Here is a 57,671-nt window from a genome sequence, read left to right on the forward strand (position 1 = left end):
TGTTGAGAGTGCTGAAGGCGTACATTATTTATCATTGGTGACAGATGCTTATACCCGTCAGATTAAAGGTTATAAGTTATCGAATGATATGCGTGCGGAGAATGTTATGCAGGCTCTACATATGGCGATGCAGCATGTGACGGATCGAGCGACTAGGATGATTCATCATTCAGACAGAGGCTCTCAGTATTGCTCTGAGCTATATCAATCGGCATTGCGCCATTATGGGATATGTCCTTCCATGACAGATGGATACCTTGCGAAACAGTGTTTCTCATATCAAAATGCATTAGCAGAGCGGATTAATGGAATATTAAAGCAGGAGTTTTTAACTACACGATGTCAAACCATGAAGGAGTTAGATCACTTAATTACGGAATCTATCATGATTTATAATTACTATAGACCACATTTAAGTTTAAATATGAACACCCCGAATCAGATGTATGAGCAAACTAAAACCGAGCTAATTGCTTAACTCGGTTTGAAGTGGAATACTGTCAATCTATTTCAGGACAAGACAGGATCATTACTTTTTCTTTTTAGGACCAAGCAACATACCCATTTGACGACCTTCCATTTTCGGTGCTTGTTCAACTACGCCCAAGTCAGCCACATCTGCTTCAACTTTTTGAAGTTGAGCCAAACCAAGCTGTTGATGCGCCATTTCACGACCACGGAAACGAAGAGTAATTTTTACTTTGTTGCCTTCTTCAAGGAACTTAGTGATTGCACGTAGTTTTACGTTGTAATCACCAACATCAGTACCCGGGCGGAGTTTGATTTCTTTCACCTGTACTTGATGCTGTTTTTTCTTCGCTTCTTTCTGCTTTTGCTTTAGATCAAACAAATGCTTGTTGAAGTCCATGATTTTACAAACAGGCGGTTCAGCGTTTGCTACGATCTCAACAAGATCAAGCTCAACACTTTCAGCAGCGCGTAATGCTTCTGCCAAGCTAACAATACCTTTTTGCTCACCATTTTCGTCTACAAGACGGACTTCTTTCGCACGAATTTCATCATTCAAAGCAGGACGGTTTGATTTGTTACCGCCCTGTTGATTACGGTCAGGCTGTTTAATCGCTGTTACTCCACAATGTACCGGCCGCGTTCGGCAACGGCTGCTTTTACTAGGTCAACGAAAGCGTCGATTGACATAGTACCCAAATTTGTTCCTGAGCGGGTACGCACGTTCACTGTACCTTCCTCTACCTCACGGTCCCCAAGTACCAGTAAGTAAGGAATACGCTCTAATGTACGTTCACGAATCTTAAAGCCGATTTTCTCATTTCTCAAGTCTGAAATCGCACGGAGACCGTTTTCTTTAAGTTTAGCGACGACTGACTCACATGCTTCCGCTTGTGAATCGGTAATGTTCATCACACATGCTTGAATTGGTGTTAACCAAGGTGGCATAAAGCCCGCATAGTGTTCGATTAGTATACCAATAAAACGTTCAAAACTGCCAAGTATTGCACGGTGCAACATTACAGGTTGATCACGATCATTGTCTTCAGTGACATATGACGCATCTAAACGTTCTGGCAAATTGAAGTCACATTGGATTGTACCACATTGCCATACACGGCCTAAGCAGTCTTTCAGTGAGAATTCAATTTTCGGACCATAGAATGCGCCTTCACCTGGTTGAAGTTCCCACTCCAAACCAGCAGCATCTAAAGCATCTGCTAAAGATTTTTCAGCCATATCCCAAAGTGCATCATCACCCACACGTTTTTCTGGACGTGTAGACAACTTCATTTGCACGTCTTCGAAACCGAAGTCTTTATACACATCTAAAGTCAGTTGAATGAAGTCAGCCACTTCTTGACCAATTTGCTCTTTGGTACAGAAAATGTGTGCATCATCTTGCGTAAAACCACGAACACGCATAATGCCGTGCAGTGAACCCGATGGTTCGTTACGGTGACAAGAACCGAACTCAGCCAAACGAATTGGCAAATCACGGTATGATTTTAAACCTTGGTTGAACACTTGTACGTGACAAGGACAGTTCATCGGTTTAATTGCATAGTTACGACTTTCTGAATGCGTCGTGAACATACCATCCGCATAGTTTGCAGCATGGCCTGATTTTTCCCAAAGCGTGAAATCAACCACTTGCGGGGTACGAATTTCGAGGTAACCATTATCTTGTTGTACTTTGCGCATGTATTGTTCAAGTACTTGATAAATGGTCCAACCGTTTGGATGCCAGAACACCATACCTGGTGCTTCTTCTTGCATATGGAACAGGTCTAAAGCTTTACCAATTTTACGGTGGTCACGCTTTTCAGCTTCTTCAATACGTTTGATATAAGCTGCAAGCTGTTTTTTGTCTGCCCACGCTGTACCATAAATACGTTGTAACTGTTCATTCTTCGCATCCCCGCGCCAATAAGCGCCTGACATTTTAGTCAGTTTGAATGCTTTTAAAAATTTAGTATTTGGCACGTGTGGACCACGGCACATATCTAAATAGTCTTGATGGTAGTATAAGCCCATTTGTGTTTCTTCAGGCATATCTGCAATCAAGCGTAATTTATATTCTTCACCACGCGCAGTGAATTCTGCAATGACTTCATCACGTGGGGTCATTTTTTTGATGACATCATAGTCTTGATCGATGAGCTTTTTCATACGCTCTTCGATGGCTGCCATATCATCTAAAGTGAATGGACGTGGCATCCAGATGTCATAGTAGAACCCTTCTTCAATGACAGGACCAATGACCATCTTTGCTTCTGGGAACAATTGCTTAACCGCATGCCCTACCAAGTGAGCGCAAGAGTGACGAATGATTTCGACACCTTCTTCGTCTTTAGGCGTAATAATTTGAAGGCTGGCATCCGTGGTAATCAAATCAGATGCATCGACTAAACGACCATCGACTTTTCCTGCAACTGTATTTTTCGCAAGACCCGGACCGATGCTCAGTGCAACATCCATCACAGATACAGCTTGATCAAATTGTTTTTGATCGCCATTTGGCAAAGTGATAATTGGCATAAAAAATCCTTAAGGAGTGATGCCCCGTACCATGGAGCATATCACCGCGAGATTATGATCGAGGTAAAACCTCAAAAGATAAAAACGGTGGATAAATAAAATCAGTCGAATTTTACACGTGTTATCCACAGGATTAAACCTTTTCCCCTAGAAAATTCACGTTTCAGCCCATTTTGAATTCATTTGCCAATCCATCAGCCTCCCTAAAATGAGGGGGATTGATGTTCCGCAATCCTTATCGCTACATTTTATAATGACTGTATCGGTCACTTTTTATTGAACAATGCAGCAACACAAGCATACACATTTTGCTTAAAAAGCAGGCTAAAATCTAACTAAAAGGGTTTATAGCGCACAGAATCCATAGATTCAGTTTAGATAAACTAAACAAAAAATTCAATAAATTCATCTAAAAAGCGCAACTCGACTAAAGCATAAATGCAAGATGGCTGAAAAATGCATATCTTTTAATCAATGGAAAAAATAATACCAAATTCAGGAGTGATCAACATGGTGAGTGCGTATGATGAGTTACCAAGAACCCCCGCAAACTTTGTAGCTTTGTCACCATTACGTTATTTAGAACGAGCTGCTTATATTTACCCTCATCAAGATGCCATCATTCATGGGCACCGCTATATTTCATGGCGTGAAACTTACCTTCGCTGTCGCCAATTTGCCTCACAGTTACAAAAATTGGGAATCACAAAGAACGATACTGTCTCTGTTTTGCTGCCCAATGTCCCTGCAATGATCGAAGCACATTTTGCAGTCCCAATGGCAGGTGCTGTGCTCAACACATTGAACACGCGCTTAGATGCCAAAACCATCGCATTTATGCTTGATCATGCAGAAACCAAAGTCTTATTGGTGGATCCAGAGTTTGCATCGGTTGCACAAGAAGCCTTGGCTTTGGTCGGACGCGATATTTTCGTGATTGATGTAGATGATGCTGAGTACGAAAACTGTTTTGCAGCCCCGATTGGGCAAATCGAGTATGAAGACTGGTTAACCGAAGGCGATGACAACTTTGAATGGCATTTACCTCAAGATGAATGGGATGCCATTAGCCTTAACTACACCTCTGGCACCACAGGCAACCCAAAAGGCGTGGTTTATCACCACCGTGGCGCTTATATCAATGCAGCCAGTAACATCATTGCTTGTGGCATGACACCACGTGCGACCTACTTGTGGACCTTACCTTTATTCCACTGTAACGGCTGGTGCTTTGCATGGACCATGGCAGCCAATGGGGGCACCAATATCTGTTTACGTAAAATTGACCCTGAACTCATTTTCAAAGTCATCGCTGAGCATAAAGTCGATTATTTCTGTGGTGCGCCAATTGTGCTATCCATGCTGATCAACACCCCTGAAGAGCAACGGATCCACTTTGAGCATCGCGTTGAAGTGATGGTGGCAGGTGCTGCACCTCCTGCTGCAATCATTGAAGGCATGCGCCATATTGGTATAAATGTCACCCATGTTTATGGACTGACTGAAACCTATGGACCTTCTGCGCTTTGTGCCTCTCAAGCGGGTTGGTCTGACTTATCTATTCAGGAACAAGCGCAGTTGCACTCACGCCAAGGTGTACCTTACCCACTGCAAGATGGTATGAAAGTGCTGGATCCAGACACGATGCAACCTGTACCGCATGACGGTCAAACTATGGGTGAAATTATGTTCCGAGGTAACATTGTGATGAAAGGTTATCTCAAAAACCCTGAAGCCACGGCAGAAGCCTTTGCTGGTGGTTGGTTCCATACAGGCGATCTTGCCGTTTGCCAACCTGATGGCTATGCCAAAATTACTGACCGCTCTAAAGATGTCATTATTTCTGGAGGTGAGAATATTTCATCACTAGAAGTTGAAGAAATTCTCTATCAACATCCTGCTATTTTAACGGCTGCGGTGGTCGCGAAGCCCGATCCTCGCTGGCAAGAAGTGCCCTGTGCATTTATTGAACTCAAAGCAGGTAAAGAAACCACGCCTGAGGAAATCATTGAATTCTGTAAGCAACATCTGGCACGTTTTAAAGTCCCGAAAGATGTAGTGATTACAGAAATTCCAAAAACGTCGACAGGCAAGTTACAGAAATTTGTCCTACGTGATTGGGCCAAAGAGCGTGCAACACGCGAGTTTAGCTAAACAATCAGCAGTCTACTCAAGCAAATATTCTCACATAAAAAAGCGACCTTGAAGGTCGCTTTTTTATGTCTAAATGGCTTAATTATCTGAAATTAAAGCCACTTGCTGAATGTAGTTAAACAACTTCAAACGTGAAGCTTTAAGTTGTTCTTCATCAGCCTGCTGTTTCATATCACGGTGAATACGCAATACATGCTGACGAATGGTATGACGTTCCGCGGCATTATAGGTTTTGGAAAACTCATTAATGACCACATCACCATCTTTGATCATACGATCAACCCAACGCTGCAATTGAGCGGTTTTTTTCGCGCCTTGTTGCGGTGTCAAATAAGACAAAATCACCGTTTCATCTTCATTACGCAACAACTTACCAATGCGTAAAAATTGGCGACGACGAGCTTCATTTGATGTAATCAGTTTCACATCCAAAAGGGCTTCAATCAAACGCTCTTCAACAGGTAAGTTTTGAATTTGTTTAGTGTTCAACTCTGCAAGTTGAGAACCCAAAGATGCCATACGTTGTACGGCTTTTTTCTGTTCAGTTTTACTTGCACGTCCTTCTAAAGATTCAAAGTCTTCTTCAGTAAAACTATGCGGTCGACGTGCCACGATTAATCTGCCTCGTAAAATTTTGCTGCAAATAGTGTCTGAATCTCAGATAAAGCTTGTTCTTCATCTGCGCCTTCAAGCACCAAGCGTAAAGTGGTGCCCTTTCCTGCGCCTAGCATCAGGAGGGACATAATATTTTTGGCATCCACCAATTTGTCTCCTTTTCCAATTTGGATTGAAGAACGGAATTTGGTGGTCACTTCAATGAGCTTGCCAGATGCACGCGCATGTAACCCTAGTTTATTAATTACGTCAACAGTTGTGTCAATCATGCCCAGTGCTTCATTTCTCGATGGAGGACCTGAATAGACCATTTTGCCTCAAGGGCTTTTTTTAGTCTATCCACAATATATACAGAGCGATGCTGCCCACCCGTACAACCAATTGACACGGTCATATAGTGACGATGCCCTTCAGCAAAAGCTGGTAACCATTTATCTAAAAATTTATAAATATCTTGGAACATTTCGTGGGTTTGCTCACTTTGTTCCAAAAATTTTTGCACAGGGGCATCCAGTCCAGAATACTTCCGCAGTTCTAAATCCCAATGGGGATTGGGTAAATGTCGAACATCAAACACATAGTCAGCATCTAACGGAATACCATGTTTAAAGCCGAAAGACTGCAAAATCAAAATCAGGTTATCCGACTGCCCCAACTTTGACAGCAAGGTATGCTTTAAGTCATGCACACTTTTATCGGTGGTATCAATATGCACAGTTGAGCGCAAATTAATCGGCAATAAAAGGGTTTTCTCTTCTTGAATGCACTGATTCAAACTTTGAAAGCGTGTCGCCAACGGATGCGGACGACGTGAAGCACTAAAGCGCGCAATTAGTTCTTGGTCACGCGTGGTCAAATAAATAATATCGACCGTACCATGCCTTTGCAATTGTTCAAACACCAAGTCGAACTCTTGCAAATCTGCACGTGTACTGCGTACATCCACACCAAGCGCCAACTGCTCAAGGTTATTTTCTCGATCCAGTTTAGCCACAATCTCTGGAAGTAAGGCCAAAGGCAAATTATCAATACAGTAATAACCGAGGTCTTCCAATACTTGTAATGCAGAGGATTTACCCGAACCAGACTGTCCTGTAACAATTAAAATGCGCTTCATCTTAATCCTTTGAGAGGTGAGCTTGCCTAAATATGTTTCACTTTCAAGTTATCAATTAAACGAGTTGCCCCGAGTTTTGCCGCAACAAAAAGCACCACATCTTGGTCAAACGCATCCAATTTCTGCAATGCAGGTGTGCGTGCTTCCACATAATCCACAACAAAACCAGCCTGTGTCAATGTCGCCTTTATATTTGCTAACACATCAGCTAAAGCGGTACCAGTTTGCAGCGACTGTTCTGCCGCTTTTAAACTTTGATAAATGGCCGGTGCCTTTTGACGGTTTTCTTCGCTTAAATAACCATTACGTGAACTTAAAGCCAAACCATCTTCTGCACGTGCAATTGCCACACCCATCACTTCAAGCGGCATATTCAAATCACGAACAAATTGACGAATCACAGCCAACTGTTGATAGTCTTTTTCACCAAAGAAAGCAAAAGTGGGTTGCACAATATTGAACAGTTTCGTCACCACAACGGCGACACCATCAAAATGCCCTGGGCGTTGTAGACCACACAAATCATTGGTGATATCTGAAACAGTAATATTGGTCAAACGTGGACTGTTGCCATACATTTGCTCAACCGATGGTGCAAACACGATGTCACAACCAACCTCGGCCAACAAGCGCTGATCTTGTTCCAAGGTGCGTGGGTAACTGTCAAAATCTTCATTGGGTCCAAATTGAATCGGATTCACAAAAATACTAACTACAACCACATCACAGAGTTTTTTCGCTTCGCGCACAAGGTTCAAATGCCCCTGATGCAAGTTGCCCATGGTCGGGACGAAACCAATACTTTTTCGAGCCGTTCGCGCAGGGTTCAATGATGCTGAGAGGCCTTGGATCGTGGTTTCAGTTTTCATGTTTTACAGCTCGACTTGGAATGTTTGTTCTTTTGCAGGGAATGAGCTATCAAGCACCGCTGCATGGTATGCCTTGAACGCATCCAAAATCGCCGTTTCCCCTGCTTGTTCTTTCATAAAGTTACGCACAAATTTTGCAACACGACCAAAAGTCAGTCCAAGCATGTCTTGTACCACCAAGACTTGACCATCGGTATCCACACCTGCGCCAATGCCAATGACAGGTACATGTGGGAACAACTCACTAATTTCTTTCCCGAGCTGCGCAGGCACACACTCTAATAACAGCACCGCAGCACCCGCATCAACCACCGCTTGGCAGTCCGCAATTAATTGGTCTGCCGCTTCACGTGTGCGTGCTTGTAATTTATAGCCACCAAACACATGTACAGACTGTGGGGTTAAACCTAAGTGTACACATACAGGAATACCGTTGCGTGTCAAAACCTGAACCGTTTCAGCCAGCCATGCTCCACCTTCGACTTTGACCATTTGCGCGCCCGCTTGCATCACTACTTTTGAGCTTTGCAAAGCATCATTTAAGGTGGCATAGCTCATAAAAGGTAAGTCAGTCATGATCAAGGCATGCTGGTTACCACGGCGTACAGCTGCGGTATGGTAAGCCATATCTTCAACTGTAACAGGCAAAGTGGAATCACGACCTTGAATGGCCATACCGAGTGAATCGCCAATTAAAATGGTATCAATTTCAGCAAGTTCCATTGCCTTTGCCATACTTGCATCATAGCAAGTCAGGCAGGAAAATTTGCGACCTTCTGCTTTAAATTTTCTTAAGTCATTTAAACTAATCATCAAACTATTCCTTTCAACATCTTTAGCTCGGCTAAATTAAATCTCTGCCCAATTGCCTGCATCCAGCACGCTCAACGTGGGTTGTTGTACAACAGGCAACTGTTTCAACGCAATACCATCAATGTGTAAATTGGGGTCTAAATCCAGCAATGGAATCAACACAAAATCACGCTCCATCACACCGACATGTGGCACAGTTAAGCGTTCATGCTGAATTTTCTCTTCTGCATAGATCAGTAAATCTAAATCTAAAGTACGTTCACCCCAATGGCGTAAACGTACACGTCCCGACTCTTGTTCAAAACGTTGCAGCTCATCCAGCAAAGCCAACGGTGCCAAGTTTGTGCTGAGTTGCACCACGGCATTTAAATAATTGGGTTGGTCTTGCGGCCCCATCGGTGGGCTTTGATACAGCTTGGAGATCTTCACATCGCCAAGACTAGCCAACTTGTGCACCGCTTCAGTCAAAATCACTTTAGAGTCGCCTAAGTTACTACCTAGACCAATGTACGTGACGATGCTCATTGTGTCGGCCCAAAAATCACGCTGCTTAAATCACGCTGAACACGTTTACGTTTTAAAATTGGGTGGTCTACACCAATCTCGGTTGAGCTGTGACCTGTTCCCTTACCAGTCGGGGTACGGGCTTCAGCGTGTTGCTTCGGTTTACGTGCACGGCGACTGCGTGATTCTTGCTCTTGCACCAAAGGCTCAATTTCATGACTTACCGTTTTGGCAATCGCCGCTTCTTCAGCACTTGCTTTACCACTGCGACGTGATTTTGCACGTTGGCGGTTATATTGGCTGATGGCACGTTCTTTTTCATCGGTGCTCATCAACTGATAGGCGTCCCACCACTGTCCCATGCCGAGCGTACCCTCATCACCGGATTTTTCGCGAAGCAACAAGAAGTCAAAGCCTGCACGGAAACGTGCATGGCTAGATAAGGCTTGAATTTGCTGTGCTTTCGGGTTGAGTAAACGCGTTTGCATTTCCCACACTTCACGAATAAAGGTTTCGGCAAAGCGCGGAATAATAGTCCGCGTGGCTTGGCGTTTTAATACATCAAGTCCCGCTTGTGCACGCGCTTCAGCCGCAACCACACCTTTACTGCTATAAAACTCACAACGCTCTAAGAACGGCTTCCATAACAACACCGCATAGAAAAATGCAGGGTTAATGGTTTTGCCCACTTGAATACGCTGATCGGTATTTTTAGCAGCACGTTCAATAAATGGGGTGATATTCGGTTGGATATCTGCAAATAACTGCTTCCAAATGCCGAAATCGATCAACATTGGCAGCACACGATTTAAATGCCCCATCGTGAACAGCTTCTGAGATTCATCATATAAACGGTGCGGCGATACATCACGCAGCAACTGTGTCATTTCCAAGGTGAAAACGTCGAGAATTTGCTGATCAATTGAGAAACCTAATTTTGCAGCAAAACGTAAAGTTCGCAGCATTCGCACAGGATCTTCTTCAAAACGTGTTTTTGCATCGCCTAGTAGACGTAAGGTTTTATTTTTAATGTCATCCACAGCATGACAGAAATCCAAGACAACACCCTTACGTGGCTGATAGTACATCGCATTAATTGAAAAGTCGCGGCGGGCAAAGTCTTGCTCTATCGTACCCCAATTGTTATCACGCAAAATCATGCCTTGTGCAGAGGTGACTTCTTTCTTCGGCGGTGCACGGAAAGTTGCCACTTCAACCAACTCACGACCTGAATAGACATGAGCCAACTCAAAACGGCGTCCGATAATACGGCAACGTCGTCCGAAAACTTCTTTTACCTGTGACGGTGTTGCATTGGTCACTGCATCAAAATCTTTGGGATTTAGGCCAAGCATCATGTCGCGGACACCGCCACCGACGATATACGCTTCATAGCCTGCCTTAGTTAATGCATCGATCACATCTAAAATGTAAGAAGGTAATTGAGCGGTTGATAAACCACATTTTGACGCGCGCAAAGTTTGCAAAAGCCGCTGTCTCCTACGCCTAAACGTAAAATTCTAAGATGACGCTAATCATATATCTAACACAATCAAAGGGCAATTTGATTATCGAAAGCAAAGCAGGATTCTGATCAATTCACCAATAAATGACACCGCTTTTTTCACAAGCCCAAACGAGTTTTATTTTTTGCAAAAATTGCCGGTCCAATCCCGCGCACCTGTTGTAGTTCATCTATGGTCTTAAATGGCCCTTGTTTCTGGCGATAGGCCACAATTGCTTGGGCCTTTTTTAGACCCACGCCCTGAAGTTGCTGTAGTTGATCGACACTGGCTTGATTTAAACTAATTTTATTTGCGCCCGACACAGGTTGGGCCTGAACAAGAGACACTGAACGTTTCGCGCTCTTGGGGGCCTGAATACGATCATCCCAGGCCTGCTGCTCTGCTTTCCAGTTCAGATAGTTCTGATCAAAAGACTGTGCATAACTACTGGGCACCCAAGCCAACAAACTCAGTAATAACAACGCAATGATCAACAAACTTACTTTTATTTTTATCAATTCAAGCCACCATTTTTATTATTTCAGTTGTAATTTGGCTTGCTCCCACAGTTGATCCATTTCTTCTAAAGACATCTGCTCAATCTTTTTTTGTTGTTGCAAAGCTTGATCTTCAATGAAAGCAAAACGAGTGCGAAATTTATGAATCGTACTCAAAAGCGACATTTCGCTTGAGACGCCCAGTTTACGTCCAACATTGATCATTGAAAATAAACAATCGCCAAATTCATCTGCTATTTCATCGGAATTTTGCTGTTGAACCGCATGTTTCAATTCAGCTAATTCTTCTTCAAGCTTGGTATAAGCACCTGCTACATCTGGAAAGTCAAAACCGATCCGTGCTGCATTTTTTTGAATCTGTTCCGCTTGTTGTAAGGCTGGGCCATGCTTGATGCTGTCTAATCGTGACTGTGCCTTACCTTGTTTTTCCTGTTGTTTAATTTGCTTCCAAAGCTCGCCTACATCTTCGGCAGACAAAGCTGAAAACTGCTGTGCTTGAAAGACATGGGGATGACGACGAATCAGTTTTTCTGTGATGGCATGAACCACATCTTGAAAATTAAAAGCCCCTTGCTCGGCATACATCTGTGACTGGAACACCACCTGTAGCAGTAAATCCCCCAACTCATCGCGCACCTCATCAGCTTTACCTGAACGCACAGCGGCTTCAACTTCATAAGCCTCTTCAATGGCATAGCGGGTTAAACTTTCTGGGGTTTGTTGTTGATCCCATGGACATTTTTCACGTAATTCACGCATCACGTTCAGCAATTGTTCCATGTTTATCTCTCTTCAAAAATCATATTGATAAAAATTACATTATGACGGCATTCATTTGTTATGCTCAATCCAATCACAACAATAACATCAAGGCTTTGTTGCACAAAGATTTGAAATGCAAAGCACCCCTAATTGAGCCAAATTTAAGGCGTAACTTGGGTAAGTGGTCGACCTAATTCCGTAAATCTGTTAAGGACTGCTACACGTGCATGGATCTCATTCACTTGGCTATCAAAACTCCTTGCACTGAGTTTATCTCCTAATAATTTGATGCAATGCATCTTAGTTTCAACCAAACTTCGACGATGATAGCCTGACCATTTTTTCCATAGTGTCCTGCCTAAACGTTTAATTGTTCGAAGTAATTCATTTCGCTCTAGCGAGCTACTCTTTGTATCTTTCCATGGTTTCGCATTTTTTCTAGGTGGAATCACCGCATGCGCTTGCCGATCTGCAATGACCTGACGGCATTGCTTGGTGTCATAAGCTCCATCGGTATAAACAGAGTTAATCTGCTCATCTTGTGGAATCTGATTAAGTAAATCACCAAGCACCTGTGAATCACTGACATTATTGGTTGTAAGCTGAACTGCTCGTATTTGTAGGGTTTTAGCATCTATACCAATATGAAGTTTACGCCATTGGCGACGATATTCAGGTCCATGTTTCTTGCGTTTCCATTCGCCCTCACCTAGAAACTTCATGCCTGTAGAGTCCATGAGTAGATGCAGCCCATCGCTACTTTTTTGGTAGCTGATTACAATATCAATATGCTTTTGTCTTCTACAAAGCGTGGTGTAATCTGGAGCTATCCAATTTAATCCGCAAAGTTTAATCAGACTTTGCACAAAGCCAGTGACCATACGTAAAGACAGACGGAATAAGGATTTAATCATTAAGCAGCATTGGATGGCTGCGTCGGAGTAGGTTTGATTTCGCCCTTGTTTGCCTTTTGATGGCGCATACCATTGCGTAGCAGGATCAAACCAAATGGCAATATTTCCGCGACTCATGAGTGCTCGGTTATATGCGGGCCAATTGGTTGTGCGGTAGATTTTGTGTGTAGGCTTCTTCATTTGAAAATTATATCGCTGAAAAAGCCTTTACAGATATGTTTGTGCAACAAAGCCTAACATCAAGAAAAAGAGCAACAAGGAGCCATTTCAATGCGCAGTATTTTGATTAGCGGTGCAGCCCAAGGTATTGGTGCAGCCATCGCCCGCTTATTTTATGCACATCACTATAAAGTCGGGATTTATGACATCAATAGCGCTCAAGCCGAACAGCTGGCAGCTAGCCTCGGCCCAAATGCCAAAGCAGGACAGCTCGATGTTTCCAACTATCAAGATTGGCAAACTGCTTTAGCCGAGTTTGTCGCATGGGCGGGCGAGCTCAATGTTTTGGTCAATAATGCAGGAATTCTATTCTCAGGGCCTTTTGAACACACAGAGATCAGCGCACATCACAAAACTATCTCGATCAATGTTAATGGTGTACTGAATGGCTGTCACGCTGCATTGCCCTACCTCAAACAAGCGAATTTTGCCCGCATCATCAACCTTTCTTCAGCCTCAGCCATCTATGGTTAAGCTGATTTGGTCTCGTACTCTGCCAGTAAGTTTGCGGTACGCGGCATCACCGAAGGCTTAGATACCGAATGGCAGAAATATGGCATTCGCGTATTAGATGTCATGCCGCTATTTGTACAAACTGCCATGGTGCAGGATATGCAAGCGAAGAGTATTCAAAACATGGGGGTACACTTAACTGCAGAAGATGTAGCGCAACACGTTTTTCAAAGGGCTGTTGCAAAAGATACGGCACTCACTGCAACGCATCAAGCCGTGGGCGCCAAAGCCAAGCTTTTATTTCAACTGAGTAAAATCAGTCCTCAATTTCTGAATCGCCTGACCAATTTGTACCTTTCCAAATAAAAAGAGCCTGCAATTGCAGGCTCTTTCTTTTCAATTCGCTTAGTTACCTTGCACCAAACGACGCGCACTAATAATGCCTGGTTGTTGCTCTAACCGCGCCAACAGTTTTGATAATTGTGATAAACCTTTAACTTCAATCAACAATTTCATATTGGCAATACCGTCTGCTTCAGAGATGGTGTTGACCTGACGAATATTGATTTGATCGGAGAAAATCACTTGGGTCAAATCTTTAAGCAAACCACGGCGATCATAAGCTTCCACCACAATTTGCACACTCTGACCACGCGTTGGCTGCATTTCCCAGTCGGCTTCTACTGCACGTTCAGGTTCATTTTGAATCATGCGTAAGTAGTCAGGACACGCCACTTTATGGATGCTCACCCCACGGTTCAAGGTGATATAACCCGCAATTGACTCACCATGCACAGGCTGACAACACTGCGCCACATGCAGCTCAACGTTATCTAAACCATCAATCAGAATGCCATGCGCTGACAAGGTATGACTAGCACGTGGATTCAACGTCGGCTTCAGCACCAGTTCAGGTTCGTCCTGATCCAAATGCATATGGCGGTTCACCTGATTGATCAAGGCATGCAGACTAATGTCACCATTGACCAGTGCAATCAGAATATCTTCACCCGCTTTGACATTGAAATGATTGCAGTAATCATTCAAATCAATACTTTTTGGGTGAATTGCCAAACGTGAAAGTTCTTTGTTGAGCAGGTCACGGCCCACTTCCAAGTTTTTGCTGCGGTCTTGTTGTCTAAACCAATGACGCAGCTTGTCACGCGCACGTGCCGTCTTGATATAACCTAAAGAGTTCACCAACCAATCACGGTTTGGCTCACGGTCTTTCTTGGTTAAAATCTCAACTTGCTCACCCGTTTTTAAGGTATAAGTTAGCGGAACATAACGCTGATTCACCCGTGCGGCATAACACTTATTACCGACTTGAGTATGCACATGATAAGCAAAGTCGAGTACGGTCGAACCACGTGGTAGCTCTTTAATATCGCCATCACGGCTAAACACATAAATCTTCTCAAAATCCTCAAAATCTTGAATTTGCTCAAAATTTTCAGAGTCTTCATCAGACTTATGTACATTCGCATCATTGCGCTCTTGATAGTGTTCAAGTACTGCACGCAATGAATGTAAACGATGGTTAAAAGAGCGATCGGTATTCTTACCACCCTCTTTATAGTTAAAGTGCGAACACACCCCAAGTTCTGCTTCTTCATGCATGCTCTTGGTACGAATCTGAACTTCCAGTGACTTATTTTCCGCAATCACAGCCGTATGCAGTGAGCGGTAACCATTGGCTTTCGGATTGGTAATATAGTCATCAAACTGATGCGGAATATGCCGCCAAATTTGGTGCACGATCCCCAACGAGTGATAGCACTCAGGTACGGTTTTAACCAAGACCCGAACGGCACGAATGTCATAGAGCTGATCGAAGCTCAGGTTCTTACTTTTCATTTTTCGATAAATCGAATAAATGTGTTTTACCCTGCCGCTAATTTCAGCTTCAATGCCATGCTCGTTCAAAGATGCACGCAATGTATCAATCACAAACTGAATATATTGCTCACGCTCCAGTCGCTTTTCATTCAGCAGCGTCGCAATTTCTTTATAGCGATCGGGTGCTAAATAGCGAAAGGCTAAATCTTCCAGTTCCCACTTTAACTGCGCAATCCCTAAACGGTGTGCCAGAGGTGAGTAAATGGTTAAGATTTCTCGTGCTACACGCTCTTGACGTTCTTTAGATGAAGTCGCCAATTCACGCAGTGCATAAGTTCGCTCAGCCAATTTGATCAGTACAACGCGCACGTCTTCCGTCACTGAAATCAACATTTTATAAATGCCGTTTAAGTGCTCGCGCTGATTGTTATTAAAGTGATCTTCGAGGCGTTTATTCTGCTCGATGAGGTCAGACAACTTACCCATAGCCAAAGTGCCTTTGACCAGTGCATGCACTTGTTCGCCAAAATGCTCTTGTACTTCCGCCAATGGAATCACGCCTTCGCGTACACCACGATAGAGCATCGCAGCAGCCAAGGTGTCTTCATCGACATGTAAATGGGCCAGAATATCCGCCATTTCAATACCGGTATAAAAGGTATTGGAACGATGATTAACCGTGGTTTCTAACTCTTTTTGTAAAGTCAAATTGGCAACTTCTTCGAGTTGCTCAAGCTTCGCATCATCTAATATGCTTCGAACACGATCTAACCATTCAGCCAAATCATGTTGAGCTTGTTCGGCATGCTCTACAGTCGCCTCCTGAGACAACTCATTGAGTCGCCCAGGTAGTTGCTCACGTACTGTGACCATACCCTTCTCCTACACTTTTACGCTTCATATTCTTTAATCGTTTATCTCATTATCTTTTTCAAACAATGCTATCGACTCAACGTGACCTGTGTGGGTAAACATGTCCATCACACCAGCTTTGACTAATCGATAACCCTGCTGTACCAACAGCCCCGCATCCCTTGCGAGTGTCGCTGGATTACACGACACGTAAACGATTCTTTTTGCACCAAAGTTAGGCATATAATGCATTATTTCCTCTGCGCCTGCACGTGGAGGATCTATCAATAATGCATCAAATCCTTGATTTGCCCAAGAATGATGCGAGAAATCTTTTGTTAAATCTTGTGAAAAGAACTTCAACTGGCCAAGAGCATTACGTTCCGCATTTTCTGCACCACGTTGAACCATTTCTTCACTACCTTCAACACCAACCACTTGTCCTGTTGCTCCCACGCATCGAGCCAAAGGCAAAGAGAAATTTCCTAGACCACAGAACAAATCGAGAACACGTTCTCCTTGTTTTAAATCTAGCAAGTCACATGCCAATTTCACCATTTGCGGGTTAATGGTTGAGTTTACTTGAGTAAAGTCATGTGGGTTAAATCCAAATTCCACATCAAAATCATTTAAACGATAATGTAAACGCATCTCTGCATGTTCATCATCGACACGCTTTAAACTTTCTGGGCCCGCAGCTTGTAAATACAACTGCCACCCTTTGTCTAACGCAAATTGTTTTAATCGGTTGACATCCTCTGGGTTTAATTTTTCAGTATGTCGTACCGTAAGGGCAATATCACTGTCCCCCATCGCTAATTCTATATGACCAATGGCCGCTTTGGCTGTTAGACTTTGGAGTAACTGCTTCAAGCGTGTGATTGAACCAAACGCTTGATCTAACACCAAACAACGATCAATTGAAGTCAGTTTATTGGTTTGGCGCTCGCGAAAACCCACGACCAATTGGTCTTTATGTGGCAAATAACGTACCCCAATGCGTGCTTTACGACGGTAGTCTTCACGTAAAGAGCGCAAAGGCGGCAACCATTGTTCAGGTTGAATCCCCGCAAAATGCTGCAAATGCGATTTAAGCACATCTTGCTTTAAGCGAATTTGTTCATCGGGATGAATATGCTGCATATTACAGCCACCACAGCTTTTAAAATGCGGGCACTTCGGTTCAACCCGAAAAGCAGAGGCTTTACTAAGGAGTTGGACAGCATCGGCTTCCTCTAAACGCTTTACCGCATGGGTAATCTGCGCTTTAACCGTTTCACCCGGCAATGCATAGCTAATAAAGACTTTTTTACCCTGCTTGTCTGCAGGATGGTCTGGATGCGAACCATAGTGCGCAATGCCGCGTCCTTCATGCGAAAGTGACTCAACCTGAAAAATATAACTGGGCTGTTGAGTTGGACGAGGTTTGGCTCTATGTTTCATGTGTACCTAAAGATTGGAAGGAGAAAAATCGGCAGCGGTAAAGGCCGTCTGCTGTGAGGTCTCACGCCACACCGACAAAAAGTCTTGATGCTGCGGTTGAGCCTGTAAAAACTGGATGGTTTGATCGATAAAATGACGATGGTCTTGAGCGAGCAATTGCCCTTTGAGCAAGAGCCAACGCAAATACACCAACCATGTATTTAGCACATCACCTTCACAATAACTGGTGAGTTTGAGCCATTCCTGCGCCCGAACATATTCGGGTACATGATAAGCCCCATCGCCTCGTTTACCGGGATACCCCAATAAATGAGCAACATCATCTAGCTTTTGGAAATGACGTCCATTAAACATTGCCATCACATCCATCAGATCGATGTGACGCTGATGATAACGGTTCTGATAGTTATTATAGCGCTTTTGTGTGTCAATTTCGCCCTGATCGAACAAAGCAGGTGCAGTTAAACCATGATACATAGCGCGAAGCATGATTACAGGTAAGTCAAACTGAGCGCCATTCCAACTCACTAAAGTTGGTAAGCGCTTATCAAATATGGATAAAAACTTACTGAGGATTTCTGCTTCCGAATACTGTTCACGGCTAAACGAAAAGAGTTTCATCTGGCCTTGGTCATCCAGCCACAAGCCTGAAATACACACAATTTCATGCAAAGCCAAACGCTGAAAATCCATGCCTGATTCTTGGCGACGCAATTTGGTCAGTGCCGCCTCCAAATCAGCCTCAGGCAAATCTAAACCATATAAATGCGCCCCCGATCTCAAATCAGTCATGGTTTCAATATCAAAGGTGAGAACAGGTAAGCGCATATCTAAGACTCTATTTTTTGTTTTATTCAGGATCAACCACAGAGAAAAGACCCGTCGATAAATAACGGTCACCACGGTCACAAATAATGCACGCAATGACAGCACCGGGGTTTTCTTCAGCAATTTTAATTGATGCCCACACCGCACCACCTGAAGAAGTTCCTGCGCTAATCCCTTCTTTTTGCGCCAATTTACGCATGGTTCTTTCCGCTTCAATTTGCGGAATATCAATAATCTGATCAATCCGACTGCGGTCAAAAATCGTTGGTAAATATTCTTCAGGCCAACGGCGAATCCCAGCAATACTTGAACCATCCGATGGCTGTAGGCCAATAATTTGAATGTCGGGGTTCATCTCTTTGAGATATTTAGAGACCCCCATAATGGTACCTGTAGTGCCCATTGAACTTACAAAGTGAGTGATTTTGCCACCTGTTTGCTGCCAAAGTTCAGGCCCAGTCGTTAAATAATGTGCTTCAACATTATCAGGATTACCAAACTGGTTGAGTACGTGCCCTTTACCTTCTTCTTGCATTTGCAAAGCCAAATCACGTGCACCTTCCATGCCCTGTTCTTTGGTCACTTCAATCAGTTCCGCGCCATAAGCACGCATTGCATCTTTACGTTCTTGACTCATGTTGTTGGGCATAATCAGTTTCATCTGATAGCCACGCATCGCAGCAACCATCGCCAATGCAATGCCGGTATTTCCACTAGTCGCCTCAATCAAGGTATCGCCCGGCTGGATTTGCCCTCGCTTTTCCGCTTGCATAATCATGTTATACGCGGGACGGTCTTTGACAGAACCTGCGGGGTTGTTGCCTTCTAACTTTGCCAATACTGTTGCTTGAGTGTGACTTGCCAGACGCTGTAAACGCACCAGTGGAGTTTTTCCAACATAGTGATCTAACAAAAATTCGTCTGCTTGAAAATCAGTGGATGTAGTACTCATTCTTTTTACCTTGATCGAGGTGCGCCTATTGTATGGAAAAATGCCTGTCCCTGCACCCATTTAGCGTGCTTTTTCGTGAAAGTGATTAAAGCACCATCGATTTTTTATAAAGCGTGCTACACTTCAAAGCATAGGGAATAAATCACTTGCACCATGTCAAATATCAATAAAAAGTTATTTAATCGTCTGCACTTAAACCATGCTTATGGACAGCTCATTGCACTTATTTTCGTGCCGATTATGATTTTGGCCTGTGTAGGTGCATTACTGGTTATTACCGAAACCTCGAATGCCGCCAAAGCCCAACAGCGACAAATGGCGATAGCGATTTTAACGCGTTATCAAGTAGATGCAGAAGCGGCGATCAATTTGGTGAATGCCTCCCCTTGGCAGTATGAAAATGCACGTTATTTGATGCAAAAGATGTTAGATGAAAAACATCTGATTCGTGCCGCAATTATTGATGACAAAGGCAATAACAAACTCAGCATTGGCTACCAAGACCAAGCGCCATGGCCAGCGCTGAAAAAAAATACTGATTTTTTTGGCCCAATGAATTTTAAAGGCAATACGGTATATGGTTTGCCCATCAACCAATTTACAGGCACACCTGCGCAGTTGGTGGTTGAATTAGATAACCAGCCCTTACAAATTGCTCGTTATCGCGTGTTGATCGTGTTGATTGCGACAGGTCTGTTGACACTATTACTACTTTTACTCTGTTTAAATTTCTACTCGCGACGCTGGATTGCGCCGATGTATGAAATTCGCATGCAGCTACAACGTTTAAATGCCGACACCCTCGATCAACACATGCTGATTAACAGTACCGGTGAATTACGCTTACTACAACGCGATATTGCCAATGTGGTGAAACGCCTGCATTTTAGTTTTTTAGAATTGAAAGAACACACTGAGCAGACGGAAGACGATTTACGTCGAACCCTTGACACTTTAGAAGTGCAAAACATCACCTATCGTCAAGCGCGTGACCAAGCCATTTCAGCAAGTCAGTCCAAGTCAGTGTTCTTGGCCAATATCAGCCATGAACTGCGCACACCACTGAACAGTATTGATGGTTTTATTCACCTCTTACTGCGTCAAGACAACCTCAATAATGATCAAAATCTTTATTTACAAACTATCCGAAAATCATCTGCACACTTACTGGCACTGATTAATGATGTTTTAGATTTTTCAAAAATTGATGCAGGTAAACTAGAACTCGATACTGCAACTTTTGATCTAGAAGAAGCAATTTTTGATGTTATGGATATGCTGTCTCCTCTTGCTGCACAAAAGCATATCGATATGGCCTTTTACTATGCCGACAATGTGCCAAAGCATGTGGTTGGAGATGCCCTACGCTTCAAACAAATTTTAACCAACCTGATTTCCAATGCCATTAAGTTTACTCCTGATGGCGAGATCATCGTCCGCGCAAGAATGGAACAAGATGATATTGGACAGTGCCTATTGCACTTTAGTGTACAAGACAGCGGCATCGGACTCAGTGGAACCGACCGCAAAAAACTGTTTGAGTCTTTCTCGCAAGGTGATGCTTCGGTCACGCGCCAATTTGGCGGTACAGGTCTAGGCTTAGCGATTTCCAAACAGCTAGTGCATTTGATGCAGGGGCAAATTGGATTTGAGGACAACCAAGAACGCGCGCCCACCGAAAAAGGTTCCACCTTCTGGTTTACAGCCATGTTTATGGTCAATGAAGAAGATGAGTACGTTGAGCATCCTCAGTTTAGCGACATGCAAGTGGTTTCGTATTTGGCACATCCTGCAACGGCCAATATTCTGCGTCATTATCTTGAAGACTATGCTGTGGAGCACATCGAATCGAGTTCAATTTTAGACTTGTTCAGTCACCTCAACAGACTGCCTCAAGATGTGGAAAACACATGGTTGATTGTTGACCACAGTGGTGATACCGAAGCCTTATTAAAAGAAATTCGTCAGCGTTATAGCGGTAACCTTGCGGTTTATGGTTATCAGATGTCACTTGATTTGACCACGCTGAATGAGTATCGCGCACGACCATTATACCAACCGCTCAGTCGGAGTGCTTTGATTCAATTACTCAGCAATCAACCGCTATTTGAAGAAGATAAAATGGAGTCCTTCAATGGTCAAGGCTTACATATTTTAGCGGTGGATGACCATCTCCCTAACCTGATTGTCCTTGAAGCCCTGCTGGGCGAATTGAATGTCAAGACAACAAAAGCTTTAAGCGGTCAACAAGCCTTAGAGATTTTACAAGAGCGTGCTGAACACGACAGCAAAGCTTTTGATTTGGTATTTATGGATATTCAAATGCCTGTCATGTCGGGGGTCGATACCACACGTGCCATTCGTGCGCTGGAGTCAACCATTGAAAACCATAAGCGTTTGCCTATTATTGCCCTCACCGCACATGCATTGGCGGATGAAAAACAAAAACTACTGCAAGTCGGCATGGACGACTATGTCACCAAACCAATTCAAATTGATCAGATTATTCAAATCCTGACCCATTGGACCACTGATCGTTTCAACAAAGGCTCACCCGTTGAAAAAGCCATCGTGATTGAAGCACTCGATCCGAAGGTACTCGACTGGCAGCAAAGCTTACAGTTGGCCGCCAATAAAGAAGACTTAGCAGTCGACTTATTGCGTATGTTAATGGACAGTTTTGATACTGAGTTGCATGAAATGAAGCAATTGATTGAAATGGAAGATTTCCCACAATTGGAGCATGTGCTACACCGCCTGTATGGTGCAACACGCTATGTCGGTGTACCCAACTTACAAGAAGCAACAGGGACATTTGAACAGTTTGTTTCAACCTTACGTAAAGAACGTCGTAAAGCTGATGAACAGTTTGTTCAAGAAACCATAAAGCGTTTCAATGAACTCAAAGTCGTGATTGAACAAGTACAACATGCGGCACAGCAAATTTTAATCAAACATAGCCCATAAAACATTCAAAAGAGCATGGCACCTAAGACAAGTTGTGACGTGACTCTTGGTGTCATTTATCCGTACGAGAGCTATGCTATGCTCCGTGCGAGCAAAAAATAAGAGTTCTCATCATGGCTTTACTTCGCATTGAAAACAAAAACGGCATTGCCACTGTTTCACTTAACCGCCCAGACAAACGCAATGCGATGAGTTTCGACCTGTTGCGCGAATTGGTTAAAACTGCTGAAAAAATTAAAAAAGACCGCAGCATTCGTTGTGTCATCCTCACTGGTGAAGCTCAAGTCTTTAGTGCAGGCATTGATCTTGCCGATTTGAACAATCCGAAAAATCGCGCCTATGCCGCATGGGAACTAATCAAACCTGGACAAAGCTTATTTCAAAAAGCATTCCTAATTTGGCAAGAACTGCCTGTTCCTGTGATTGCCGCGATTGAAGGATTTTGCTTTGGCGCTGGTATGCAACTGGCTTTAGCGGCAGACATTCGTGTCGCACACCCTGCAACCAAAATGTCGATTATGGAAAGCCGTTGGGGACTGGTTCCTGATATGGGACTGACGCGTTCTTTGAAAGGTCTAATAGGACTAGATCTTGCCAAAGAGTTAACGCTTACAGCGCGTATTTTCGATGCAACTTATGCCAAAGAAATTGGCTTAGTCACACATCTTGATGAATCACCGCTTGCTAAAGCCCAAGCCATTGCAGAAGAAATGTTACAACGCTCACCAGATGCGCTCATGGCCTCAAAATATGTGCTGGATGCCATGCAGCATGAGCCTAAAAAATCCTTACGTTTGGAAAAAATTTGGCAGCTCAAATTACTGTTAGGTAAAAATAGCCAAATCGCACGTAAGAAAGATAAACAACCCGACGCGCAGTATCTACCACGCCAATATAAATAACAGTATTTAATCACTGACAATCAAAGGGGGTCCCATGAGTTTCGATCGACACACTAAAATTGCATTTCTCGGTATGGGACTCATGGGAAGCCGTATGGCCACCCGCTTACTTCAAGCAGGTTTCGAAGTCGCTGTATGGAACCGTACCCGCAGTGCCTGCGATGCCCTCATTGATTTGGGGGCGACAGACTTAGCACTACAGAATATTGCTGAATATCCTATAGTCCTAACATGTTTAGCCGACGACAAAGCTGCACTCAGCGTTTATGAACAAATCGAACCGTTTTTGACGGCGAAGCAAGTGATTATCGACTTTTCCAGTCTTTCGGTGGAGCAAACCCTGAGCCTTGCAGCACGTGCCGAACAAAAACAGGTGCAATGGATCGACTCACCTGTTTCAGGGGGAACTATCGGTGCGGAACAAGGTACGCTGGTCATCTTTGCTGGTGGCGATGCACAGACGATTCAAGACTTGTCTTTGATTTATAATATCTTGTCGCAACGTGTCACCTGTATGGGCGACATTGGAACAGGACAAGCCACCAAAATTTGTAATCAACTGATTGTGGCAGCAAATAGCACTCTGATTGCAGAAGCAGTTGCTTTAGCAGCCAAAGCTGGCGTGGACACTCGCTTACTTGCACCTGCGCTTGCAGGCGGTTTTGCCGATTCGAAACCCTTTCAAATTTTAAGTCCACGTATGGCGACTCACCTGTTTGAGCCCGTACAGTGGAAAGTTCAAACCCTGTCTAAAGACTTGAACAATGCTGTGCAGCTTGCTGCGCAGCACCAACTCGACATTCCTGTTGCAGCGCGAGCACTTCAGCAATTGCAAGCACACCAACAACAAGGCTATGCTGAAGCTGATCTTACCTCAGTCATATTACAAGTAGAACAAAAAGCCAAATAAAATTAGGAGAAAATCATGACCAAACTTGCTGTAAATTTATCCATGATTTTTACCGAAGTGCCGCTACTTGAGCGTTTTGCTTTGGCTCAAACCGCTGGCTTTAAACATGTGGAAATCCAATTTCCCTACGAACTCAGCATTGAACAAATTCAAACTCAGCTTAGGCTTCATGACTTAAGCCTCTGCCTGATTAACGTTCCAGCGGGCGACTTAATGACTGGTGGAAATGGACTCGCAGGTGTCCCCGGCAAAGAGCTAGAGTTTCATCACGCTCTTCAGTTAGCAGTGCAATATGCCAGCGCACTCAAAGTGCCAAGTGTGAATATCCTTGCTGGCAAACAACCCCTAGATGCCGACCTACTGCCCTGTTTAAATACATTGTCCAAAAACCTGAAACTGGCCTGCCATATGTTCAGTGAACATGACATTCAGCCTGTATTTGAAATGATCAACGGCACAGATATGCCACGCTTCTTAGTACAAAATATTGCCCAAGCACAGGAAATGCTAGAAGCAGTACAACACCCTGCGCTTAAAATGCAATACGACTGCTATCACATGGCCATGATGGGTGAAGATGTGTTGCAAGGGCTACAAGAAAATATTCAAGATATTGGTCATATCCAATTTGCAGACTGTCCGGGACGGCATGAACCAGATACTGCACAAATTATGTATGCAAATATTTTTGAATGGCTACAACACAGCAGTTATGACGGTTTTATTGCGGCGGAATATCGACCAAAAACTGTTTCAACTCAGTCCTTTGCATGGAAGGCAAAATACTTTGCTGCACATCCTCAAAGTTGAACCATTGCGGATTTGAAATTTTCGCCTAAAAACGCTATATTATAAGATGAGTTATTGTCCGGAAAAATTCCCTTTATGAATTTAGAACCATCGCCCAGCGCTTCTAATTCTCACGATTTCGCAATGAATACCCAAGCTGCCGACGTACAAGCTTGCTTAAAAGTTGTACATGAAGCCCTTGAAGATGTAAAAGCAAAAGATATTTTAGCGATTGATGTCAGCCTAATCAGCAACGTCGCTGATGCAATTGTGATTGCAAGCGGTACATCAACGCGTCACATCAAAGCACTTGCTGATAACGTTGCTGAAGAAGCACGTAAAGCAGGCTTCCGCCCTCTCGGTGTCGAAGGCGAACGTGATGCAGAATGGATCTTGATTGATCTTGGCTTTGTTGTTGTGCACGTGATGTTGCCAACAGCACGTCGTTTCTACGACTTAGAAAGCCTTTGGCGTGCAGCCCCAGAAGAAACTGTAGCCTAATATGAAAAGAGCGACCTGAAGGTCGCTTTTTTTATGTCTAATTTTCTTTAAATTAAGCGATGCATATCGACCATTGGGTAACGCTCTTTCACTTGGCGCTTCACATGGGCATAGAGTTGATCTGCTTTTGCTGGACCATAAAATTCACAATAATTTTCATAACAGACTGTCAAGACCTGCGCATATTGAGTCATGGGCAAAGCTTCGAGTACTGCTCGATCATTCAAGGCCTGATACTTATCGACCACAATGGATAAAGCGCCTAGCTGCGTTTTCACCTCACGCTCAAACTCCTGCACATCAACGGCTTTGACTGCTTGACAGATATTTTGCATAAAAAACGTCAATGCATCGAGTAACACTGCTCCCCCTTGTTCACTTTTCGATGCTTTTGCAGATGGGTTCAACAACACTTGTTTTTCAACTTGGGCCATCTCTGCCAAGACATTTTTGAGCATGTCTTTTCGGAAGTAACGTAATTCCTCTGTGGTGCAAATTTCACTCAAAAAACGATTCAGGACAAAGGAGGGTTGATCACCATATTTCGCTTCCCAGTGATTCAATACTTGCTCTAAAAGTGTTCCTTGTAAGTACTGACTCAATCCACGTTCGATCGCTTGGCGTTTTTGTAAAATAGTTAATGTTTCGGTCGACATGAGCTATCCTCTTTCATTAATGACGTTTGGTCATATCATCAGTTTCAAACGTCACATCACGCTGAAACTCGGGATAAGACAGTTCTGCATGTTCGGTATAGTCCAAGCCACGTTGTTCATGTTGTTTACTCACCCGCAAACCACCAAGCACGACGTCTAAAACTTTAAAGACGATCAACGCCACACCAAAACCCCAAGCAAAGGCTGTTAAAATACCCAAGCCTTGTACCGCAATGATCCCCGCATTAAACATTTGGTTTTCAAAAAACAACCCCGCAGCCAATGTGCCCCATGCTCCACAAAAACCATGCACAGTCACCGCATCGACCACATCATCCAAGCGGAGTTTTTCCATCACCACTGGTAAAATACTGACCAGTACACCTGCAACCGCCCCACTGATGATGGCATACAGTGGACTCATGGTTGCACAGCCCGCCGTAATTGCAACCAGCCCACCCAAGGAGGCATTAATGGTGCCGCGCATTAAAATTGCTTTACCACGTATTAGGGTATAAACCATATAGGCAACTGCCGAAGCACACGCCGCCAAATGTGTATTCAAGGCAATCCGCCCAATACTCACATCCGCCTTTACAGTAGAGGCCGCATTAAAACCAAACCATGCCAGCCATAGAACAAAACCGCCTAGCGCCACCAACGGTAAATTATGTCCTGCCAAATAATGGACCTGTCCATTACGCCCAAACCGCCCTAAACGAGACCCCAACACAATAATTCCGGCTAAAGCCACCCATCCACCAATCGAATGCACCACCGTTGAACCTGCAAAGTCAATGAAACCCATGGCTTTTAGCCAACCCTCGCCATCAAATAAGCTCCCCCAAGCCCATGCACCAAAAATCGGGTAGATCAAACCACTGACCACCGCAGCACTCACGATATACGCCACAAAGTGAATCCGCTCAGCCATCGCCCCACTGGCAATCGTCGTGGCGGTGGCCGCAAACATCATTTGAAAGAACAAGAGGTTCCAGTGCCAGTCATCCATGGCATTGGGTGCAAAGTGTGAGGTTCCTATCCAACCACTCGAATTGACACCAAACATCAAACCAAAGCCAATCAACCAAAACACCAAGCCCCCTAAACAGGCATCCATATAGTTTTTCATGAGTACATTAATGGTATTTTTAGAGCGCACCGAACCACTTTCAATCAGGGCAAAACCTGCTTGCATAAAAAACACCAAGATGCCACCCAGCACCACCCAGACACTGTCAAGCGAGAGGCGAATCTCTTGAATATTTTGAGCCTGTGTTGGCAGGGGCTCTGCAGCAAAACTGGGTAAAGCAATACAGCACACAAAGAAGAGTAAGTATTTTATTTTTTTCATGAATAATCCCCCAAAGATTATTCATTTCAATTGCAAAATCAATGCCAGTGTTTCAACACATTACGGATATTTAATCATGATCCATGCCCGCCAATATAAACGGAGCGATTTAAACAAGGTGAAAAAACGATACACCATACAAGAAGTCAAAATGAATTTATAAGCCAATTGATAAAACATAACTTTTAGTTTTTATAGTACTCATCCACAGCATAATAGTGAACCTTCTCTATCCATCGACCACGATTCAGCGTTCGCTCTGTCACTTTAACCTTTCCCGCTTGGACTGTTGCATCTTCAATAAACTCTTTGACTAAACTCAAACCATGTTTAGGAATCACAATATATTCCGAACGGATGTGATAACAACATCCACTTTTATTGAAGGTTAAGATTCTTTTCTGTTTTGGATCGACCTCAAACATGCCCAAATTTTCATGGGTTAAGGCCGATAGCTCCTCACTCAGAACAAATTTATTTTTGGTTTGATGAAAGACATAAACATCATAGGTTGGTCCACCATAGGCATCATAGTTACCATTACGGATGGCTACATCCTCACTCCCGTCAAAGTTAAAGTCAGCAAAAATTAATGCGCTTTGCTCACCATAAAGCTGCACCACATTGACAGACGGTTTGTAAGTTTCGTCCAAATCCATCGTCAATTCAGCCGAGGAAAAATGCTGAAAGTGCTGTGTTGTCCCTTTTAGGTAAAAATCAATATTGGCTTGTCCATCACAGCTACTGTCCGTGCAGTTCGTCGTCATTTTTACATCATAGCGTTTCGATGCATTTTTTATTTCAAAGACCTGAGCCTGAGTAGCTTGACTAAAAACGCACACACCAAATATCAGCAGCACCTGAAACCAGATCTGATTTATGTTCATCTTGTTTTCTTATTGAAAAGTTAAACATCATCTTAGCAAAAGCTGCAAACATAAAAAAACCACCCGAAGGTGGTCTTTATACACTCTAGGAGGAGGATTAGTGTCCACCACCATTGATTGCTTTGGTCATATCTTCAACCACTTTCTTCGCATCACCGAAGATCATCATGGTTTTTTCGTTATAGAACAAATCGTTGTCTAGACCTGCATAACCTGTCGCCATAGAACGTTTGATGACCATAATGGTACGTGCTTTATGTGCTTCAAGAATTGGCATACCATAGATTGGAGATGTAGGATCATCTTTCGCCGCAGGGTTGACCACGTCATTCGCACCAATCACAAGCACCACATCTGTTGCAGGGAAGTCTGAGTTAATCTCATCCATCTCTAAGATGTCTTCATAAGCTACATCTGCTTCAGCCAAAAGTACGTTCATGTGACCCGGCATACGACCTGCAACTGGGTGAATGGCAAAGCGTACTTTTACACCTTGTTCTTTCAAGATTTCACACAGTTCTTTCACCGCATTTTGTGCACGACCTTGCGCCATACCATAACCTGGTACGATCACAACGCTGTCTGCATTTGACATCAAGAAGCCTGCGTCATCTGCTGAACCAGAACGATGGTTACGCTGTGCTTGTTCGCCTTTGTCTGCAGAAGCTACCGCTGTACCGCCCATTGCACCACCAAACAAAACGTTGATGATTGAACGGTTCATGGCTTTACACATGATGTAAGACAGAATCGCACCTGAGGAACCCACCAGTGAACCCGCAACGATTAACATATTGTTTTCAAGTGTGAAACCAATACCTGCTGCTGCCCAACCAGAGAAGGAGTTCAATAGCGATACCACCACAGGCATATCACCGCCGCCGACTGGTGCAATCCACACCCAACCGAATGCAAGTGCCAGTGCAGTCATAGCCCAGAATGCATTCATGTTACCTGTTGTGAAGAAGTACACACCACATGCCAACATTGCAAGGAAAATCAGCGCTTGTACAGGTTTAACCCATGCACCAGAAATGGTTTTCGCCCATTTTTTTGCAGCCAATTTACCATAAGCAAATACAGACGCTGTAAAGGTAATCGCACCGACGAAACAGCCCACGAACAATTCAAATAAATGAACCTTGCTCATGTGTGCATGTTGCACACCCGCAGCAGTTAATGCAGCTTCATTTTGTGCAAATAATACAGTCAGTTGGTTATTATGTAGAATTGCCGCAATTGCAATTAATACCGCAGCCAGACCCACCAAAGAGTGCATCAATGCGACCGTTTCAGGCATTTGTGTCATAGGTACAGTACGCGCACGGGCAATACCCACAATCGCACCCAGCACCATCGCACCGCCAATCATCCAAATCACAGGATGATCTGCCACAAAGAAGGTGGTCACTACAGCAATCGCCATTGCGATCATGCCGTAACGGTTACCTTGAATAGCCGTCTTCGGGCCAGACAAACCACGTAAAGTTAAGATAAAGAGGACAGCACCAATCAGGTAGAACCAATCCGCATAGTCTCGAATGAATTCCATATATTAGCCCTCTTTTTTCTTTTGCTTTGGCTTGAACATTTCAAGCATACGCGCTGTTACTGCGAAGCCACCGAAAATATTGATACTTGCTAAGAACACCGCAATCGCACCTAAGATGCTCACCACATTGACACTTTGGAATGCAACATTCGCATCAACACCAATTGCAGGAATTCCCACCGTTTGAATCATTGCACCCACCACGATGATCGATGACAACGCATTGGTTACTGCCATAAGCGGTGTATGTAGTGCAGGCGTAACGCCCCACACGACGTAGTAGCCTACAAAGATGGCAAGGACGAAAATTGTAATTGTTTCAACCATGATCTATCTCCTTAACCACGCTTCAGCAGTACTTGACCGCCATGAGTTACTAGAAGGGCTTTTTGAATTTCTTCTTCAGGATTGATGGCAAAGTTTTTCTCTGCATCAAATAGAGTATCTAAGAAGTTCAAGACATTTCGTGCATACAAAGCAGAAGCTTCAGTTGAAACCGTAGACGGAATGTTTGGAATCCCTAGAATGGTCACACCGTTGTCAGTCACAACATTTTCACCATTCTTAGAACCTTCAACGTTACCGCCTGTTTCAACCGCCATATCAAGGATGATTGAACCTGGTTTCATTTTGGCAACTGTTTCCGCCTTAATCAGACGTGGCGCATTACGACCTGGTAAAAGTGCAGTGGTAATCACGATGTCAGCATTCGATACAGCTTTATCCACAATAATAGCTTGATCACGGATATAGTCTTCGCCCGGCATCCAGCCATAACCATTTTTCGCAGCATCGGCTGCTTTTTGCTGTTCTTCCGCTGACATCGGTACGTCTAACCATTTGCCACCCAAAGATTCCACCTGATCTTTCGCAGTCGGACGTAAATCCGTTGCTTCAACCACAGCACCCAAACGTTTTGCTGTCGCAATCGCTTGTAGACCTGCAACACCGACCCCCATGATCACGACACGTGCAGGTTTTACAGTACCCGCAGCCGTCATCAACATTGGGAACATGCGCTGGTACTCCGCCGCAGCAAGAAGCACTGACTTGTAACCGGACAAGTTAGCTTGTGAAGATAATACGTCCATGTTCTGTGCACGAGATAAAGTTCGTGGCAGTAGCTCCAAAGCAAATGCAGACACGTGTTGTGATGCAAATTGATCAAGCTCCGTATTACGGTACGGGTCAAACATGGCAATAACCGATGTATTTGGCGCAAGCTTTTGAATTTCAGCACCCTGAGGGGCACGTACTTTCAAAATCATTTGGCTACCGGTATAGGCATCATCTGTCAGCGTAGCACCGACTTGCTCATAAGCACTGTCGATATAAGCAGCTTTCACACCTGCTCTACGTTCAATCACTACACTATGACCAGCACTGATCAACTTTTTTACCGTTTCTGGCGTTGCGGCTACACGATTTTCACCGACGACAGTTTCGGCTGGAATTCCGATCTGCATGAGCGTCCCTCAAGCTAGTTTTTCTTAAAGTAAACATCACCGATTAGGCAATGTTTTCTCACAGGATGTTCTTATGAATTTTTGGATTCTAATGAAACTTTTTTAAAATACCACCCACTATTTATTTAATAAATACCCATATACTGAACTGGTGATTCATAAAAAATATTGGGTGATATCTCGTTTATTTACTTTGAATCCGCTTAAAAATTGATTTATTTCTATTCAAATTCTGAGCTACAGATCTTTTTACACTAAAATCTGCACTTTTTTTGCACAAAACTAAGTCCTTTAATTCCGCAGTATTGATCTTTTTGACCAATCCAAGAATATGAACCACCACGTTCACATTAACCCGAACCTGTCATTCATCGAGCTTTGCCATCTGCCGTCGCGCAAACTTTGCAGGCATTGACTTGAATGACAGTTTTGCCCCATTTGCAAAAGCTTAGAATTGGCCTGTTCCTATGTTTCATCGATCAAAAATGCCAATGCTCAAAATTTAGTCCAACTGAAACGTGTATTTGAAGTGGATCATATAAAAATACGAGGAAGGATTAATCACGTTTAAATAGATCTAAAACGCGGAACGACCAACAAAAATGTTTTTTTCATATTTTATGGGATGATAATGGCGCGCATTGAAACACTAGGCTTAAGTAAAAATGCACCATAATTAAGCAAAAATACCTTAAATAGATGAATATTTCAACAATCAGCCCCAAATGCTTGGTATGCTTTATGAGTGAAAATGATCGAATGCAACAATTTCATACAAAATAGACGGGTGCGTTCAGAATTTTTTAAAGATTTTTATCATTTTTTGACAGGAAATTCGAAATATCATTATTTTTTGATTGTATTAGACGAAAATACTCTCCTGAGAACAGGTCATGCTATTTTCTATGTCTTCATCTTCGACTCATTTTTTATGCAGTCTTTTCTCGCCTGTTTTAGGCTTTTGACCCAGCTTCGTATACAATTTCTGAAACGATGCATCTATTTAGCTCAAACATGATGTAAACGTCTTTCTGAAAAAAATACTCCCTCATCAAAGGCTCATTATGAATACCTCTTTCGACATCAGTCGAGACAAATCTCTGCTCTGGCTGATGGCAATTGTCTGTGGCTTATGTGCAGGGGCAAACTATTATTGCCAGCCTTTGATTTCCTCTATTCAGCAAAGCTTTCAAGCGCCAGAAGAACAAGTGGCTTTGACCGTGACCTTTGCGCAAGTCTCCTATGCTTTGGGTTTACTGTTCATTGTGCCCTTAGGCGACATGCTGAACAAAGCCAAACTGATTCCATTCCTGATGTTTGGCGCATCTGCTGGACTGTTTATCTGTGCGACATCTACCAACTTATCGATGCTCTGGCTGGGTACCGTTATTACGGGACTCTTTTCTGTCGCAGCACAAGTGCTGATTCCTCTGGCTACGATGGCAGTCAAACCTGAAAAAACGGGAGAAGTAGTCGGTTTCCTCATGAGTGGCTTATTGGTCGGGATTTTACTGTCTACCAGTGTGGCTGGATTACTCTCAGACTTATGGCACTGGAAAATTATTTATGTGCTGAGTGGCATCGCCATGTTTGCTTTGGCTCTTCTGATGAAAGGAAAACTCCCCCAACTACCAAAACTTAAAATCACCTATTTCGACATTTTTAAGTCCATGGGGAGTCTGCTGCAACAAGAGCCGCGTTTGGTGTTTCGCTCAATCACGGGTGGATTTGCTTTTGCTGCCATGAGTATGCTGTTTTCAACCATTGCCCTACTTTTAACCTCTGAGCCATTTCAACTTTCGGATGTTTTAGTCGGCGTGGTAACTTTGGTCGGCGTATTTGGCGCACTCTCCACTCAGTGGATTGGTAAATGGGCCGATCGCGGTTATACCCTGCTTTTGACTTGGGTCGGCTGCGGGACGTTAGCCCTCAGTTGGGTGTTCCTATATTTAGGCGGGAGCTCACTCATCAGCTACATCATCGGTTATGCACTGATTAACTTAGGGCTTGCAACTACACATAGTTGTAACCAAAACGTGATTTTCCGTTTACGCCCCGATGCGAAGTCTCGGGTGAACTCCATCTATATGACCTTATATTTTATTGGTGGCGCGTGTGGCTCGGCACTGGGTGTCTATGCATGGCATCACGGCGGCTGGAGCAGTACATGTTTAGTCGGTATTACACTGGTGATGATGGCGGGTGTCTTTGCTCTGCTGGATACCCTGTATAACAAAAAACAGGGTATTGCTTAACCCTCAAAAAGACAGTTGACTCAGTAAACTGTCTTTTTGTTTGGGCACTTCATTTTGAGCGCTAACTGACCTGAGCCACTGGGTAAAAAGGTTTACCCAAGTCGAGACTATCGGCATTCTCCAAAGCAATGTACAAAAATGCGGGCAGCAAAGCAGATAAAATTTGACAGCCATCTTGTAGCTGCTTGCGATTCAATGAACTCTTATAGGTTGAACCGCCATGCATCAGCTGATTTCTCAAGGTATATAAACGGTTAAACAGTACCAATAAAATATCAACCGAATGCTTCTGTTGTAGCGCTTTCGCCACTTTCTTCTTTTCTTGTTCAAGCTGAGCCTTACAGACCTCTAAAGCAATTTTCTTATTTTGATAGTCCCAATAGCCTTGATAGGTGTATTGGTTGTCTAAGAGCATACGAATGGGTTGACTAAACTTGTCCCATAAAATGCTATAAATTCTATGATCGACATCATGCTGGCAAATTAAATGTAAGAACTGACGTAAACTCTGTTTGTCCTGACTTTGCCCCAAGTCTTGTGCATATATCGCATTGAAAGAAATCCAGAGGCTGATAAATTGCAAATCGGGATCATGATCGAGCAGGAATGCTTGCTTTAACCAACTCAGCCCACGATGTATTCTCAGATTAAACTCATCACTCTGTTGTATTTTTTTAGTTTTAAAAATTTCTTCTAAAAGCAACATCGGCTTTTCCTATATTTTATTCTTCTATATATTCAACATACTGAATGATTAAGCTAAATTCAATTTAATCCTGCTAGGACATAATGATTGATAAATCCCACAAGTTCAGTGTGAATGTTCTATCGAAAAAAACATTCTGTTTTCTATATTTGAATGTATCTAATGAATATTGGCTGCTCCTCTTACCATTAATTATAAGTTCTAAGGTTGATAAAAGCAGATAATACCTCTCAATGAATGTATTCCATTTTTGTGATAGTATTGCGTGCTATCGGAAATACCTGAATAAAAATGAAGCACCGAGTTTCATTTTTCGTCCACTCCCAAAGATCCTCCTATCGGTAATGAATGCATTTCAGCTCATTACATTGTGCTGTATCGTGCTCAATAAATGGATTGATGCTTTGGCTTTGCGACATCTGATTTTCATGTAATTTCCCACATATTTCTTTGCACCGCTTCTGCTCCAATACATATGTTAACTATGTCTTTGCCGCCAAAGCTGATAAACACTGATCAAGAGTCTGATTTTTTAATGAATACTGACAAAACCATTGAAACCCCTCAATCTCCACGTATCAGTGTTGCACCGATGATGGATTGGACACATAAATAAAATTAAAACATTACTATCAATAACTTAATTAAATATAAAAATATTGTGGTGTAAAATTGGTGTAGAAAACCCGAAAGTAAATTTTTTAACCATTTATTCGTTCAAATAATGACACTTCTTCCTTCTATTAATTATTCATAATTTAGTTCCAATTCATGGATTCTCTATATCAATCTTTATTGTTTACTGTATATCTTGAAACAATTTATTTTCTATTTTTTTCACCAAAAATTATGTTTATTTCTATTTTTACCACTAAAAACTATGTATGCTAGGTAAATGATAATTTAGTAGATCTAACTTTATGCAACCATTATATTTAACAATAGATGATCCACTTCACTCTCAAAATAGAATAAAAGAAGTTTTTGGGTTTGACTCGAAAATCTTGCTTGGAGTTATAGAAGATAGTTTTTCAGCTCGTAATGAAACAACAAATAATCATCCTAAAATTTATGGTGGTTATAGAAATTTTGCTGAAGGAACAGCTTTTTTAAGAGAACGCTTGTTATCAATGGGTTATTTAAAATATACCCAAGGAAACTCTGAATGGGTTCGTAATGAAAAGCTCGGAATCCTAATTAGTTTTATGACGGGAAATGCATGTGTTGGATTGAAAGGACAAGTTCCATCTAATACAGAGAGTTTGAGAACTGAAAAAGTTGCTCGAAACCGAAACCCTAAGGGGAGCATGTTTTCAAGAATCGCCAATGCCCAATTACATGGCGATATGCTAACAACCTACTCTACTACGGATACTTGGTGTTGGGTTCTAATGTATTATATTGATTATAAAAATAAAATAATCAGAAGTGAACTTTCATGTCCATCAAAACTTACTGAAAATGGTAAATTTTTTACAGAATACCATGAAAGAATTATTTTAAAAGAAATCAGTTTCGATCCCGAGTCTGAATTTGATACTATTCTTTCCCCTGCACCAACTCCCGCGCCAATTGATTTTGAAATCAAGCGCAAGAATGCTTAAGAGGCAATACTATGTTCAATATGGGTCGTTTCGATCTCGCTCGTCAACGCCGTGGTTTGACTAAGAGAGAATTGGCTCATCGATTAGAAGTAACCGATAGAACTGTTTCAAATTGGTACAGCAACCAAGAAGTTGATGAAAAAATTTTAGAAAAAGCTGCTGAAATTCTTGATTTTCCAATCAACTTCTTTTACGGACGTGAAGTAGAAAAGATTCAAGTTGAATCTGTAAGCTTCAGGGCCCTCACTAAGATGACAGCTAGAAAAAGGGATATGGCAATTAGCCAAACTATTTTAGCTGAAATGATTAGTGATTGGATTGATCAAAACTTTGAATTACCACTTCCTAACGTACCTGATTTACATGAATTAAGAAGTGATTTTTCAACTGCGACTATTGGTTCATTGGATGAGGCCGACGAAAATGATGTTAGATATTATCTTGAATATTCTTATCCTGAGGCATGTGCTGATACAGTAAGAAAAGCTTGGGGATTAGGCGAACAACCTATTCCCAACCTGATTGCACTTTTGGAATCTAAAGGTATTCGTGTTTTCTCTCTCACTGATGAAGCACAAGATGTAGATGCTTGTTGTAGATGGACAAGTGGCCGTCCTTTTATTTTTTTAAATACTTCCAGAACTGCTGAAAGGTGTAGATTTGACTTAGCTCACGAGCTAGGCCATTTAGTTATGCACAAACATGGGATAATTGAAGGAATTCACGTAGAACAAGAAGCAAATGCTTTTGCTTCTGCATTTCTAATGCCACGCAGAAGCTTACTAGCAAATCCTTTACGGATTCCATCCTTAAAAAGTATTTTGTCCAAAAAAGAAATATGGCAAGTTTCTGCTGCTGCTTTAACCTATCGTTATAATAAGTTGGGGATTATTACTGACTGGAATGCCACAAGTATCTATAAACAATTAGCCCAAAGAGGACGAAATAATGAGCCTAATCCCATCCCGCATGAATCATCTCTTTTGTTAGATAAAGTGTTCCAAGCTTTAGCCCAAGAAAACTTTGATTTATCTAAACTGACAAATGATTTATGTCTCAATCTAGTAGAGGTTAATAATCTTACTTTCAACTTAATCTCTAAATACCAAAATTTAGAGGCATTACGGCGTCGAAGTGAGTTAACAGTTTTGGATTAAAACAAATTTAAAAGAGAACATTTAAAGTTCTCTTTTTTTTCTTTAAGTACATGCTAGTTTCTGTAGGATTGAAACATTTGTACAGCCAAAATAAGCAATCAGGCTAGTTAGTAGTCCAAGCATTCGACAATTGCTCAGCCTGCTTCATGACCAGTTCAATCGCCTCAGCCGCTTTATCTGGTGGGTACTTCCAACGCTGCAAGGTACGACGAACCAGAATCTTAAGCTGAGCACGGACACTATCCCTAACCTGCCAATCAACCGTCGTTGATTTCCGTAGCTTCTCGGTAATTTCGCGTGCAATCTGCTTAAGCGTATCATCTCCAAGCTCTCTGACCGCACTTTCATTATTCGCTAAGGCATCGTAGAAAGCGATTTCATCTGAATTTAAACCAAGTGCAGCTTCACGCGCCATATCCGCCTGAAACTCTTTCGCCATTTGAATGAGTTCCTCAATGACCTGAGAAGTTTCAATCGCTCGGTTATTGTATTTTCTCAAGGTTTCCTGTAAACGGTCAGAGAAGCGTTTTTCCTGCACCACATTGTTTCGCGTCTTTGCCTTAATGCCATCATTCAGTAACTTTTCCAGCAGTTCAATTGCCAAGTTACGGTATGGCATCTGCCGTACATCTTCGAGAAACTCATCTGATAGCAAACCAATATTCGGTTTATCTAAACCACACATTGCAAAAACATCTGTTACCCCATCAGCAATAACAGCATTATCCAAAATCTGTTTTAGCGTACTGTCCTTTTCCGCTTGCGACAGTTTACGATCTACAGAGGTATGCTTGCTAATGACTGCTTTAATGGCTGAGTAAAAGGCAATTTCTTTGTGCAGGTTCTTCGCTTCATCTAAGGTGCTACATAAAGAGAAGGCTTTATTAATTGCCAGGACTAAATCAAGGAAACGCTTTTTACCATCCTTGAAACTCAACACATAGTTGGCTGCTGGGATGATCAGTCGATGTGCCTGAGTTTCGTAAGCACTTAAATTCATGCCTACCTGTTCATTGGTTTTGGCAAACATTCCCCGTATCGCATCCATCTTTTCAGCAAGAACTGCATAGGCTTCTTCTGCACGTAAAGTCGGCTCACCTTTACCTTTGGCATCAGTATAAGTTTTTAAAGCCTGCTTCAATTCATTGGCAATGCCGATATAGTCGACAACTAGACCACCCTGCTTATCTTTAAATACCCGGTTCACGCGTGCAATTGCCTGCATGAGGTTATGGCCTTTCATTGGCTTATCGATATACATGGTGTGCGTACACGGTGCATCAAAACCTGTAAGCCACATATCGCGCACAATCACTAACTGCAAAGGATCTTTTACATCCTTAAAGCGTTTCTCAAGACGTTTTTTGACTTGCTTGTTGTAAATGTGTGGCTGTAACAATGGTTTATCTGAAGCTGAACCCGTCATCACAATTTTGATTTTGCCTTTTTCAGGATCAGGGTCATGCCAATCTGGGCGTAGAGCAATAATTTCATTATACAAATGCACACAGATTTCTCGGCTCATGGTCACAATCATGCCTTTGCCTGCCGTTGCTTCGGTACGGGCTTCAAAGTGAACAACCAAGTCCGCTGCAATCTGTTTCAGCCGTGGTGTGGCACCCACCAGTTTTTCTAGTCGGCTCCATTCGCTCTTAGTCTTTTCTCGGTTACCAACATCTTCTTCATCTTCTACAACCTCATCGACTTGATCAGACAAATCTTCAATTTCAGTCTGATTGATGTCCAGCTTTGCCAAGCGTGATTCGTAGTAGATTGGGACGGTTGCACCATCATCGACGGCATCCTGAATGTCATAGATGGAAACATAGTCGCCAAAGACAGCTCTGGTGTCTTTATCCTCACTCGAAATCGGAGTTCCAGTAAAGCCAATAAATGCTGCATTTTTCAAGGCATCGCGCATATGCTTGGCATATCCAAACTTGTACGTACCATCATTACTTAGTTTTGCTTTCAGACCATATTGGCTACGATGTGCTTCATCTGACATGACCACAATATTGTGGCGACCATTCAATAATGGATGCTCACTCTCACCTTCCAATAGTGCAAACTTTTGTACTGTGGTAAAAATGATCCCGCCAGATTCACGTTCAGCTAAAAGCTGTCTCAGCTCATCGCGGTTATTGGCTTGTACTGGGGTTTGTTTTAATAGTTCTTGAGCATTGCTAAAGGTTTCAAAGAGTTGTCCATCCAAGTCATTACGGTCAGTCACGATCAACAAAGTTGGGTTGTGCATGGCAGGCTGCTGTAAAAGTTTACCTGCATAGCAACACATAGAGATACTTTTACCCGAGCCTTGGGTATGCCAAACAACGCCTGCTTTTTTGTCCCCTGTCGGATTGGATGCCGCAATGGTCGCTTGTACGGCTTCTCTAACCGCATGGAACTGATGGTAGCCTGCAATTTTCTTAATGGTCTTTTCGCCATCTGTTTCAAATAACACAAAGAATCGGATGTAATCTAAAAACAATTCTCGGTCAAAGAAGCCCCGAACAACTGTTTCTAGCTCCCATTCTAAAGCAGGTTTGTCATCTTCATTCTTAATGGTACGCCACGGTAAAAAGCGTTCCTGATTTGCAGTCAGTGAGCCTACACGTGCTGTTACGCCATCACTTACAACTAAAGCTTCATTAAAGATAAATAGATCAGAGACTTCTTCTTTGTATGTCTGCAATTGGTTAAAAGCATCCCAAATATCCGCATTTTCATCGGTTGGACTTTTTAACTCCAACACCGCAAAGGGAATACCATTGATAAAGCAGATGATGTCAGGGCGTCGAGGTTGTTTAGTGCCTAGAATCGTAAATTGATTGACCGCAACAAAACGGTTTTGATGCACATGGTTGAAATCCACCAAGAAGGCATGGTCATGTACCCAATCGTCCTGTTTCTTATAGGTGACAGGTACACCTTCCAATAACATACGGTGGAAAGCACGGTTATTAATGACTAAATCCAAACTTTCAGGCTTGCTCAGTTTTAGCCAAACCTGTTCAAAACAGCTTGCAGGCAAATGTGGATTTAAGCGTTCAAAAGCCGCCTGTAAATCAGCTTCGATTAAAATCTGTTTATAGTCTTTGCGTAAAGGATTGCTACTATCTGGTGCAATATCAATACCATGAACAACTTGCCAGCCATTTTCAGAAAACCAGTCTAAGCATAAGTTTTCAAGTTGTGTTTCGTTCATGGATTCCCCCTATTCATTCAAATTTTAAATTCTGACTTTTAATAAACAAGACTGCTTATTCTATAGACATTATCTTTTGTAACCGCTATTGCGACCCTATATCAGTTTACTTATAATGTGCCTAGCTCATCTACCAAGTGTAGAAGGAGTATACGAAGTCCTTATATAGCAATATATCGGGGCTTTAGCCTTTTTTAGAGGGATGAAAACTTTCATATTCTTTTCTAAGCTTACGTTTTGTATGCTCTCTTAGGCAATATGCTGTTTTCAATAAATAATATTTTTCATCTAAATCTGTTTTACGCTTAGCTAAAATAACCACAAAATCTAGATATTCCGCCCAAATGACAACATGGGTTTCCCTGCCACGCTGATTTTCCCAATATAGAAAACCTGCTTGATGTGCATTGGTTATACACCAAGCCACCCACCGAATTCTCTCGCAACGCTTTAGATCTGGAAGTCTGTCGTCTTCATCTTTATTATTTTGGTCGGCAGCCTCAGAAATCAAATGCCAAAAACCAAAAGCTTTATCTTTTGTTGTCGGACGAAATCTGACTTTTACTGGCGTATTCAAAAATAATAAATTGGCATTGACCACAGTTTCTAAATAAATCGCATATATTTCATTTTCATAGTCATTCCAACTATCAAATCCAGTAAAAGCAATGAGTTCAGGAGGAGTATTCAATATTGAGGACTCCATATAAACAAATTAAACTTTTCTGCTTTGAGCAATGTACTTTGCTGCAAGCTCAACTGTGAACGATTTTGTAAATAATGAATGAGTTCAAGCTTCGCTTCACTCGTCTTTAGCCCTCTATGCAAATACGATAAAGCACCTATAAACAAGTCTGCTAACTGTAGCAACAAAACATCATGTGATTGCACCAAATCTATTGAGTGGATAATAGTGCGATCAAAATCATAATTCGCATTGCATAAAACCTCACGCAACTTTGTTACTTTCTCTTGTCCCTTAGTATCTTTGATATCTAAATAGATTTTGTAATTATGATTTGGCGCAATTAAACGATTCAGCAGTAAGTACCATTGCTTATAATAAAAATCATCGTGACTCTGCATAAAGTTTGCATGATTTAATTTACTTTTATCTGGAATCACAACGCCTCTAAAATAAAGAAGAGGTTCATCAAAAAATAAATCTAAGAGTGCTTTATAAAATGGGAGTTTGCTTTTAGAAACTTTCGTCCATTTAATTTCATTATTTGCAGAGATCTCAAACTCTTTTTTGAGTTGCTTAACTTTTCTTGCTAAATACTTATGATGTGAATCTGGGCACCATACTGCACCAAGTACCATTGCAGAAAAGCCATCATTTTCAAGATGACAGCTTTCATCACAATAAATATTAAAAATACTCATGCTCAAGCCACCTCGTCCTGCACACATGACACATCTAGCTCACCCGACAATAATTTAGGTAACAAGGTATCTCTTATACTTGCTAGAATATTATTTTCTTCAAATTTACTCGCCGAAAGAAGGTAAAACTCTTTTACATTTTTATGGAATAAATTTAAAACTCCATCTTTATTTTCGATAGGTAAAATACAAGGTGTATTTAAAACAGTATCATAACTTACGGCAGGATAAGCTCCACCATCAGCCAAATGAGCTAAACGCTTAATATTTTCTTTATCAGTTGCCACAATGTAAATAAATTCAGCATAATTTTTATGTTTAGGCGAAAGAACAGCAAAACCTGTACTACCTGTTAAATTTTCTCGTTGAATAAAAGCATAAGAACCATTTGCAGGTCGAACTGTACCAACAATTGTATCCCCTATTTTCAATACACGTCTTGCTCGACTCGGTGCTTTTTCAAAAATAAATTCTTCCGTTTGCTGAATAACCCCCCATTTTGTATTTGATAAATCTACATAAGTTACTTTTTCAGGGCAATTTTTCTTAGTCCATGATTGAACATTCAAATCAGCAAGAATACTTAAGTCTGTTTTAAACCACCCGTTCGGCACCTCCCCTAACTCACTCTCTACCAACTCATCAGGAAACAACGCAGCAGTTGCTTGTAACTCAGCAAAATCATCTTCAGGCATTTGCTTAAGTTCAGCTTCACTTTTACCACTAATCACGCACATCGCAGCAAGCTCAGGATCTGCCCCGTTCTGCTTGGCTGCAATTTTGGCACGCACAGGATCAAAGTCGATAAACCAGCTTTTAAAAATGGCTTGAGCGATGGATTCTAAGGTTTGGTTGATCTGTATATTAATATCAATTTGGGATTGCAATGACCATAAAATATTTGCAATAGATTCTTGCTCAATCAAAGTTGGCAATCTTATTTCAAAGTTATCTAGAATTTTTTTTGTTAGAAACTTCGTGGCTGTACCAACAGACATCTTTTGTAATTCTGCTGTTACATGCTTAATTCTAAAATATAACCATCTAATAGAAACTAAATTTCTATCCTTAGAGGTAATCACATATGTACGCTGATAAGCATTAAATTTGCCTATGTAATATTTTACTGAAAACACGCCATTAGCATTATTCCCTGCTAATAGCACTGCTTCATCATCAAAAGCATAAGAGTTGATAGACAAAGTTTCTGGTGAACATGTGAAAAATGGATATTCTCCATTTAACGTTGCAGCGTTAGAATCTAAACGACCTGTTTTAAAATTAAGAATATCGCCTAGCTTAACTAATTCCCAGTTATTATTAGTCATTCCTTATCCTCAAATTCTTTCTTAATGACCCAATAGCCACGAGTTCCACCCACACGCTCAAGCCAACCCGTATCTTTTAAATGATTCAAATGCTTTTTTACTGCTGACTCATTAATATCGAGCTGCTCTGCCATATAGCGATAGGAAACTTTCGGGTTGTGCTGAATTAAAACCAAGATCTCTTTTTGCCGATCTGTCAGCATACTCTCTTGGATTGAGCCACCGATTGAGCCACCGATTGAGCCACCGATTGAGCCACCTACTTGCTCAGTCGAAGGACGATAAAACTCCCAATCGACAAAATCCCCTTGTGCTTTCAGTTGAGGTTCTGCATTGCCTGCCTGTAAACAAAGGTCTTTGATACGAGCAATACCACTGCCCCACTGTTCGATATAACCCAGCTCTTTAAACACACGAGCCAAGACACGGTTACGAATCTCTGAACGACCTTGTGCCAAGTCCTCTTCAGTCAGTCCATTTGGCAATCCACCTGGAGAAACAATATTCAGGATGTCATCATAGATACCGACCTTAATGTCACGCCCTGCATTGCTATAGTCACGGTGCAACACTGCATTAACCAAGGCTTCACGAATCGCCGGGATTGGGATTTCAAAACTTTCTGTACGTTGTAACCCTAAAATTTCAGCACGTAGGTGCAGATGATTCTTGATGAATTGCTCGGTCTGCTTCAGCTGGCTAAACAGATCTCCACGGTATTCTTTCTTGTCCAGAAACACCGTCATAGTCGTGCCTTTAAAGCGGCTGCATTTAATCTCAACATGCTCATAAAGCCCCAACAAAATGAGCAGCCCATGACTTGGATAATCCTGTCCATTCTGCTGAATGATCAATTTGAGATTCCGCATCTTCTGCAAAGATAGCTCTTTACCCACCTCAGCAAAGGCCTGCTGTAAAGGCTGTAAATCGATGTCATCTAAACTGTATTGCGGATTCGGCTGTTCATCAAAAGTCTGGTTCAGACGCTGCAATTCGAGTTGCTGGATATACTCAGGCGATGCCACACGATTGCTTGCGCCTAAACGGATATAAGTCCCCTGTGCCTTGCCTTGCGGCTTGAGATAATAAGGCAATAATGAACCGCGGCTGACTTCAATCACCAGCAACTCTATGCCTTGGATATTCTCGATATAGATATACGGCAGAATATTGGGCGCACACAGTTCATTGATCATCGAAGTGATCTGATCTTGTAACTCAAAAATATCATCTTGAATACCTACGAGTTGGCGATCATCACTTACACCAACTACCAGCTTACCACCACTGGTATTGGCAAAAGCAATCAGGGTCTTTGCCACCTGTTGCCCTTTCGGTAACTGCTCTTTAAATTCAAGAGTTTGACTTTCACCCTTCTGAATTTCTTGCAATAAAGGATGATCAGAACTCATAGCCCAAGCCCTTTAGATTCTTTTTAATCTCACTTTCCAAGACCGCACTTTCAGCAAATTGCTCTTTGAGCTGAGCAGTCAAACGTAACATTTTCTCAGCGAATGGCTCGCCATCATCTTCCTGCTCGACTGCACCCACATAACGTCCCGGAGTCAGTACGTAGTCATGCTTCTGAATATCTTTTAACTCAGCAGAGAAGCAGAAACCTTTCTCATCTTGATACGCTTCGCCTTCAAAGTTTTCACCTTGTTGCCAAGCATGTAAAGCATTGGTGATTTTAGCAATATCCGCATCGGTAAAGTCACGTAGCACACGATCTTTCATGTAGCCCAAATTACGGGCATCGATAAACAGGGTCTTGCCTTCACGGTTGGCTTTCTTTTTATCTAAAGACAAGCCATTCTTTTTGTCCTTGGTTAGGAACCAAATACAGGCTGGAATTTGCGTGTTGGTGAACAGTTGTCCCGGTAATGCGACAATACATTCCACCAGATCGGCTTCGATCAAGTTTTTACGGATCTCACCTTCATTATTGGTATTGGAACTCATCGAACCATTGGCAAGCAACAATGCCATACTGCCTGTAGGTGACAGATGGTGCAGCATGTGCTGCATCCAAGCAAAGTTGGCATTACCTTGTGGTGGAGTGCCATATTTCCAGCGCACATCACTTTCTAGAGAAGCATGCCACCAATCCTTGATATTAAAAGGCGGATTGGCCATTACAAAGTCGGCACGCAAGTCTGGATGCTGATCCTCTAAAAAGCTGTCAGCATTCTTTTTACCAAAATTAAAATCAATCCCGCGAATCGCCATGTTCATGGCTGCCAGTTTCCATGTGGTCGGGTTACTTTCCTGCCCATAGATAGAAATATGCTTTTTTTGCTCTGATGCTTTGTAATGCTTTTCTTGCGCATGTTGTTCAATGAACTTTTCACTGGATACAAAGAATCCGCCTGAACCCATCGCTGGGTCATACACTCGCCCTTTATAAGGCTGCAACATTTCAACAATTAAGGTGACGATACTTTTAGGCGTATAGTACTGCCCACCCTGCTTGCCTTCAGCCAAGGCAAACTGTCCCAAAAAGTATTCGTAGACGTGCCCGAGGATATCTTTACTGTGCAGACTGAGTTTTTCACCATTATATTCAGGCTTAGTAAAACTGGTGTCAGAGAAGGTATTGATCAGATCAAGTAGCTTGTCATTGTCCAGCTGGTACTGACCAATGCGATTCAGGATACCTTTAAGCTTTGGATTGGCTTTTTCAATTTCATCTAAAGCATTGTCAATCAGCCATGATACCGAACGCAGTTTGACGTCTGCACCTTGTTCATCCTGCCAAATGATTGAGCCAATTGGTAAAGCGGCTGCATCACGGATATTTGACCAGCGGCCTGCTTTTGGCACCCAAAACACGTTTTTTTCTTGGTAGTAATCCAGTATTTCTAGTTCGTCAGCAATAGCCTGTTGGTATTCTTCATCGCTATCATAGTGATCACGTGCCATGTAGTAGATATTGTTGTCATCATGATGAGCGAATAAAGTCTTGAGCTCAGACTGTCGTTCATCAAAGGCATCAGAAACGTACTTTAAGAAAATCAACCCTAAAACAATATGCTTATAGTTGGCTGCATCTAGACTGCTGCGTAATTTATCGGCGGCTTTCCAAAGCTTGTCATCTAAGTCATTTAGAAATTTTTGTTCCAATGAATGCATTTTATTTCCTCAATCCAAGATCAACCGCTTTGGTTTTATACTTAATGTTAAACAATGTTGCTAAGTTAGCATATCTACGACCTATTAAAAGTCATGCACTTAACAAAAAAAATAGAGATTAATTAAGTCTTGTTATTTTAACGGGATAACTATAGCTAAAATAGTACTTTGACAACTCCCACGACTAATACTGTCGTAAAAAAGAGCAACCTAGAAAGCTGCTCTTTTCCAACCAATCGATTAGGTGACTGGTCTGACTGATCGCTGCAATCCCTGCTGAATATCCTGCACAAACACTTCATGCGAAGCTTGTTGCTCCACCGCCCGGTTCTGTTCTTGTTCAGGATAGTACTCCTCCAGTACATCTAAGCTTTCCTCTATATCTGTTTCAAACCTTGCATTGGCATAACCCTGCCGTGCCATTTGATCCAAAGCAGCCTGATTAAAACCGCACAACTTACTTTTCTGATCAATCTGCTTGGCAGTTTGGATTGCCTCCTGTAAATGAATGCCTTCACGTAAAGTCAGATCCACGTAATAGACAGGAGTTCGATAGCTTTGTGTGGTGGACTTGCCTCGAAGCGTCAATTGCAAGGGTAGACATGACAGCAATCCATTCGATGCTGCGTGGTAGTAACTGAGGCGTGCAGCTAAGGTGCGAATGCTATTAAAACCAGTGGTTCTAAAAACAAAAGTCCCTAACTCATCCGACTCATCTAAATTCACATAGAGACGTCCATAGGGTTTACACAATCCTCCTTGTGCCAATGAACATAAATCTGGAGATGGGCATGGATGATGCTCAACCCCTTGATTGGTTAAGCGCTGGCAAGTTTCACCATTGCCGATACACACGGGGCGCCCTGTCTGTCGGTCAAATAAGCTGTACTCTGCACGTAAGTTCAGTTCAGGATCATTAAAGAGCATACGGACTGGAATGCTTCTAAGTTTTTGATTGGCTACTTTAGCCCTAAGCTGCTCATCCAGTGGATGTTTCACCCAGCCGTCTTTGTTTTGGATTTGGCTAGTAATGGTGAACTGATCATCTTTTTCAGGGACACGTTTACCATTCTTCTCCACCATCTTACCGATGCTGATACGACCTAAGATCGGTGGGGTAATTGCTAAACCTTTAATCATATTGATGTCCTCAAAGTTATTTCTGACTATTGTCTGGTTAATATGTAGAAATCATTTATTTTCAAATGCATAAACATCTGCGCAATTCAGTCCATTTTGTTCTCTGTCTGTACTTCGGTGCTGAGAGAGAACGGGGGCTGTTTTGCGCTTTTTTGCAGATATGCGCTGAGTTGAATAAAGCCTTTAGTCATCATGGCAATAGATGTTGAAGCGCCGTGTGCCCTGCTTGCTTTGTGGATACTGGTTGAGATATTCAGGGTGTGACTTAAGTAAAGCCTTCGTGTCTAAGCTGGTTGAATCCTTGGACTTCTTCCATGTCACTGAACCTGTTTTAAAAGTGGCACGCTCAGCTTCTTGCATCTGGCCTTGCAATTGGTGCTTGAGTAGCTCAAATTGCTGTTGGTATTTATCAACTTGATTACGCACTCGAATCAGTTGTTCAAACTGTTGATTGGCTTGCTCATCTTCAGATAAGTCTGTCGTACTGAGTGGCACATGTTCGGGATAAAGCAACTGTAGTGCTTTGGCTGCCGATTCACTGGCATCGGCTTCAGGTGGCATATCCTTTTCTACACATTCCCAAAAGTAACGCTCTGCATTGACGATATGCTGAATCACTGACTCAGAACGTGTCACTTTAAAAATGCGGGTTTCATGCCCACAGATCAGCACACAGATATGTGCTGCTTGTTTGCCTGTGACTGCCAATTGATGCTGCACTTGGCAAAGAACATAGAGTGGTACACCATCACGCCACAGCTTGGCCCCATATTCCCCTGCCGTTTTACATTCCAGTATTTGAACCTCTGCGTTACCCACCACGGAATAGTCCAAGTTAGCCAACATGAAATGCTTATCGGGATCAGGATGTTGCAGCACTGCATTGACGCGACGGACTTTATGCTGGGTGTGCATGCTGTAGTATTCAGCAACGAGTGGCTCTAACTGCTTACCCCAGTACAGAGGTGCATGGCCTTCGCTGGCATCTTCAATGTTTTGTTGAATCCGACCTGTCTTGATCATCCATAGTTCTAGCATCGACATATAGGGATTAAGTCCACAGGCTGCGGCACAGTCACTGCTACCAATGCCCTTGCGTCTGACTTCCAGCCATTCGGCCTGAGTCATGTTTTTCGTCTCGACGAAACGTTTTGCGGTAAACAGTTTTGGACGGTCGGCATGGATATTGGCTTTGATGTGACTTGGGTGAATTACGGCTGAGTTCATATTGTTTTCCTGTCATTGTTAAATTTTGGGCATAAAAAAAGCCACATCTGGAGATGTGGCAAAGAGGTGTCTGGATTTAAGGAAATTACAGGATCATATTGATCTCATGTCCTGATCTTAAATTCTGAATCTGAATCGAAACTTAAACAACTAAACGGAGTGCTTGCTCCAGTCCACGTTGCTTGAGGCCTGCGCCTGCACCGAACCAAGCAGAATCGAGACGATGGTCCTGACTCATGGCACGACGTTCGTGATCTGCAAATTCGGTGATTGAGCACAGCAAACCATAGGCTGTATCTTTGGCCGAACTGAGTTCTGCCCCACGACCATGCCCATTAAACATGGTCATGACTTTAGACATGGCACGTCCATTCGGTTCAGTTTTGTTTTCAGCTTTCGCTGTGTTGTTGGCTTGGCTTGCGACATTACGATAGAACTGAATAAAGCCCTCGTCTTGCTCTGCATTGCTTAGGCTAGTGTTGTTAAACACGGCATCGAAATAGGCTGCTGCTTCAGTCTGTGTAACTTTCCGTTGACTGAGTTGTTTCATTTCATACATGTGATCCTCCCATGTACGGACTGAAATACCGAGTTGCTGTTTAATCTTCTGCGCATCGAATTTGGTGCTATGCGGGACTTTGACTACACCTGCACTAGAGTTTTGACCCTTTAAGGCAATCGCTAAGGTGTTGTTACACACCACACGAATTGAAGTGAATTGTGCAGTGGTCGCCAGCGTGCCATCACAGGCTGTGGCTAACAGTATGTAGCCATTGCTAACATCTTTGCCTTTTAAAGCAGAAGTCTGTCCTGTTCGGGCCAATGCCCAGAATTTCTTCCCGCCTTTAAGCACGCCTGCGGTTTCTAACTCAAAGCCTGATTGCTCCGTCAGGTCACGATAAAACTCTAAGATTTGTTTAGGTTGCACTTCCTGATAACGCTGACTGACGACGGATAATGGTGCATGCGTATCGGAACGATATAAAACACGCTGTTCTTCAAAAGGCATGATGATGTTTTGCCCCCGTTGGTTTTGGGCCATGTAACTGACGTTGGATGATTCAATGCGCCAATCCATGCCTGCCTGCTGTGCCCAGACTTCAATCGGTTGGTTTTGAGTCAGTGGGTTGCCTAAGCCATGCCAAGGGGTTTGGCCTACATAGGCCATTTGTTCAAGTTGATGTGCCATAAAATAATCCTGATTGTAAATAATGAATATTTTGAAATGTGCGAAGAAGTAGAAATTAGATACGTGTTATTTGTGCAATGGAGGACGGCAAGCGGCCTGTGTCTGATCCGCAATCACGAGAATCACGCCACCCAGCATGGCTCCTGCAATCCCGCCAATGAAAGGTGAATAGCCCAATGACTTTGCCAACGACATGCCCAGCACAGCTAAAGTGGTCGGTGCATTGCTGAGACCTAAGCTCTGCATCATTGGCTTGATCGGTTCACGCTGCGGAAACATGGCATCTTCCATCTGATCAAAATCTCGATACGGCATAAAAAAAACTCCTGAATATGGGTGCTATCGCTCCGCTGCACATTCATCCTGAGATGAAATTAATGTTCAGCTTCTGCTTCATTCAGGTGTTATGTATCTGAAATTATTTACAATCTGTTTTTGAGTATTATTTAAGCCACAGTGGTTTAAGCATTAAGAAATGAAATTGACCCGCTTTCAGCTTGGCATTATGATGGGCTTGCTGGCCTACATTGCCAGTCGGTTTTAGCAGACCGTTGATCCGAGCAGAAAATAGTCTAACTATTTTTTGGGAACTCACTCGTCCCCCTTTTTTCTTAATGGTAGGACGGAAGGGGGACACCTTCGGGTGTGCTGGTTCCTTGGATCCCAGTCTGCTAACCCTCTTTCGTTCTGCCACCATTATTTAGCAGTGATGCGGTAGAACTTCTTATAATTCCAAGGAGTCAATCATGACTGTTTTTATTCTTGCTACGTATTCCCCGCCCGTGCTCCATCTCTATGGTACGTTGCCTGATCTCGTCAATCCACTGACGGAGTAATTCGGCACAACTACACCTTTGTAGATCATCAGCCATACTCATTGGAATTGCACAATACATTGTCATTGTGATGGACAGACTCGTCTCAGGCATTGTAGTCAAGCCATTGCTGCGCGCTCTATAAAGTATCCAACAACAAAAATCAGGATCTAACTTCATGAATAAACAAATCAAGACCTTTCTACAATATGGGGCAATTGCAGTCTGTTTATCTGGCTCCAGTCTCAGCCATGCCGATATGAATCAAGTGATGGCACTCATTAACAATCCATCCACGGCACCTATAGTGAAACGCTGTGAGGGCAATGTAAATTGCAATGCGTTTGTGGCGCTTAGCAAACAATGGCAGATCATCCCTAAAGATGACCCACTGCGTTATTTCATCTACAGCGGTGATTTGAATGCCCTCATTCGAGAAGGCAAAGATTTACATGAGCAGCAACTCTTGGACCTTGATGACTTTGCGTATCAAGTTTTTGATTATCATGCTGAGAATTTTAATGACCGATGGCTGTATGTCAAAGGGTTAAGCGTTCTGAAATATGTGCAACGTACCCAGTTTGCAGCTCAGTAAGCCAGCCCTTGGATTCACCCCCACTCTCGATTTGAAAGGACATTCCGCCATGAAAAAACTGATTATCACGGCTGCGATTTTTACCGTACTCACCGCCTGTAATAAAACCCCTGAAAACACGACCTCAGCAACAGATACCACAACTGAATCAGCTCCCGATGCTCAGCTCAATGACAAGGCTGCTCAGGATCAAGCCAAAGAACGCGAAGCTGAAGCCGCTGCGATCGCCCATGACCGCTATGATCCAGACAGCATTTACGAAGGTGCTGAAAATATTGATATTCCACCACCACAACTCAAAAGAAAACTGCTGCCGGGCGAAGCGCTTGAAGTGAAGTTCAGACCTGCCGATACTTATGTTGGATTTACAGTCATTACGTCTACTGTCTTAGACAGCACACGCTTAAAAGTGGTCTCTGAAGTTGACGATGTACTAGATAAAGTCGAAATGAACAATCCAAACTGCAAGATCATTGGCGTAGAACCGTATACAGTCGAATTTCCTAAGCGAGTCTACTATGGCAATACCTTCAACCTGATTTTGGATGGCTGTACAGCTGATGAAATCAGTGAAGTTTATCTGTATACCACACGTGGCAAACTCACCCACCGTGCGATTATTGAAGAATAACCTCACAGAAACTTCAGTCTAATTTAATTGCCTAGGCATTAACTGTATTTGCAGCTCTTACTTTAGCCGAACCTGAATCAGTGGTGTAACAGCCACTGTACAGAAGATTGAAGGATATAAGATGTGAGTCAGGTGATGCCTTCAGCTTTAAAAGGGTCTCTGGTCAGCGCTGAGCCTAAACACAACTAGATCAGCATGCATGCTGAAGAGCTCAATGGCTTTGGTTACCTATGCTGTAAAATCCAGCACATCCATGAAGTCAGCATCAGTACAACCAACGGGACTTATGCTAATCAGATTGGTTAAACTAAGAAATACTCCCCGCCTATAATCAATCAAAATTTGTTTAACTGAGATAAACAAATTTGTGAAGCAATGATCATATCGAAAGCGTCGAACGTGAAGAATCATGAAAAAGCCGTTCTAGTACGCTGAACCCTAGGACAGCTTTTACTAACATATTGATGCTTATAGGAAAATTTAAAGAATTTCGTATAACCTGTATTATGTTAATTATAGAATAATTATAAAGTGTCTACAAAATCGGTAGCTATTCATTTATAAGATTAAAATTACGTTGTTTACACAAAATTTAAGAAATTTTATCTCCAATTCAACTAATATTAAATCTGTATTTAATCAAAGGTATTTTTAAAATGTTCCTAGATTGGCCAGAACATACAGCACATGTCAAAAAAGCATTTGGATCTTTAGGAAAAACTCACCCTAAAATGCTTCAAGCTTATTTAGCACTTAATGATGCTGCTGCTGCCGAGGCATTAGATATCAAAACACGTGAATTAATATCTATAGCAGTGGCAATCACTACGCGTTGTGAAAGCTGTATTTCAGTGCATGCAGAAGCAGCAATGAAAGCTGGTGCAACAGAAAGCGAAGTAGCTGGTGCTTTAGCTACAGCAATTCATTTGAATGCAGGAGCTGCATATACATTTGCTTTACGAGCTTTAGAGGCATATGAAGCACAGAAATAATATCTTTATTAGGTATTGAAAAAGATAATTTGACTAGAAAAACTGCTACATAATTATTTGAAAAAATTTAATGTACAGTCTCAAAAATGGGAGTTCAACAAAACTCCCATTTTTTATTATTGAGTCAGTTCTTAGTCGATGTAATGAGAATTTAATATAATAGCAATTACATTAAATTTCTTTAATTATCATAAAGATAATATCATTTTTAAAATTTCGTATAACGTGTATTATGTTAATTTTAGAGAAATTTCATAATTCTGATTTTTTAGCTTAGGCCTTTAATGCAAAACTCTTATTCCTCTTTAGAAGAAATTTCATCTCTTGAATCTTTTGTGATAACGAGTCATATAAGTTCATATCATCATAAAATGATGTACGGTTTACCGAAAAATTTTAAAAAAATAGTTAAAAATGATAGTAATGAAGCCTTTAAAATTAATGCTAAGGCGTACCACTCCTCTGTTACAGGTAAATTTTTAACTCATAGATCATCTGCATTATTTGATGACATAGTTGATCATCCAGAAAAGTTAAAAATAGACTCTCAGTTTCTTCAAACTCTTAAATCACTAAAGCTATACCCAAATGATATTTTTCCCGAATGGAATCAGCATATTGAAATATATAATATTTTACGTATCTTGCAATCTTCTTTATTATTGGCGCACTTATTACCATGTTGGTTGAAGGCACTTATTTCAAAGAAGTAACCTATACCAGTTTACTTGCATTGTTTATTGTTGGATTAGGCATCTGTGCACAGAAGTTTAACTGGGGAAAGCATGCTCAAGATAAATCTGATAACACTCAGGCGGACTTGACCAACAATCTGTAATGTAAAACTAATGTCAGATTAAGCAAAATTCAACATACACTAAAACCAATGGCCTCCCAGTGAAAGCCATTGGTTTTTTAGGCTAAACTCAGCAATAAGTTCAATTTTTACTCAAATGTTAGCCACCGTTTTTATCTATCTTTCTGTATTCATATTCTAGAAAACTGTCAGCCTGTTTGATATTGCAGAACACTTTCAGAAAAGAATTTTGTATAGATTGCCGGCTCACTTTTAAGTGCTTTCACTATTCCCTTTATTCTAATAATTTTTATATAACACTTGAATAAAAAGCAAACGATTATCATTTACAGATCTCGCTAGTCAGCTTATCATTTCACAAACTCACAAATTCTCCATATTTTCTTCACATTTAACCTATACATCATTTTAAGGATCTCTTGTGTCGCTCCCTCAGTTCAAAAAATCAGTCCTCGCACTCTGCTTATTTCCCTCCATACTTTATGCAGCCGATACAGCCCCTACTGTGACGCTTAACCCGATAACTGTGCAAGCCGAAGGCAACTGGTTAGATGAAGCCAATGCACAGAAAGTACTAAATCATGCTGGAGCGCGTACAGTCATTCAGCGTGATGAGTTGATTAACCGAGGCGTAACTTCTGTCAAAGAGGCTTTACGCACTGTGCCTGGTATTCAAGCTCCTGAAAATGCAGGAACAGCAGGGAGTGATGCATCGTTAAGCATCGGTGTCCGTGGTTTAACGTCACGGTTTTCACCACGCTCACAGGTACTCGTGGACGGTGTTCCACTTTCGTTTGCCCCTTATGGTCAATCACAACTCTCCTTAGCACCCACTAGTTTAGGCAATACTGAAAGTATCGACGTGGTGCGTGGCGCGGGCTCTGTTCGCTTTGGGCCACAAAATGTAGGAGGGATTATTAACTTTAACTCGCGTACAATTCCTGAAACCTTTGCTGGAACGGTAGACCTCACTACAGAAATTGCAGAAAACGGTCATGTAAAATTTAACCCCAACTTATTTGTGGGTGGAACCTTAGACAACGGTTTAGGCTTAGCGCTGTTATATTCTGGCGTTAATGGAGAGGGTTTTCGCGATAAAAATGATGACTCTGACATCAACGATATTCGCTTAAAAGCAGCTTATGCAATAGATGAATATGCAAAAATTGAAGCCAATCTACACCGCTACGATGCAGATGTAGATATGCCTGGAGGTTTAACCCCTGCTCAATTTGCTGAAAATCCATATCAGTCCTTGCGCAATCATGATTATATGAAAGGGCATCGTACTGACGGTTCAGTTAAATACAGCTATAAAAAAGATGACAATGCCTTTGAGCTTTTGGCCTATCACACTGACACCTTCCGTGATGCAGGAATGGAACGTAGTGGATCAAAACTGTACCAAACGGCGCCACGTAATTATAAAGTGACGGCAATCGAGCCACGGTATTCGCATGCGTACCAACTTGGGACTACTGAAAATGAAGTTTCTGTGGGCTATCGCTATCTACATGAAACTAGTGAAGAGGCGGTTAATCGTGCAAGCTATAACACGGTCACAGGCCCTACAAATGAATATGCTTGGACCAAAGCAGACGGGAAAACAGATGCACATGCATTGTTCATCGACAACCGCACAGATGTGGGTGCATGGTCTCTGATTCCTGGTGTTCGTTTTGAGAAAATCAAAACCACCGAAAATATGTACAAATTAAATAAAGATGCATCGGTACTCAACGGAGTACATGCTGAAAAATCCTATGATGCAGTATTACCAAGCTTTTCAGTCATGTATAAAGCCAATGATTTGTGGAATATTTTTGCAAACTACGGTAAATCTTTTGCACCACTACAATATAGCCAAATGGCTAATACCAATGCGTCAGGTGCCTATCTGACCATGCAAGGCTTGCAACCTGAAAAAGCCAATAATTATGAAATTGGTACACACTATTTAGACCCATATCTATCCCTAGAATTCACTCTGTTTTATATTGATTTTTCTGATGAATTAAAACGAGATGATGCAACTCAAACTTACTCAAATTTAGGTGCCACTGAACACAAAGGAGCCGAGTTCGGATTTAAATATAATCTCGGTGCAATCAGTGACGAACTCAGCGGTATTTCGCTATATGCCAATACCACTTACACCAAAGCAACCGCATCTGCTGGGGAAAACAAAGGACAAGATCTCGACTTTTATTCACAATTGGTCGGCAATGCTGGAATAGACTATAAAATTGATCAATGGACACTAAACACTAATTTCTACGGTCAATCTGGTCAAACCGCATCGGGCACCCATGATGCTACTGGACGCTATGGCAACATTCCTGGTTATGGTTTAGTGGGTGTTCGGGCATCCTATGATTTTTCCAACACACAACTCAATGGTCTCAAAGTGGGCTTCGGTGTGAAGAACCTATTTGACCGTGAATACTACACTCGTTCAGCGGATCAAGTCGGTGGAATGTATGTAGGTGCGCCACAAACGTATTATCTACAAACCTCATTTGATTTCTAGACACTCAATTCTAGAAAAGCAAATATTCAGGCAGAGACACCTCTCATTCATCTTTGCAAAAGTGATGTCCTCGCCTGAAACAACTTTCCCTTTATTTCTAGACAGCACCAAAAGCTGAAATGGATACTCTATCTGATAAATGTCAGCCCCTCGGCATAAGCTGCTCAACTCAACCTACAACCTTCAAATCTAATAAAAGATACTAGAAAAAGTGCTACATAATTATTTGAAAAAGTTTAATGTGCAGTCTCAAAAATGGGAGTTCAACAAAACTCCCATTTTTTATTATTGAGTCAGTTCTTAGCCTATGTAATGAGAATTTAATATAATGGAGATTGTATTAAATTTCTTTAATTATCATAAAGATAATATTATTTTTTTTGAATTTCGTATAAGGTGTATTATGTTAATTTTAGAAATTCTATATAAATATAGAATTTTTAAAACTTAAATTCTGGCATGTGTCCCATACTTATCAATCATGATCGAACTGGCTTCATTTAGACCACGTACTGTGACATTCGCACCATTCTTTTGAAATTTATTTACAACAGAATCAAGCATGGCGACTGATGTTACATCCCAAATGTGAGAATGGGTCAAATCAATAATCACCTCCTTTACATCCTCTTTAAAGTCAAAACCTTGCATGAACTTTTCAGAAGAACTAAAGAAGATCTGACCTCTCAAATCATATAGACGAGCTGTCCCCTCAAAAGAAGCACTGACCTGAATATCATTTTCTAGTTTATTGGCCAAGAATAAAGCTGAAAGCAGTACACCTGTTAATACCCCTAACGCCAAGTTATGCGTAGCTACCACCACAATCACCGTTGCAATCATCACGACGTTGCTACTTTTAGGATTGTCCTTTAATTGGGTGACAGAATTCCATTCAAAAGTACTGATTGAAACCATGATCATCACAGCAACCAAGGCAGCCATTGGAATAACTTTGAGCCAATCACTAATAAACACAACTAAAATGAGAAGAAAAATACCCGCAGAGAAGGTTGATAAGCGTGTCAGACCACCTGACTTCACGTTAATCATAGATTGACCGATCATGGCACAACCTGCCATACCACCCATGAAGCCAGAGGCAATATTTGCAATACCTTGTCCTTTACATTCCTGATGCTTATCACTTGGTGTATCTGTCATTTCATCGACAATAGTTGCTGTCATCATAGACTCAAGTAAACCTACGGCTGCCAGTGCAACTGAATACGGCAAAATGATCATCAATGTTTCAAAATTTAGAGGAATATTTGGGATCAAGAACATTGGAAGTGTGTCAGGTAATGCTCCCATATCTCCAACAGTCCGTACATCAATTCCTAGGGCTATTGCTAACAATGTAATAGCAATGATGCAAACAAGTGGAGAAGGGAATAATTTTCCTAATTTTGGAATTAAAGGAAATAGATAAATAATCGCTAAGCCTAAAGCAACCAAAGCATATACATGCCAAGTTACATTAGTCAGTTCGGGTAGCTGAGCCATAAAAATTAAGATCGCCAACGCATTTACGAAGCCAATCACTACAGATTTAGAGACAAAGCGCATTAGCTTAGCCAATTTCAGGTAACCTGCTAATATTTGAATG

At 42.1% G+C, this 57,671-nt stretch carries 50 protein-coding genes and 2 pseudogenes (2 of these 52 cut by a window edge); 18 read left to right on the forward strand and 34 right to left on the reverse strand.

Features of this window, described 5'->3' with window-relative positions; genetic code table 11:
• Nucleotides 1-478 (forward strand): IS3 family transposase gene (locus AC4MC0_RS14080; protein ID WP_279665443.1); it begins 760 nt to the left of the window's first position. Within the gene, nt 1-478 belong to an annotated coding region that runs on past the window's edge; the region does not span the whole gene.
• A gap of 51 nt (nt 479-529) precedes the next feature.
• On the opposite strand, the gene infC is transcribed toward AC4MC0_RS14080, so the two are convergent.
• Together infC and thrS are read right to left on the reverse strand one after the other, a co-directional pair.
• Complete coding sequence (infC, locus tag AC4MC0_RS14085; protein ID WP_078425166.1) at nt 530-1,081, reverse strand: translation initiation factor IF-3; 552 nt, start codon at nt 1,079-1,081, stop codon at nt 530-532.
• 5 nt (nt 1,082-1,086) lie between these two features.
• Nucleotides 1,087-3,009, reverse strand: a complete 1,923-nt coding sequence (gene thrS / locus AC4MC0_RS14090) for a threonine--tRNA ligase (protein ID WP_151836216.1) — start codon at nt 3,007-3,009, stop codon at nt 1,087-1,089.
• A gap of 510 nt (nt 3,010-3,519) precedes the next feature.
• On the opposite strand from thrS, the gene AC4MC0_RS14095 reads away from it, so the two are divergent.
• Nucleotides 3,520-5,163 carry an acyl-CoA synthetase gene (locus AC4MC0_RS14095; RefSeq protein ID WP_279665553.1) on the forward strand — a complete coding sequence of 548 codons (1,644 nt, stop codon included), beginning with the start codon at nt 3,520-3,522 and terminating at the stop codon, nt 5,161-5,163.
• A 78-nt stretch (nt 5,164-5,241) separates the two neighbouring features.
• Here AC4MC0_RS14095 and yjgA read toward each other — a convergent pair whose 3' ends face one another.
• From yjgA to AC4MC0_RS14145, 10 genes are all read right to left on the reverse strand, one after another.
• The gene (yjgA, locus tag AC4MC0_RS14100) at nt 5,242-5,775 is read right to left on the reverse strand and encodes a ribosome biogenesis factor YjgA (protein ID WP_005400753.1); all 534 of its coding nucleotides are present in this window, start codon (nt 5,773-5,775) and stop codon (nt 5,242-5,244) included.
• A gap of 2 nt (nt 5,776-5,777) precedes the next feature.
• Nucleotides 5,778-6,047 carry an HPr family phosphocarrier protein gene (locus tag AC4MC0_RS14105; RefSeq protein WP_058868961.1) on the reverse strand — a complete coding sequence of 90 codons (270 nt, stop codon included), beginning with the start codon at nt 6,045-6,047 and terminating at the stop codon, nt 5,778-5,780.
• The gene (gene rapZ, locus AC4MC0_RS14110) at nt 6,044-6,895 is read right to left on the reverse strand and encodes an RNase adapter RapZ (protein WP_004692298.1); all 852 of its coding nucleotides are present in this window, start codon (nt 6,893-6,895) and stop codon (nt 6,044-6,046) included. Before rapZ ends, AC4MC0_RS14105 begins: the two co-directional genes overlap by 4 nt.
• A 26-nt stretch (nt 6,896-6,921) precedes the next feature.
• On the reverse strand, nt 6,922-7,764 hold the full coding sequence (gene panC, locus AC4MC0_RS14115; protein ID WP_058868960.1) for a pantoate--beta-alanine ligase: 843 nt from the start codon (nt 7,762-7,764) through the stop codon (nt 6,922-6,924).
• Between the two features lie 3 nt (nt 7,765-7,767).
• Nucleotides 7,768-8,577, reverse strand: a complete 810-nt coding sequence (gene panB, locus AC4MC0_RS14120) for a 3-methyl-2-oxobutanoate hydroxymethyltransferase (RefSeq protein ID WP_004692301.1) — start codon at nt 8,575-8,577, stop codon at nt 7,768-7,770.
• 36 nt (nt 8,578-8,613) lie between these two features.
• Nucleotides 8,614-9,102, reverse strand: coding sequence for a 2-amino-4-hydroxy-6-hydroxymethyldihydropteridine diphosphokinase (folK, locus tag AC4MC0_RS14125; protein ID WP_004692303.1), 489 nt, complete (start codon nt 9,100-9,102; stop codon nt 8,614-8,616).
• Entirely contained in the window at nt 9,099-10,568 is a 1,470-nt protein-coding gene (gene pcnB, locus AC4MC0_RS14130; protein WP_058868959.1) for a polynucleotide adenylyltransferase PcnB, read from the reverse strand. Before pcnB ends, folK begins: the two co-directional genes overlap by 4 nt.
• Nucleotides 10,569-10,705: 137 nt before the next feature.
• Entirely contained in the window at nt 10,706-11,104 is a 399-nt protein-coding gene (locus AC4MC0_RS14135; RefSeq protein ID WP_058868958.1) for a ComEA family DNA-binding protein, read from the reverse strand.
• Between the two features lie 18 nt (nt 11,105-11,122).
• Entirely contained in the window at nt 11,123-11,884 is a 762-nt protein-coding gene (gene mazG / locus AC4MC0_RS14140; RefSeq protein ID WP_010325929.1) for a nucleoside triphosphate pyrophosphohydrolase, read from the reverse strand.
• A 143-nt stretch (nt 11,885-12,027) separates the two neighbouring features.
• Nucleotides 12,028-12,960 (reverse strand): IS5-like element ISAba12 family transposase, encoded by a 933-nt coding sequence (locus AC4MC0_RS14145; RefSeq protein ID WP_063454701.1) that lies wholly within the window; start codon nt 12,958-12,960, stop codon nt 12,028-12,030.
• Between the two features lie 90 nt (nt 12,961-13,050).
• On the opposite strand from AC4MC0_RS14145, the pseudogene AC4MC0_RS14150 reads away from it, so the two are divergent.
• Nucleotides 13,051-13,818 (forward strand): annotated as a pseudogene (locus AC4MC0_RS14150) (SDR family oxidoreductase).
• Between the two features lie 39 nt (nt 13,819-13,857).
• Here AC4MC0_RS14150 and AC4MC0_RS14155 read toward each other — a convergent pair.
• Genes AC4MC0_RS14155 through cysM form a run of 4 tightly spaced genes read right to left on the reverse strand, consistent with a single transcriptional unit; the run spans nt 13,858 to nt 19,366 of the window.
• Nucleotides 13,858-16,164, reverse strand: coding sequence for a RelA/SpoT family protein (locus tag AC4MC0_RS14155; RefSeq protein ID WP_004979149.1), 2,307 nt, complete (start codon nt 16,162-16,164; stop codon nt 13,858-13,860).
• Nucleotides 16,165-16,197: 33 nt separating this feature from the next.
• Nucleotides 16,198-17,586 carry a 23S rRNA (uracil(1939)-C(5))-methyltransferase RlmD gene (gene rlmD / locus AC4MC0_RS14160; protein ID WP_335999744.1) on the reverse strand — a complete coding sequence of 463 codons (1,389 nt, stop codon included), beginning with the start codon at nt 17,584-17,586 and terminating at the stop codon, nt 16,198-16,200.
• Between the two features lie 6 nt (nt 17,587-17,592).
• Nucleotides 17,593-18,414: a 3'-5' exonuclease gene (locus AC4MC0_RS14165; protein ID WP_335999746.1), complete on the reverse strand. Its 822-nt coding sequence runs from the start codon at nt 18,412-18,414 to the stop codon at nt 17,593-17,595.
• 22 nt (nt 18,415-18,436) lie between these two features.
• Complete coding sequence (gene cysM, locus AC4MC0_RS14170; protein ID WP_004692314.1) at nt 18,437-19,366, reverse strand: cysteine synthase CysM; 930 nt, start codon at nt 19,364-19,366, stop codon at nt 18,437-18,439.
• 153 nt (nt 19,367-19,519) lie between these two features.
• On the opposite strand from cysM, the gene AC4MC0_RS14175 reads away from it, so the two are divergent.
• The 5 genes from AC4MC0_RS14175 (at nt 19,520) to rsfS (ending at nt 25,435) form a co-directional block, all read left to right on the forward strand.
• Nucleotides 19,520-22,333, forward strand: coding sequence for a GacS-like sensor histidine kinase (locus AC4MC0_RS14175; RefSeq protein ID WP_491887134.1), 2,814 nt, complete (start codon nt 19,520-19,522; stop codon nt 22,331-22,333).
• 113 nt (nt 22,334-22,446) lie between these two features.
• Entirely contained in the window at nt 22,447-23,235 is a 789-nt protein-coding gene (locus AC4MC0_RS14180; protein ID WP_058868952.1) for a crotonase/enoyl-CoA hydratase family protein, read from the forward strand.
• Between the two features lie 34 nt (nt 23,236-23,269).
• Complete coding sequence (locus AC4MC0_RS14185; protein ID WP_279697380.1) at nt 23,270-24,145, forward strand: NAD(P)-dependent oxidoreductase; 876 nt, start codon at nt 23,270-23,272, stop codon at nt 24,143-24,145.
• Between the two features lie 15 nt (nt 24,146-24,160).
• Nucleotides 24,161-24,955 carry a hydroxypyruvate isomerase family protein gene (locus AC4MC0_RS14190; protein ID WP_335999752.1) on the forward strand — a complete coding sequence of 265 codons (795 nt, stop codon included), beginning with the start codon at nt 24,161-24,163 and terminating at the stop codon, nt 24,953-24,955.
• Nucleotides 24,956-25,030: 75 nt separating this feature from the next.
• Entirely contained in the window at nt 25,031-25,435 is a 405-nt protein-coding gene (gene rsfS, locus AC4MC0_RS14195) for a ribosome silencing factor (protein WP_004692321.1), read from the forward strand.
• Nucleotides 25,436-25,482: 47 nt separating this feature from the next.
• Here the strand turns inward: rsfS and AC4MC0_RS14200 are convergent, their stop codons facing one another.
• The 6 genes from AC4MC0_RS14200 to AC4MC0_RS14225 form a co-directional block, all read right to left on the reverse strand.
• Nucleotides 25,483-26,091, reverse strand: a complete 609-nt coding sequence (locus AC4MC0_RS14200; protein ID WP_005400768.1) for a hypothetical protein — start codon at nt 26,089-26,091, stop codon at nt 25,483-25,485.
• 16 nt (nt 26,092-26,107) lie between these two features.
• On the reverse strand, nt 26,108-27,445 hold the full coding sequence (locus AC4MC0_RS14205) for an ammonium transporter (protein ID WP_335999755.1): 1,338 nt from the start codon (nt 27,443-27,445) through the stop codon (nt 26,108-26,110).
• A 185-nt stretch (nt 27,446-27,630) separates the two neighbouring features.
• Nucleotides 27,631-28,332 (reverse strand): XAC2610-related protein, encoded by a 702-nt coding sequence (locus AC4MC0_RS14210; RefSeq protein WP_335999757.1) that lies wholly within the window; start codon nt 28,330-28,332, stop codon nt 27,631-27,633.
• A 97-nt stretch (nt 28,333-28,429) separates the two neighbouring features.
• Nucleotides 28,430-29,884, reverse strand: a complete 1,455-nt coding sequence (locus tag AC4MC0_RS14215) for an NAD(P)(+) transhydrogenase (Re/Si-specific) subunit beta (protein ID WP_335999759.1) — start codon at nt 29,882-29,884, stop codon at nt 28,430-28,432.
• A gap of 3 nt (nt 29,885-29,887) precedes the next feature.
• Complete coding sequence (locus AC4MC0_RS14220) at nt 29,888-30,211, reverse strand: proton-translocating transhydrogenase family protein (RefSeq protein WP_004692331.1); 324 nt, start codon at nt 30,209-30,211, stop codon at nt 29,888-29,890.
• Between the two features lie 11 nt (nt 30,212-30,222).
• Entirely contained in the window at nt 30,223-31,350 is a 1,128-nt protein-coding gene (locus AC4MC0_RS14225) for an NAD(P) transhydrogenase subunit alpha (RefSeq protein ID WP_005400772.1), read from the reverse strand.
• A 1,064-nt stretch (nt 31,351-32,414) separates the two neighbouring features.
• On the opposite strand from AC4MC0_RS14225, the gene AC4MC0_RS14230 reads away from it, so the two are divergent.
• Nucleotides 32,415-33,605, forward strand: coding sequence for an MFS transporter (locus AC4MC0_RS14230; RefSeq protein ID WP_335999762.1), 1,191 nt, complete (start codon nt 32,415-32,417; stop codon nt 33,603-33,605).
• A 61-nt stretch (nt 33,606-33,666) separates the two neighbouring features.
• Here AC4MC0_RS14230 and AC4MC0_RS14235 read toward each other — a convergent pair whose 3' ends face one another.
• Complete coding sequence (locus tag AC4MC0_RS14235) at nt 33,667-34,311, reverse strand: hypothetical protein (protein ID WP_335999764.1); 645 nt, start codon at nt 34,309-34,311, stop codon at nt 33,667-33,669.
• Nucleotides 34,312-34,786: 475 nt separating this feature from the next.
• Between AC4MC0_RS14235 and AC4MC0_RS14240 the strand changes: the two genes are divergently transcribed.
• The 3 genes from AC4MC0_RS14240 to AC4MC0_RS14250 all read left to right on the forward strand — a co-directional run bounded on the left by AC4MC0_RS14240 (nt 34,787) and on the right by AC4MC0_RS14250 (nt 37,072).
• On the forward strand, nt 34,787-34,927 hold the full coding sequence (locus AC4MC0_RS14240) for a hypothetical protein (protein ID WP_491887519.1): 141 nt from the start codon (nt 34,787-34,789) through the stop codon (nt 34,925-34,927).
• Between the two features lie 304 nt (nt 34,928-35,231).
• Entirely contained in the window at nt 35,232-35,915 is a 684-nt protein-coding gene (locus tag AC4MC0_RS14245; protein ID WP_004692338.1) for a hypothetical protein, read from the forward strand.
• A gap of 11 nt (nt 35,916-35,926) precedes the next feature.
• Nucleotides 35,927-37,072 carry a helix-turn-helix domain-containing protein gene (locus AC4MC0_RS14250; protein ID WP_004692340.1) on the forward strand — a complete coding sequence of 382 codons (1,146 nt, stop codon included), beginning with the start codon at nt 35,927-35,929 and terminating at the stop codon, nt 37,070-37,072.
• A gap of 103 nt (nt 37,073-37,175) precedes the next feature.
• Here AC4MC0_RS14250 and AC4MC0_RS14255 read toward each other — a convergent pair whose 3' ends face one another.
• The 10 genes from AC4MC0_RS14255 to AC4MC0_RS14300 all read right to left on the reverse strand — a co-directional run bounded on the left by AC4MC0_RS14255 (nt 37,176) and on the right by AC4MC0_RS14300 (nt 49,973).
• Nucleotides 37,176-40,280, reverse strand: a complete 3,105-nt coding sequence (locus AC4MC0_RS14255; protein WP_335999768.1) for a type I restriction endonuclease subunit R — start codon at nt 40,278-40,280, stop codon at nt 37,176-37,178.
• A 184-nt stretch (nt 40,281-40,464) separates the two neighbouring features.
• Nucleotides 40,465-40,971, reverse strand: coding sequence for a hypothetical protein (locus AC4MC0_RS14260; protein ID WP_335999770.1), 507 nt, complete (start codon nt 40,969-40,971; stop codon nt 40,465-40,467).
• Nucleotides 40,968-41,666 (reverse strand): DUF3800 domain-containing protein, encoded by a 699-nt coding sequence (locus tag AC4MC0_RS14265; protein ID WP_335999772.1) that lies wholly within the window; start codon nt 41,664-41,666, stop codon nt 40,968-40,970. Before AC4MC0_RS14265 ends, AC4MC0_RS14260 begins: the two co-directional genes overlap by 4 nt.
• 2 nt (nt 41,667-41,668) lie before the next feature.
• Nucleotides 41,669-42,994 carry a restriction endonuclease subunit S gene (locus AC4MC0_RS14270; RefSeq protein ID WP_335999774.1) on the reverse strand — a complete coding sequence of 442 codons (1,326 nt, stop codon included), beginning with the start codon at nt 42,992-42,994 and terminating at the stop codon, nt 41,669-41,671.
• On the reverse strand, nt 42,991-44,406 hold the full coding sequence (locus tag AC4MC0_RS14275; protein WP_335999776.1) for an RNA-binding domain-containing protein: 1,416 nt from the start codon (nt 44,404-44,406) through the stop codon (nt 42,991-42,993). Before AC4MC0_RS14275 ends, AC4MC0_RS14270 begins: the two co-directional genes overlap by 4 nt.
• Nucleotides 44,396-46,126 carry a class I SAM-dependent DNA methyltransferase gene (locus tag AC4MC0_RS14280; RefSeq protein WP_201953661.1) on the reverse strand — a complete coding sequence of 577 codons (1,731 nt, stop codon included), beginning with the start codon at nt 46,124-46,126 and terminating at the stop codon, nt 44,396-44,398. The genes AC4MC0_RS14275 and AC4MC0_RS14280 overlap by 11 nt, the downstream gene beginning before the upstream one ends.
• A 240-nt stretch (nt 46,127-46,366) precedes the next feature.
• Nucleotides 46,367-47,266 (reverse strand): recombination directionality factor, encoded by a 900-nt coding sequence (locus AC4MC0_RS14285; RefSeq protein ID WP_201953658.1) that lies wholly within the window; start codon nt 47,264-47,266, stop codon nt 46,367-46,369.
• A 183-nt stretch (nt 47,267-47,449) separates the two neighbouring features.
• Nucleotides 47,450-48,493 (reverse strand): YqaJ viral recombinase family nuclease, encoded by a 1,044-nt coding sequence (locus AC4MC0_RS14290; RefSeq protein WP_201953655.1) that lies wholly within the window; start codon nt 48,491-48,493, stop codon nt 47,450-47,452.
• Nucleotides 48,494-48,635: 142 nt separating this feature from the next.
• Nucleotides 48,636-49,682: a DUF932 domain-containing protein gene (locus AC4MC0_RS14295; protein ID WP_201953652.1), complete on the reverse strand. Its 1,047-nt coding sequence runs from the start codon at nt 49,680-49,682 to the stop codon at nt 48,636-48,638.
• Nucleotides 49,683-49,748: 66 nt separating this feature from the next.
• Nucleotides 49,749-49,973, reverse strand: a complete 225-nt coding sequence (locus AC4MC0_RS14300) for a hypothetical protein (protein ID WP_227557090.1) — start codon at nt 49,971-49,973, stop codon at nt 49,749-49,751.
• A gap of 702 nt (nt 49,974-50,675) precedes the next feature.
• Between AC4MC0_RS14300 and AC4MC0_RS14305 the strand changes: the two genes are divergently transcribed.
• The 6 genes and pseudogenes from AC4MC0_RS14305 to AC4MC0_RS14330 all read left to right on the forward strand — a co-directional run bounded on the left by AC4MC0_RS14305 (nt 50,676) and on the right by AC4MC0_RS14330 (nt 56,062).
• A complete protein-coding gene (locus tag AC4MC0_RS14305; protein WP_201953649.1) occupies nt 50,676-51,092 on the forward strand; it encodes a hypothetical protein in 417 nt (138 codons plus the stop codon).
• Between the two features lie 49 nt (nt 51,093-51,141).
• Nucleotides 51,142-51,723, forward strand: a complete 582-nt coding sequence (locus AC4MC0_RS14310) for a hypothetical protein (protein WP_201953646.1) — start codon at nt 51,142-51,144, stop codon at nt 51,721-51,723.
• A 656-nt stretch (nt 51,724-52,379) separates the two neighbouring features.
• On the forward strand, nt 52,380-52,715 hold the full coding sequence (locus AC4MC0_RS14315; RefSeq protein WP_086249643.1) for a carboxymuconolactone decarboxylase family protein: 336 nt from the start codon (nt 52,380-52,382) through the stop codon (nt 52,713-52,715).
• Nucleotides 52,716-52,999: 284 nt separating this feature from the next.
• The gene (locus AC4MC0_RS14320; protein WP_002124576.1) at nt 53,000-53,428 is read left to right on the forward strand and encodes a hypothetical protein; all 429 of its coding nucleotides are present in this window, start codon (nt 53,000-53,002) and stop codon (nt 53,426-53,428) included.
• Nucleotides 53,347-53,553 (forward strand): annotated as a pseudogene (locus AC4MC0_RS14325) (GABA permease); the annotation flags it as partial. The gene AC4MC0_RS14320 and the pseudogene AC4MC0_RS14325, both read left to right, overlap by 82 nt.
• Nucleotides 53,554-53,953: 400 nt before the next feature.
• The gene (locus tag AC4MC0_RS14330; RefSeq protein ID WP_086249644.1) at nt 53,954-56,062 is read left to right on the forward strand and encodes a TonB-dependent receptor family protein; all 2,109 of its coding nucleotides are present in this window, start codon (nt 53,954-53,956) and stop codon (nt 56,060-56,062) included.
• 447 nt (nt 56,063-56,509) lie between these two features.
• Here AC4MC0_RS14330 and AC4MC0_RS14335 read toward each other — a convergent pair whose 3' ends face one another.
• A protein-coding gene (locus AC4MC0_RS14335; protein ID WP_201953845.1) for a SulP family inorganic anion transporter crosses the window boundary here: on the reverse strand, nt 56,510-57,671 show its 3' portion. The gene runs 293 nt beyond the window's last position; the window shows 1,162 of its 1,455 coding nt (coding positions 294-1,455); its start codon lies off the right edge, out of view; its stop codon occupies nt 56,510-56,512.

This window comes from Acinetobacter sp. CAU_H_S139_7 (assembly GCF_058599305.1).

What these genes read in the sequence shown, in the direction of transcription:
- AC4MC0_RS14285 (WP_201953658.1), bottom strand. Translation starts at nt 47,266, where the DNA reads ATGATTAAAGGTTTAGCAATTACCCCACCGATCTTAGGTCGTATCAGC.
- rsfS (WP_004692321.1), top strand. Translation starts at nt 25,031, where the DNA reads ATGAATTTAGAACCATCGCCCAGCGCTTCTAATTCTCACGATTTCGCA.
- AC4MC0_RS14280 (WP_201953661.1), bottom strand. Translation starts at nt 46,126, where the DNA reads ATGCATTCATTGGAACAAAAATTTCTAAATGACTTAGATGACAAGCTT.
- AC4MC0_RS14145 (WP_063454701.1), bottom strand. Translation starts at nt 12,960, where the DNA reads ATGAAGAAGCCTACACACAAAATCTACCGCACAACCAATTGGCCCGCA.
- AC4MC0_RS14200 (WP_005400768.1), bottom strand. Translation starts at nt 26,091, where the DNA reads ATGTCGACCGAAACATTAACTATTTTACAAAAACGCCAAGCGATCGAA.
- AC4MC0_RS14225 (WP_005400772.1), bottom strand. Translation starts at nt 31,350, where the DNA reads ATGCAGATCGGAATTCCAGCCGAAACTGTCGTCGGTGAAAATCGTGTA.
- AC4MC0_RS14155 (WP_004979149.1), bottom strand. Translation starts at nt 16,164, where the DNA reads ATGGTCACAGTACGTGAGCAACTACCTGGGCGACTCAATGAGTTGTCT.
- AC4MC0_RS14240 (WP_491887519.1), top strand. Translation starts at nt 34,787, where the DNA reads ATGTTAACTATGTCTTTGCCGCCAAAGCTGATAAACACTGATCAAGAG.
- AC4MC0_RS14180 (WP_058868952.1), top strand. Translation starts at nt 22,447, where the DNA reads ATGGCTTTACTTCGCATTGAAAACAAAAACGGCATTGCCACTGTTTCA.
- cysM (WP_004692314.1), bottom strand. Translation starts at nt 19,366, where the DNA reads ATGAGTACTACATCCACTGATTTTCAAGCAGACGAATTTTTGTTAGAT.
- AC4MC0_RS14320 (WP_002124576.1), top strand. Translation starts at nt 53,000, where the DNA reads ATGCAAAACTCTTATTCCTCTTTAGAAGAAATTTCATCTCTTGAATCT.
- thrS (WP_151836216.1), bottom strand. Translation starts at nt 3,009, where the DNA reads ATGCCAATTATCACTTTGCCAAATGGCGATCAAAAACAATTTGATCAA.
- AC4MC0_RS14235 (WP_335999764.1), bottom strand. Translation starts at nt 34,311, where the DNA reads ATGTTGCTTTTAGAAGAAATTTTTAAAACTAAAAAAATACAACAGAGT.
- mazG (WP_010325929.1), bottom strand. Translation starts at nt 11,884, where the DNA reads ATGGAACAATTGCTGAACGTGATGCGTGAATTACGTGAAAAATGTCCA.
- AC4MC0_RS14305 (WP_201953649.1), top strand. Translation starts at nt 50,676, where the DNA reads ATGAATAAACAAATCAAGACCTTTCTACAATATGGGGCAATTGCAGTC.
- AC4MC0_RS14230 (WP_335999762.1), top strand. Translation starts at nt 32,415, where the DNA reads ATGAATACCTCTTTCGACATCAGTCGAGACAAATCTCTGCTCTGGCTG.
- AC4MC0_RS14265 (WP_335999772.1), bottom strand. Translation starts at nt 41,666, where the DNA reads ATGAGTATTTTTAATATTTATTGTGATGAAAGCTGTCATCTTGAAAAT.
- rapZ (WP_004692298.1), bottom strand. Translation starts at nt 6,895, where the DNA reads ATGAAGCGCATTTTAATTGTTACAGGACAGTCTGGTTCGGGTAAATCC.
- rlmD (WP_335999744.1), bottom strand. Translation starts at nt 17,586, where the DNA reads ATGAAACATAGAGCCAAACCTCGTCCAACTCAACAGCCCAGTTATATT.
- AC4MC0_RS14215 (WP_335999759.1), bottom strand. Translation starts at nt 29,884, where the DNA reads ATGGAATTCATTCGAGACTATGCGGATTGGTTCTACCTGATTGGTGCT.
- AC4MC0_RS14175 (WP_491887134.1), top strand. Translation starts at nt 19,520, where the DNA reads ATGTCAAATATCAATAAAAAGTTATTTAATCGTCTGCACTTAAACCAT.
- AC4MC0_RS14270 (WP_335999774.1), bottom strand. Translation starts at nt 42,994, where the DNA reads ATGACTAATAATAACTGGGAATTAGTTAAGCTAGGCGATATTCTTAAT.
- AC4MC0_RS14250 (WP_004692340.1), top strand. Translation starts at nt 35,927, where the DNA reads ATGTTCAATATGGGTCGTTTCGATCTCGCTCGTCAACGCCGTGGTTTG.
- panB (WP_004692301.1), bottom strand. Translation starts at nt 8,577, where the DNA reads ATGATTAGTTTAAATGACTTAAGAAAATTTAAAGCAGAAGGTCGCAAA.
- AC4MC0_RS14295 (WP_201953652.1), bottom strand. Translation starts at nt 49,682, where the DNA reads ATGGCACATCAACTTGAACAAATGGCCTATGTAGGCCAAACCCCTTGG.
- AC4MC0_RS14245 (WP_004692338.1), top strand. Translation starts at nt 35,232, where the DNA reads ATGCAACCATTATATTTAACAATAGATGATCCACTTCACTCTCAAAAT.
- AC4MC0_RS14300 (WP_227557090.1), bottom strand. Translation starts at nt 49,973, where the DNA reads ATGGAAGATGCCATGTTTCCGCAGCGTGAACCGATCAAGCCAATGATG.
- AC4MC0_RS14275 (WP_335999776.1), bottom strand. Translation starts at nt 44,406, where the DNA reads ATGAGTTCTGATCATCCTTTATTGCAAGAAATTCAGAAGGGTGAAAGT.
- AC4MC0_RS14105 (WP_058868961.1), bottom strand. Translation starts at nt 6,047, where the DNA reads ATGATTGACACAACTGTTGACGTAATTAATAAACTAGGGTTACATGCG.
- panC (WP_058868960.1), bottom strand. Translation starts at nt 7,764, where the DNA reads ATGAAAACTGAAACCACGATCCAAGGCCTCTCAGCATCATTGAACCCT.
- AC4MC0_RS14190 (WP_335999752.1), top strand. Translation starts at nt 24,161, where the DNA reads ATGACCAAACTTGCTGTAAATTTATCCATGATTTTTACCGAAGTGCCG.
- AC4MC0_RS14205 (WP_335999755.1), bottom strand. Translation starts at nt 27,445, where the DNA reads ATGAAAAAAATAAAATACTTACTCTTCTTTGTGTGCTGTATTGCTTTA.
- AC4MC0_RS14210 (WP_335999757.1), bottom strand. Translation starts at nt 28,332, where the DNA reads ATGAACATAAATCAGATCTGGTTTCAGGTGCTGCTGATATTTGGTGTG.
- AC4MC0_RS14220 (WP_004692331.1), bottom strand. Translation starts at nt 30,211, where the DNA reads ATGGTTGAAACAATTACAATTTTCGTCCTTGCCATCTTTGTAGGCTAC.
- AC4MC0_RS14315 (WP_086249643.1), top strand. Translation starts at nt 52,380, where the DNA reads ATGTTCCTAGATTGGCCAGAACATACAGCACATGTCAAAAAAGCATTT.
- AC4MC0_RS14185 (WP_279697380.1), top strand. Translation starts at nt 23,270, where the DNA reads ATGAGTTTCGATCGACACACTAAAATTGCATTTCTCGGTATGGGACTC.
- AC4MC0_RS14290 (WP_201953655.1), bottom strand. Translation starts at nt 48,493, where the DNA reads ATGAACTCAGCCGTAATTCACCCAAGTCACATCAAAGCCAATATCCAT.
- AC4MC0_RS14255 (WP_335999768.1), bottom strand. Translation starts at nt 40,280, where the DNA reads ATGAACGAAACACAACTTGAAAACTTATGCTTAGACTGGTTTTCTGAA.
- AC4MC0_RS14310 (WP_201953646.1), top strand. Translation starts at nt 51,142, where the DNA reads ATGAAAAAACTGATTATCACGGCTGCGATTTTTACCGTACTCACCGCC.
- folK (WP_004692303.1), bottom strand. Translation starts at nt 9,102, where the DNA reads ATGAGCATCGTCACGTACATTGGTCTAGGTAGTAACTTAGGCGACTCT.
- AC4MC0_RS14165 (WP_335999746.1), bottom strand. Translation starts at nt 18,414, where the DNA reads ATGCGCTTACCTGTTCTCACCTTTGATATTGAAACCATGACTGATTTG.
- AC4MC0_RS14095 (WP_279665553.1), top strand. Translation starts at nt 3,520, where the DNA reads ATGGTGAGTGCGTATGATGAGTTACCAAGAACCCCCGCAAACTTTGTA.